Below are 42,651 nucleotides of genomic sequence, written 5' to 3' on the forward strand. Positions count from 1 at the left end.
CGATCTTTGCTGCGATCGACACCACGGCAGCCCACTGCGATTCGTGCTCGCCACGATGCTCGAACACCATGCGCACGACGCGCTCGCGGACCTCGGGGGAAAACTTCACTGACTTCCTCATGGCTCCATTCTCTCAAAGATTGGAGCCTCCTCAAAATCCGGGGCGGTTCAGCCATGGATTCCGGGGTTGCCACGCGGCCTATCGAGGATATGGAAACGTATCGCCAGCATCTGCAGCAGTTCGTCTATCACAGCGGCAACCTGGTGAAGCCGGTCTTCCAGCAAGCGAAGAGCATCGCTTCTGCCAGAAAACGCGTAGTGTTTGCAGAAGGCGAGGAAGAGCGCGTCCTGAGAGCGGTACAGATCGTCGTCGACGAACAACTGGCAACGCCAATTCTCGCAGGCGCAAGCCCAATTTCTCAATGCGCTTCGCAATGACAGCCGGTCGCCCGTTCGATAGGTGTTTCTTCAGAAATGAAGGCCGCACTGTTGTCTCCTGCAGGTGCGATTCGTGGTGCAACCGCCAAGCTTCGGACGCACGGGGCCCTATGGCAGCTCCAGTACATCGGAGCCGCCTGGCGATCAAGAATGTTGGAAAAGGACAGGACGGCACCAGACCAGGTGCCCGGCCGGTGGGGAGCGCTATGCAGTCACTCCGGCTGAATGCCAGCGTCCGTGATGACTTTCGTCCACCGATTAGCTTCTTCGTTGAAAAACTTCTTATGGCCTGCCGGTGAGAGACGGTCGTCGGTGACAACCGTGATGCCCAATGCCTCTTCACGTTTGATTAACGCCGGATCCTTCAGCGCTGCGCGCAGGGCCTTGTTGATTTTCTCAAGTACGGCTGGCGGGGTACCGCGAGGCGCATACAAACCGTGCCAGACGGTGAAGTTGAATCCCGGCAAGCCGGCTTCGTTGAGGGTCGGAATGCCCGCCAACGCCGGCACCGTCGAGCGTTGGGCACTTGTCACCCCAAACGCCTTGACCTTCTTGGCTTCGATCTGTGGCGTACTGTTGGTGGCCTGCTCACACATCAGATCGATCTGCCCACCCATGATGTCGGACATCGCGGGCGCCGTTCCCTTGTACGGGACAAAGGTCATGTCGCTTTTCAGCGTGCTTTGCAGCAGCAGGCTACAGAGGTGCGACGCAGAGCCCACGCCCGCGTTTGCCAGGTTCAGCTTTCCGCCATTCGCCGCAATAAACTTCTTGAGTTCGGGCATGTTGTTCGGAGGCAGGGCGTTCTTGCCGATCAGTGTCGACGGAGCCTCGTTGATCAGCCCCAGGAATTCCAGGTCCGAGGTCTTGTAGCCAAGCTTCTTGTACAGGGCTGGTGCCGTCGCCAGGCCGATATGGTGGACCAGCAGCGTATAGCCATCCGGGGTCGCCCGGGCGACACGAGCCGTACCGATGGTACCGCCGGCACCAGCGGTATTCTCGACGACAACCGTGGTGCCGAGTGTTTTCCGCAGCGATTCGGCGACGTCTCTAGCGATCTTGTCGCTCGGGCCTCCAGCCACGAACGGGACAACCAAGGTGACAGGCTTCTCCGGATATTCGGCACGGGCGTAGCCGGACGTGACGAAGAGGCCGCTGAAAATGCATAGGGTTGCGGCGCGGGCGGCCGCTTGCTTGATCCACATGGTTGTCTCCGTTTATGTTTTTGAATTGCTGCGGCTTAAGCCGACAGCTGCCGCATCACGCTATACAGGTCTGACTTGCCTTCGAAGCCAATACCGGGCAGGTCGGGCATCGTGAGGTAGCCCTTCTCGACCTTGACGCCATCGGGGAAGCCGCCAAACGGCTGGAACAGGTCGGGATAGCTTTCATTGCCCCCCAGGCCCAAGCCCGCTGCGATATTCAGTGACATCTGGTGGCCGCCATGCGGAATGCAGCGGGTGGCCGACCAGCCGTGCTGCTTGAGCATGTCAAGCGTGCGCAGGTATTCGACCAGGCCATAGCTGAGCGCGCAGTCAAATTGCAGGTAGTCGCGATCCGGGCGCATGCCGCCGTAGCGAATCAGGTTGCGGGCGTCCTGCATCGAGAACAGGTCTTCGCCGGTGGCCATCGGCTTGTCATAGTAGTTGCGCAGCGTCGCTTGCAGCTCGAAGTCCAACGGATCGCCCGGCTCCTCGTACCAGAACAGATCGTATTGGGAAAGCGCCTTGGCGTACTGGATGGCGGTGTCGAGGTCGAAGCGCCCATTGGCATCGACGGCGAGCTTCTGACCATCCTGCAGCACGCTCAGAATCGAGTCGATGCGTCGCAGATCCTCGTCCAGCGACGCGCCGCCGATCTTCTTCTTGACCACGGTGTAGCCGCGGTCGATGTAGCTGCGCATCTCGTCCTTCAGCTTGCCGTGATCCTGGCCGGGATAGTAGTAACCGCCGGCGGCGTAGACGAACACCTTGCGGTCCGCCTGCCCGTTGCCATAGCGGTCGGCCAGCAACTGGAACAAGGGCTTGCCTTCGATCTTGGCGACAGCATCCCAGACCGCCATGTCGATGGTGCCGATGGCCACCGATCGCTCGCCATGGCCGCCCGGCTTCTCGTTCTTGAACATGGTGTCCCAGATCTTGTGCGGATCCAGGTTCTTGCCGGTGGCGTCGACCAGCGACTCCGGATCGGCTTCCAGGATGCGCGGAATGAACCGCTCACGCATCAGGGTGCCTTGGCCATAGCGACCGTTGGAGTTGAAGCCGTAGCCGACCACGGGCTTGCCGTCGCGGATCACGTCGGTGACCACGGCGACGAGGCTCAGCGTCATCTTGCTGAAATCGATGTAGGCATTGCGGATGGGCGAGCTGATCGGGAAGGTCTTCTCGTGGATTTCTACGACTCTCACAGTGTGTCTCCTGACTCACATTACTTGAACGCTGGGCGCGTCGGAGTACGTAGCTTAGGTGCGGAATGGCGTACTACAATTGAATCACTTTCATTTCATTATTCGCTCAAAGTGAAGACTGAAATCGCGTCCGAACTGGAGTTCTTCGTCCTGATTGCCCGGCACGCCTCTCTAGCGGCCGCGGCGCGCGAACTGGATCTGACGCCCCCCGCAGCGACAAAGCGGCTGGCCCTGATGGAAAGCCGCCTTGGAGTACGGCTCGTGAATCGCACCACGCGACGCATCAGCCTGACGAACGAAGGCGAGACCTACCTGGCATATGCCAAGAGGATCCTGGCGGACCTCCGGGAGATGGAGAGCGTTGTGGCAAGCAGCGGTGCCGAACCTCGCGGACTGCTGCGGGTCAATGCAACACTCGGCTTCGGACGGACCACCATTGCTCCTCTGGTGTCCGAGTTTGCAAAGCGCTATTCACAGGTGGAGGTGCAGCTTGAAGTCACGGATCGCCCCGTAGACCTTGTTGACAGTGGTGTCGACCTGGCTATCCGGTTCGGAACGCTGCCGGATAACCGGCTGAGCGCAAGGCGGATCATGTCGAACCGTCGCTTCCTCTGCGCTTCGCCGGTCTACCTGGACAAATTCGGGTCACCGCAGTCATTGTCCGAGCTTCACAAGCATCGCTGCATCATTCACAGACAGAACGACGAAGCCCACACCATCTGGCGCTTCGAGCAGGCGGGGCATCACGAAAGCGTTAAGGTCACCGGGGCCCTATCCAGCAACGACGGGGATATCGTTCTCGGCTGGGCGCTCGACGGGCACGGCATCCTGATCCGTTCCGAGTGGGACTTGGCAAAGTATCTGGAGAGCGGCCGGTTGCGAGTCGTCTTACCGCAGTTCAAACTGCCTTCGGCGGACCTCTTTGTCTACTACTCGCAGCGCCGAAATCAGACAGCACGTGCTCGTGCGTTCATTGACTTTTTAGTAGAGACGTTTCAGAAGTCGCTTGAAAAGAAGGTATAGGGGCGACAGAAGGCGGCCGCTATGGGCCGTACTGCAGACACTCGGAGTACGCCCGCGGACGACCGTTACGGGTCGCCAGGAGACAGTGAGCAACTGGTGCAGAGCAGTCCAACGAATTCGTGCTTCAAGTCAGGGCAGTTCTCGCTATTTCCGCTTCTAGTACGGGAGAGCGCTGGCCCAATTAACTGCTAAGTCGTTGATTTTTCGGAAAACGCAGTCTCACGAATTCCGGATCCTGACACTTAGATCATTTGGCAAACCACCTCGTCGCAAAATCGAGCGCCAGACTAAATGGCAAGAGTCAAGGCAACCATCTGATAAGTAAAGATTTTTGCTCTCTGTCTTCATGGCCAGCAACATGAAGCCTGCCATAGACCACTACTGGCAACGATTGGTCAGCTGCGCGTTGAGCTGTGTGCTCATCTGCGGGTAGGCGTCGAAAAGGGCCTGCGAGCGTTCGGTCCTGACGCCGCTCTCGGCTCGTATCTGCCTGACCGTCTTGAAGCTCCAAATCGCCTGGCCATTCACACAGGTGCATGTCCACACTACGGTGTTATCGATGGCCTCCTCGTTGGCCTTCCACACAGCTCGTTCCGCCGCCTGCCGCTGGGCTTCAAGCGCTGCCTCAGCGGCTTGGCCAGCCCGCAGGATATCCGCCACAGTCTGGGCCCCTGCTGGGCAAACTCCGGCTAGGGCAACGGTAAGCAACAGCGCGCGCCGCATCTCAGTCCCCCCGGGCGTAGACGGTGGCCCGGCGCATGTCGTACAGGCCGAAAAGATAGGCGCGGATCTCGCCCGCTGGCTGGGCCGTGATCAGCCCTTCCAGCCGCTCCAGAGTCATATAGAACGGGTTTTCCAGGTCGAGCACGCAGGACAGGTCGCTGTCTTGGGGCAGGGTGCGCAGCGGGTGCGCGGCTAGAATGGCGTCAGCCATAGCGAACCTCCTTGAAAGGTTGGTTGTGGTCAGGCGGGTGCGGTGGCTGCTACCACTGCATTCGCCGCATCAGTGCTTTGTGGGCTATGCGTTACCCGAGCTTTAGCGCGAGATCCCGCGCGCGCGGATGGTAGTAACGCTTCAACATCGACAGCTGAAAGCTCAAGTACATTGTCCAATTTGTCCGCGATGCGACTAGTTGCCTCATGCCTGAGGTCATGGAAATGAAAATCCTCCAAGCCAGCTCTTGCTACGGCCCGGGTGAACGATTTCTTGACCGCGTCGGCGGTAATGGGGAAAGCGCGGCCAGAGATATGACGAGGGAGTGTTGCCAGGGTGGCCGTGGCCCTCGTTGAAAGCGGTACATCGCGTGCTGAGCCGTTCTTGGTGTCGTGAAGACGAGCGTACCTGTCGCTGAGATCGACATCCCTCCAATGAAGCGAGAGCAACTCGCCCCGCCGCATGGCGGTTTCCATGGCCACGATCACGAGCGGTCGCATCCAGGGATTGCTAGGGCCGGTAAGGCGTCCTCTGGGGTCGCGTGGAGGTGTTTCGAGTGCGGCGAGGAGTCGTTCCTCCTCTCCATATCCCAGGCGGCGGTTGCGCCCGCGATTTTCCGCGGGCCGGCGAATCATTGACACGGGATTGTCAATGTGGATTCCCCATTCTTTGCGTGCCACATTAATCACGTGGGAAATCAGGTTCAGGTCACGGTTCGTTGTCGAGCCGGATACCTGCTTCAGTCGTTTGTCGCGCCACTCGGCGATGAGCTTGCCTGACAAGGCCGCGACCTTCACCTGCGTAAGGGGATCGCGAAGCATCGCGGTGAGACGATACCGTTCCGATTGCGCGCCCTTCTTCTGGGCAGACACCTCGTGCAGGTATCTCCGAATCAGATCGCCCAGGCTTTTTTCGGCTTCGGTGCGATCAATGAAGACGCCGCGTTCGATCTCGGACTCAATGACGGTTGCCCATGCCCGGGCGTCGCCCTTGGTCGAGAAGTTGCGGGAGAGGGTGGGCCAGCCTTTGCGTCGAATCTGGGCTTCCCAGTTCGATCCCCGTTGCCGAATAGTCGCCATTCGTGGTCCTTCACAAGTTTGCGTGTGGCAAATTTGTGGCAACCGGACCGATTCGAGGGAGGCCAGAAATCGAAGGGTTAGTGCATCCTAACCCCGGGAATGAGAAAAGCCAGCGCAAGGCTGGCTTTTCCGAATCTGGTGGGTGGTACAGGGATTGAACCTGTGACCCCTGCCGTGTGAAGGCAGTGCTCTACCGCTGAGCTAACCACCCCTTACTGCGCCGTCGTTGCCGTCGTGCAGCGGAGAAATGAGATTATGCAGAGGTTCTTGTATCTTGTAAAGCCCTTTTTTGATTTTTGTCAGGCGGCCAGGCTTCCGGGTTCTGCCGCGGGGGCTTCCTGCCACACCGTCTTGCCGCCGCTGGCCTTGTCCAGGCCCTTGAGCAGGGCGAGATGGGCCTGCTGCTCTTCGTCCGTGGCGCGCAGCACGGGCAGGGCCAGGCGCGACAGGTCGGCCGCGGCAACCGCGCCGCCGTGGCCTGCGGTGCTGTCGTGCATGTCGATCACCAGCGAATCCTGGCCGCGCGTCATGGCCAGGTAGACCTCGGCCAGCAGCTCGGCATCCAGCAGGGCGCCGTGCAGCGTGCGGTGGGCGTTGCTGATGCCCAGGCGGTCGCACAGGGCGTCGAGCGAGTTGCGCTTGCCGGGGAACATCTGGCGGGCTTCGCGCAGGGTGTCGATCACATTGCCGGCATGCTGGCGGAACGGCGGCAGGCCCAGCAGCTGGAATTCCATGTCGAGGAAGCCCAGGTCGAACGGCGCGTTGTGGATGATCAGCTCGGCATCCTGGATGAACTCGCGGATGTCGTTGACGACTTCGGCAAAGCGGGGCTTGTCGGCCAGGAACTCGACCGTGATGCCGTGCACGGCGATCGCGCCCTCGTCGATATCGCGTTCCGGGTTGACGTAGAAGTGCAGGTGGCGCCCCGTCAGGCGGCGGTTCATCAGCTCGACGCAGCCGATTTCGATCAGGCGGTCGCCGGTGGCGGCACTCAGGCCGGTGGTTTCGGTGTCGAGAACGATTTGTCGCATGGCGGGCATTCTAGCGGAGCTGCGTGGGCGCCCCGCGGTTTCTTGTTAGCGAGAGGGATCAGCGGCCGATCGATTCGACGCCGCGGTTGGCCAGCGCGTCGGCGCGCTCATTGCCGGGGTGGCCGTTGTGGCCGCGCACCCAGTGCCAGGAGATCTGGTGCGGCTGCGCCAGGGTGTCCAGTTCCTGCCACAGGTCGGCGTTCTTGACAGGCTTCTTGTCGGCGGTCTTCCACCCGCGGGCCTTCCAGCCGGGCAGCCATTCGCTGATGCCCTTCTGGACATACTGCGAGTCGGTATAGACACGCACGACGCAGGGACGCTTGAGCGCGCGCAATGCTTCGATCACGGCGGTCATTTCCATGCGGTTGTTGGTAGTGTTGGGCTCGCCGCCGAACATTTCTTTCTCGCTGGCGCCGGCGACGAGCACCGCGCCCCAGCCGCCGCGGCCGGGATTGCCCTTGCAGGCGCCGTCGGAGTAGATCGTGACTTCTTGCATGTGATTCCAAGGTGGCCACCCGCCGGGCAGGTGGCGCTTTGAGGGCGAATCGGGTGAGAGCGCGGGCGCGCGCCGGCGTCAGCGCTCTTCGCCGGGGGTCTTGCCGTGGGTGCCGGTAGGCGTGGCCACGGGCGATGACACCGGAGCCAGCGCCGGCTTGCTCTTCCAGGCCGGGCCGACCAGGCGGATATTGCGCACGCGCTTGATCGCCGAGATCATATAGACCGCGCCGAAGATCGGCCACCAGCGGTCACCGGCCTTTTCCATGAAGGCGGCGCGCTGCAGCCAGCGGTCGGTGCGGTAGGGCGGGCAGTAGCAGCCGAAGCGGCCGCGGATGATATCGAAGCCCAGCAGCTTGAGCCAGTCCTTGATGCGCACGAAGCCGATCTGCTGCGCGTCCGTCGGCAGGAAGGGCGTGGCGCCGAGCCGGTTCATGCCCTGGCGCGCGCCCCACAGGCTCATCGGGTTGAAGCAGGTGACCACCACGCGCCCCTCGGGCATCAGCACCCGCGAGACCTCGCGCAGCACTTCATGCGGGTCTTCGGCGAATTCCAGGATGTGGGGCAGGGTGACCAGGTCGATGCTCTGGGTGTCGAACGGCAGCTCGTCGAAGCGGCACAGCAGCTGGCGCGCGTCGGGATGTGCGGCGCGCGGCCCGTGCGGTCCACTGGAAGGGTCCAGCGCCAGCGCCGAGAACGGCATCCGGTTCTCGCGCAGGGTGTCGATAAAGGGCAGGCCCAACTGGACGGCGTGGTAGCCGAAGATGTCGGTCACGATCCGGTCGTACTGCTGCGCCTCCCAGCGCAGCATGTACTCACCGGGCGGCGAGGCCAGCCAGTCTTCCCAGCTTACAATCGGATGATTGGGACGATTGGACATAGGAGCATGCGCATGTTGAAGGTTGAGCCGATCCCGGCGTTCCAGGATAACTATATCTGGGCCATCCACGACGGTCATAGCGCCGCCGTGGTCGATCCCGGCGAGGCCGCGCCGGTGGAGCGCTTCCTGGCGCAAAGCGGTCTGGCTCTGGGCGCTATTGTAATCACCCATCACCACGGCGATCACCAGGGCGGGGTAGCCGAGTTGCTGGCGGCGCACCCGCGCACGTCGTCGGGCGCGCCGATGCCGGTGCTGGGGCCCGCCGGCGAACGCATTGGCGGGCGCACCCGGGCCCTGCGCGAAGGCGATGTCGTGACGCTAGAGGCGCCGGCGCTGACGCTGCGCGTGCTGGACGTGCCCGGGCACACCGCCGGCCATATCGCCTATGTGGGCGACCTGGGCGAAGCCGGCCCGGCGGTCTTCTGTGGCGATACGCTGTTTGCCAGTGGCTGCGGGCGTCTGTTCGAAGGCACGCCGGCACAGATGCTGGACTCGCTCGACAAGCTGGCGGCACTGCCGGGCGATACCCGCGTCTATTGCGCGCACGAATATACGCGCAGCAATGTGCGCTTTGCACGGGCGGTGGAACCGGCCAATGCCGCGCTGGCGGCATGGGAGCAGCGGGTCGACGCGCTGCGCGCGGCGGACCAGCCGACGCTGCCGACCACCATCGCTCATGAGCGCGAGGTCAATCCCTTCCTGCGCTCGCGCGAGCCCGCGGTGCGCGCGGCGGTGGCGGCGCAGGGCGGGGCCGCCACGGGCGATGCGCAGGCCTTCGGTGCGCTGCGCGGCTGGAAGGACAATTTCCGCTGAACCCTGCCGGGCCTTGCGCCGCAAGGCTTTCCGGCTGCCCGGCGGATACTGGCCATATGGAAAATCTGATTGACGCGATACGCGGTTTTTTTTAGCATCACGCATCCTTTTGGCGTCACGATTCGAGAACTTAATGAAAATTGGTCGATTACTGGCGGTGGTCGCGTGCGCCGCGCTGCTTGCAGCGTGCGCCAGCACCCCAACGCCGCCTGATGGCGCCAACGGCGCCGCGACCGCCCAGACCGCCAAGCGCCAGGACCCGCTCAACTCGCTCATCGATAAATCGGCGCTTTCTTCCGCATCCACGATCAATGTCGACCAGGGTGGCCTGGACTGGCTGCGCGGCCCGTCCAACGACATCTGGGATCGCATCCGGCGCGGCTTTGCCATGCAGGACCTGGAGGGCACGCTGGTCGATGACCGCACCCAGTGGTATGCGCAGCGGCCGGAATACATGGAACGGATGGTCGGGCGCTCAAGCCGCTACCTGTACCACATCGTAGAAGAGCTGGAACGGCGCAAGATGCCGACCGAGCTGGCGCTGCTGCCGTTCGTCGAGAGCGCGTTCAACCCGCAGGCGCAGTCCACCGCCAAGGCGGCGGGCATGTGGCAGTTCATCCCGAGTACCGGCAAGTCGTACAACCTGAAGCAGAACATGTTCCGTGACGAGCGCCGCGACGTGCTGGCCTCGACCGACGCCGCGCTGGACTACCTGGCGCGGCTCTACGATATGTTCGGCGACTGGCACCTGGCGCTGGCGGCTTACAACTGGGGCGAGGGCGCGGTGTCGCGCGCGATCGCACGCAACCAGGCGCGCGGGCTGCCGACCGACTACGCCAGCCTGCCCATGCCCAACGAGACGCGCTACTACGTGCCGAAGCTGCAGGCGGTCAAGAACATCATCGCCAACCCGGCTGCGTATGGCGTCAAGCTGCCCGAGATCCCGGACCACCCGTACTTTGTCACGGTGACCACCTCGCGCGATATCGACGTGAACCTGGCGGCCAAGCTGGCGGACATGTCGGTAGAGGAATTCAAGGCGCTCAATCCGTCGTTCAACCGGCCGGTGATCCTGGGCGCGTCCAACCCGCAGATCCTGCTGCCGTTCGATAACGCCGAGCGCTTCCAGTACAACCTGAACACCTACCGCGGCGGGTTGTCGAGCTGGTCGGCGGTGACGGTGGACAGCCGCGAGCGTATCGAAGCGCTGGCGGCACGGCTGAACGTCGACGCCGATACGCTGCGCGAGATCAACAGCATCCCGAAAGGCATGCGCCTGAAGGCCGGCTCGACCGTGATGATCCCGCGCTCGGGCCGCCACGACCAGGATATCAGCGCGACCCTGGCCGACAGTGCCATGCTGGCGATGGAGCCTGATTTGCCGGATGCGCGCCGCGTGGTGGTGCGTGCCGGGCGGCGCGACACCGTGGCCTCGGTGGCGCGGCGCTATGGCGTCTCGGCGGGGCAGGTGCAATCGTGGAACAAGCTCTCCGGCACCAAGTTGGTCGCCGGGCAGAGCCTGGTGCTGATGGTGCCGGTGCGCGGCGCCGGCGCGGTGCGGGCGGCGCGGGCCGAACAGGCCGACCGTGCCGAGCGCGCCGACCGTGCAGAGCGTTCCGAGCGAAGCAGCAAGGGCGGCATCGTGCGGGTCTCGGCCAAGGGCAAGGCGGGCAAGGCGGAGCCGCGCAAGCGCGTCACCGTCGAGGCGGCCTCGCGGCGCACGGCAGTCAAGGCGACGCCGGCGCGCGTGGTGCGCGAGTCCAAGCCGGGGCCGAACGTCAAGGCGTCGGCCAAGGCCGGCGCCAAGGGGGCCAAGGCCCGCTGACGAATGCGGGCGCCGGCTGGTCCGCCGCATGGCGCAAGAAGGGGCGATGCCGTCGGCACGCCCCTTTTTTTCATGTGCCGGCCCCCGGGGCCCGCGCGCCCCTCTCCGAATCTGTGTCCACGCGCACCCGCGCCGGTGGCAAACTACGGTCATCATCACAATGACCGCAGACGCGGAGGAGACAGACATGACGGCAAGCCATGCCGTGCATGCCCGTTCGCTGGCCGACCCCGAGGGGTTCTGGGCCGAACAGGCGGCGCGCATCGACTGGGAAACCCCGTTCGGCCAGGTGCTCGACAACAGCCGCGCGCCCTTTACGCGCTGGTTCGTCGGCGGGCGCACCAACCTGTGCCACAACGCGGTCGACCGCCACCTGGCGGCCCGCGCCAGCCAGCCGGCGCTGCACTGGGTCTCGACCGAGACCGACCAGGCCCGCACCTTTACCTACGCCGAGCTGCACGACGAAGTCAGCCGCATGGCCGCGATCCTGCAGGGCCTGGACGTGCAGAAGGGCGACCGCGTGCTGATCTACATGCCGATGATCCCGGAAGCCGCCTTTGCCATGCTGGCCTGCGCGCGCATCGGCGCGATCCATTCGGTGGTGTTCGGCGGCTTTGCCTCGGTCAGCCTGGCCGCGCGCATCGAGGATGCCCGGCCGCGCGTGGTGGTCAGCGCCGACGCCGGCTCGCGTGCCGGCAAGGTGGTGCCCTACAAGCCGCTGCTGGACGAGGCCATCCGGCTCTCGTCGCACCAGCCCGGGAAGGTGCTGCTGGTGGACCGGCAACTGGCGCAAATGCCCCGTACCGAGGGCCGCGATGAGGACTACGCCGCCTGGCGCGAACGCGTGGCCGGCGTGCAGGTGCCGTGCGTGTGGCTGGAATCGAGCGAGCCGTCGTACGTGCTATACACCTCCGGCACCACCGGCAAGCCCAAGGGCGTGCAGCGCGATACCGGCGGCTACGCGGTGGCGCTGGCCACCTCGATGGAATACATCTTCTGCGGCAAGCCCGGCGACACCATGTTCACCGCGTCGGACATCGGCTGGGTGGTGGGGCACAGCTATATCGTCTACGGCCCGCTGCTGGCCGGCATGGCCACGCTGATGTATGAAGGCACGCCGATCCGCCCCGACGGTGGCATCCTGTGGCGGCTGGTGGAGCAATACAAGGTCAACCTGATGTTCAGCGCGCCGACCGCGATCCGCGTGCTGAAGAAGCAGGACCCGGCCTGGCTGACCCGCTACGACCTGTCCAGCCTGCGCCTGCTGTTCCTGGCCGGCGAGCCGCTGGACGAGCCCACCGCGCGCTGGATCCAGGACGGCCTGGGCAAGCCCGTGGTCGACAACTACTGGCAGACCGAATCCGGCTGGCCGATCCTCGCGATCCAGCGCGGCATCGAGGCGCTGCCGCCCAAGCTGGGCTCGCCCGGCGTGCCCGCCTACGGCTATGACCTGAAGATCGTCGACGAGAACACCGGCGCTGAATGCCCGCCGGGGCAGAAGGGTGTGGTCGCCATCGACGGCCCGCTGCCGCCGGGATGCATGAGCACGGTCTGGGGCGACGACGACCGCTTCGTGCGCACCTACTGGCAGGCGGTGCCGAACCGGCTGTGCTATTCGACCTTCGACTGGGGCGTGCGCGACGCCGACGGCTATGTTTTTATCCTGGGCCGCACCGACGACGTGATCAACGTTGCCGGCCACCGGCTGGGCACCCGCGAGATCGAGGAAAGCCTGTCGTCCAACGCTGCCGTGGCCGAGGTGGCGGTGGTGGGCGTGCAGGACGCGCTCAAGGGGCAGGTGGCGATGGCCTTCTGCATCGCCCGCGATCCGGCGCGCACGGCCACGGCCGAAGCGCGGCTGGCATTGGAGGGCGAGTTGATGAAGACGGTGGAGCAGCAACTGGGTGCCGTGGCGCGGCCGGCGCGCGTATTCTTTGTCAATGCACTGCCCAAGACCCGCTCCGGCAAGTTGCTGCGGCGCGCCATGCAGGCGGTGGCCGAAGGGCGCGATCCGGGCGACCTGACCACGATCGAGGACCCGGGTGCGCTGGAACAGTTGCAGGCAGCGCTGAAAGGCTAGATGGCGGGCTGAGGGCGTGGGATGCGGGTGCCGTGCGGGGCACTCCGCCTCCCGCCCTTGCCATCGGCCGTGATGCAGTCTAATATTTGAAGTATAAAATATTTAGACATCATCTAGATGGCGGTGTGATCCTGGGCAAAGGTGCCCGGCGCAGCCGGCAGGAGGCGACAGATGCGAGTGCTTTGTATTGGTGGTGGCCCGGCAGGCCTGTACTTCGGGCTGCTGATGAAGCTGCAGGATCCGGCCAACGAGGTCATCGTGGTCGAGCGCAACCGGCCCTACGACACCTTCGGCTGGGGCGTGGTGTTCTCTGACGCCACCATGGACAACCTGAAGCAAGCCGACCCGGTCAGCGCGGCCGAGATCAACGCGGCCTTCAACCACTGGGACGATATCGACATCCATATCGGCGGGCGCACCATCCGCTCCGGCGGCCATGGCTTTATCGGCATCGGCCGCAAGCGCCTGCTCAATATCCTGCAGGCACGCTGCGAGGCGCTGGGCGTGAAGCTGGTGTTCGAGACCGATGTGTCCGACGACCAGGCGCTGGCGATGCAATACCAGGCCGACCTGGTGATCGCCTCGGACGGCCTGAACAGCCGCATCCGCACCCGCTACGCCGACACCTTCCAGCCTGACATCGACACGCGCCAGTGCCGCTTTGTCTGGATGGGCACGCACAAGCTGTTCGACGCCTTCACCTTTGCCTTCGAGAAGACCGAGCACGGCTGGTTCCAGGCGCACGCCTACCGCTTTGACGACACCACCTCGACCTTTATCGTCGAGGCCCCGGAGTCGGTCTGGCGCGCCGCGGGCATCGAGCAGATGAGCCAGGAGGAGGGCGTGGCCTACTGCGAGCGCCTGTTCGCGCGCTACCTCGACGGCAACAAGCTGATCACCAATGCGGCGCACCTGCGCGGCTCGGCGATCTGGATCCGCTTCCCGCGCGTGATCTGCCGCCAATGGGTGCATTGGAACACCTTGCCCGACGGCCGTCGCGTGCCGGTGGTGCTGATGGGCGATGCCGCGCACACCGCGCACTTCTCGATCGGTTCGGGAACCAAGCTGGCGTTGGAAGATGCGATTGACCTGGCCGAGGAAATCCGTGGCAGGGGTCATGACGGCCTGCCCGATGCACTGTCGCGCTACGAAGCCACGCGCGGCGTGGAAGTGCTGAAGATCCAGAACGCGGCGCGCAACTCGACCGAATGGTTCGAGAACGTCGAGCGTTACGCGGGCAGCCTGCCGCCGGAGCAGTTCGCCTATTCCCTGCTGACCCGCTCGCAGCGCATCTCGCATGAGAATCTGCGCGTGCGCGATGCGGACTACGTGGCGCAGTTCGAGCACTGGCTGGCGCGGCAGGCCGGCGTGCAACCGGAAAGCCTGCAACTGCGTGAGCACCAGCCGCTGCCGCCGATGTTCACGCCGTTCCGCGTGCGCGGCGTCACGCTGAAGAATCGCGTGGTGGTGTCGCCGATGGCGATGTACTCATGCACCGACGGCGTGCCCGGCGACTTCCACCTGGTCCACCTGGGTTCGCGCGCGCTGGGCGGCGCCGGCATGGTGGTGGCGGAGATGACCTGCGTGTCGCCCGATGCGCGCATCACGCCGGGATGCCCGGGTTTGTGGAACGACGCGCAGCGCGACGCCTGGCGCCGCATCGTCGACTTCGTGCATGCCAACAGCGATGCGCGCATCGCCATGCAGATCGGCCACTCGGGCCGCAAGGGTTCGACCCAGCTCGGCTGGGAGGCAATGGACCATCCGCTGTCGGAAGGCAACTGGCCGGTGATCTCGGCCTCGCCGCTGCCCTACCTGCCGGGCGAGTCGCAGACCCCGCGCGAGATGACGCGCGCAGACATGGACCGTGTGCGCGATGACTTCGTCGCCAGCGCGCGCCGCGCCGCCGAGGCCGGCTTCGACTGGCTGGAACTGCATTGCGCGCATGGCTACCTGCTGTCGAGCTTTATCTCGCCGCTGACCAATACGCGGGAAGATGAATACGGCGGTTCGCTGGCCGCACGGCTGCGCTACCCGCTGGAGGTGTTTGCCGCGGTGCGTGAAGTGTGGCCGGAACACAAGCCGATGTCGGTGCGCATCTCGGCGCACGACTGGGTCGAAGGCGGCATCACCCCCGACGATGCGATCGAGATCGCACGCGCCTTCAAGGCCGCCGGTGCCGACATGATCGACTGCTCGTCGGGCCAGGTCAGCCCGGACCAGGCTCCGGTCTACGGCCGCATGTACCAGACCCCGTTTGCCGACCGCATCCGCAACGAGGCCGGCATCGCCACCATTGCCGTGGGCGCGATCTTCGAGGCCGACCATGTCGACTCGATCATCGCCGCGGGCCGTGCCGACCTGTGCGCGATCGCGCGGCCGCACCTGGCCAACCCGGCCTGGACGCTGCAGGAAGCGGCGCGCATCGGCTACCGCGATATCACCTGGCCCAAGCAGTACCAGGCCGGCAAGCGGCAACTTGAAACCAACCTGGAACGCGCCGCGGCGCAGGAGAAGCAGGGATGACGGGCAGCACGGGTTCATTGTCAGGGCGCCACGCGCTGGTCACCGGCGGCGGGCGCGGCATCGGCGCGGCAATCGCGCGCCGGCTGCTGGCCGACGGCGCCAGCGTGACGCTGCTGGGCCGCGATGCCGGCGCGTTGCAGGCGACTGTACAAGCGCTGCGTGAGGTCGCCCCCGCAGGCGCCGTAGTCTCCTTTGTCACGGCCGATATTGCCGATGCCGACAGCGTGGCACGCGCCTTCGCCGCCGCCGCGGAACAGTCCGGCCCGGTGTCGATGCTGGTCAACAATGCCGGCCAGGCGCACAGCGCACCGTTCCTGAAGACCGATGCCGCGCTGTGGCAGCGCATGCTGGACGTGAACCTGACCGGCACCTTCCTGTGCACGCAGGCGGCGCTGCCGGCGATGCTCGACGCGGGCTGGGGCCGTATCGTCAATGTGGCGAGCACGGCCGGCCTGATCGGCTATGGCTATGTCAGTGCCTATTGCGCGGCCAAGCATGGGGTGATCGGCCTGACGCGCGCGCTGGCGCTGGAAACCGCGGCCAAGGGCGTGACCGTCAACGCGGTCTGCCCGGGCTATACCGAAACCGACATCGTGCGCGACGCGGTGGCCAACATCGTCGGCAAGACCGGCCGCACTGAAACCGAGGCCCGCGCTGAACTGGCCGCGCGCAATCCGCAGCGCCGCCTGGTGCAGCCCGAGGAAGTGGCCGACGCCGTGGCCTGGCTGTGCCAGCCGTCCGCCGCGGCGATCACCGGCCAGGCAATCCCGGTGGCCGGCGGCGAGGTGATGGCCGGCTGACAACGACAGAACAAGGACCTGAGAGAGAACCCATGACAGAGATCGCACTCGACATGCGCCACCACAAGCGCAGCTTTGCCGGCTACCAGCCGGAGCACTTCCTGTGGTCGGTGTCCGGCGACGGCAAGGTCGGCACCGTGACGCTGAACCGGCCGGAGCGCAAGAACCCGCTGACTTTCGATTCCTACGCCGAGCTGCGCGATCTGTTCCGCGGCCTGTGCTATGCCAGCGACATCAAGGCGGTGGTGGTGACGGGCGCGGGCGGCAACTACTGCTCGGGCGGCGACGTGCACGAGATCATTGGGCCTCTCACGCGCATGACCATGCCTGAGCTGCTCGACTTCACGCGCATGACCGGCGACCTGGTCAAGGCCATGCGCGCCTGCCCGCAGCCGGTGGTGAGCGCGGTCGACGGCATCTGCGCCGGCGCCGGCGCGATGATGGCGCTGGCCTCCGACATGCGCCTGGGGACGGCGCAGGCCAAGACCGCGTTCCTGTTCACGCGCGTCGGCCTGGCCGGCGCAGACATGGGCGCGTGCACGCTGCTGCCGCGCGTGATCGGGCAGGGGCGTGCCAGCGAGCTGCTCTACACCGGCCGCTCGATGAGCGCGGAAGAGGGCCTGCAGTGGGGCTTCTTCAATGCGCTGCATCCGTCCGAATCGGTGCTGGCCCAGGCGCAGACGCTGGCCGCGCAACTGGCCGCCGGCCCGACCTTTGCGCATGGTGTGACCAAGAAGCTGCTGCACCAGGAATGGAACATGGGGCTGGACGAGGCCATCGAGGCCGAGGCCGAAGCCCAGGCCATCTGCATGCAGACGCGCGACTTCCGCCGCGCCTACGAGGCCTTCGTCGCCAAGACCAAGCCGGTGTTCGAAGGGGACTGAAGCGCCATGTCCGACAAGACCTATCTCGACCTGCCGCTGTTCGACGACGCGCACCGCACACTGGAGCGCGAACTGGACGCCTGGTGCGCGCAACACCTCCATGTCGACCACAGCGATACCGACGCCGCCTGCCGCGCGCTGGTGCGCCAGCTGGGCGAGGCCGGCTGGCTGCGCTACTGCGTGCCGGCCGCGCACGGCGGCGCGCTGCCGGCGCTGGATTCGCGCTCGCTGTGCCTGCTGCGCGAGACCCTGGCGCGCCATGACGGCCTGGCCGATTTTGCCTTTGCCATGCAGGGGCTGGGCTCGGGCGCGATCTCGCTGGCCGGCCGCGATGCGCTGCGTGCGCATTACCTGCCGCGCGTGGCCCGCGGCGAGGCGATTGCCGCGTTTGCGCTGTCCGAGCCAGAGGCCGGTTCCGATGTGGCCGCCATGCAGTGCAGCGCACGGCTGTCGGACGACGGCAGCCACTATGTGATCGATGGCGCCAAGACCTGGATTTCCAACGGCGGCATTGCCGACTTCTACTGCGTGTTCGTGCGCACCGGCGAGGCGCCGGGCGCGCGCGGCATCTCCGCCTTTGTGGTGGACGCCGATACGCCGGGCCTGACCATCGCCGAGCGCATCGACGTGATGGCGCCGCACCCGCTCGCCACGCTGCGTTTCGACGACTGCCGCGTGCCCGTGGGCAACCGGCTGGGCGAGGCGGGGCAGGGCTTCAAGGTGGCGATGATGACGCTCGACATCTTCCGTGCCTCGGTCGCGGCGGCTGCGCTGGGCTTTGGCCGCGCCGCGCTTGACGATGCTCTGGCGCGCGCCTGCGCGCGCCCGATGTTCGGCGGCGTGCTGGCCGACCTGCAGCTGACCCAGGCCGCCATCGGCGACATGGCCACCGCGATCGACGCCGCGGCGCTGCTGACCTACCGCGCGGCCTGGCTGCGCGATGTCAAGGGCCAGCGCACCACGCGCGAGGCGGCCATGGCCAAGATGGTGGCGACCGAGAACGCACAGCAGGTGATCGACCGTGCGGTGCAGATGTTCGGCGGCCTGGGCGTCAAGGTCGGCACGCGGGTGGAAAGCCTGTACCGCGAGATCCGCTCGCTGCGCATCTATGAAGGCGCCACCGAAGTGCAGAAGCTGATCATTGCGCGCGAGACGCTGGCCGGGTGCAAAGCCTGACGCCCCCGCGTGCCACCCACGAACTGCCGTACCGATACAGAGCAGACAGGAGACAAGCCATGGCGACCACAGCCCACCTCGATACCTTCGCGCGCGACCGCCTGCCGCCGCCCGATATGTGGCCGGTGTTCCGCTTCAATGACGATACCGACTACCCTGAGCGGATGAATGCCGCGGTGGAGCTGGTAGACCGCCACGTGCGCGAAGGCCGCGGCGAGCGCATCGCCATCCGCCATCGCTGCGACGGACAGATCGAGACGGTCACGTATGCGCAGCTGGCGGCGCTGGTGAACCGCATCGCCCATGTGCTGGTCGAGGACATGCAGCTGGTGCCCGGCAATCGCGTGCTGCTGCGCGGGCCCAACAACCTGATGATGGCCGCCAGCTGGCTGGCCACGCTCAAGGCGGGCCTGGTCGCGGTGCCGACCATGCCGCTGCTGCGCGCCAAGGAACTGAAGCAGATCATCGACAAGGCCCAGGTCGGCGCCGCGCTGTGCGATGCGCGGCTGCGCGAGGAACTCGATGCCAACCAGCAGGCGGGCGGCGAATTCCACTGCCCGAGCCTGGCGCGCACGCTGTACTTCAACGGTGAAGGCGAGGGTTCGCTGGAGGCGGCGATGGCGGGCAAGCCGGATGCCTTCGAGGCCTGCGACACCGCCAGCGACGACGTCTGCCTGATCGCCTTTACCAGCGGCACCACCGGCCAGCCCAAGGGCACCATGCACTTCCATCGCGACGTGCTGGCCATGTGCGACCTGTTCCCGCGCCACGTGCTGCGCCCGCAGCCCGACGACGTGTTCTGCGGCACACCGCCGATCGCGTTCACCTTCGGGCTGGGCGGCATGCTGTGTTTCCCGCTGCGCATCGGCGCCAGCGCCGTGCTGGCCGAGAAGCTGACGCCAGAGACGCTGCTCGGGCTGATCCAGGATTTCCGCGCCACCATCGTCTTTACCGCCCCGACCTTCTACCGGCAGATGGCAGCGCTGGCGCCGCGCTACGACCTGTCCAGCCTGAAGAAGAGCGTGTCGGCCGGCGAAGCCCTGCCGGACGCCACGCGCCAGAGCTGGAAGGCGGCCACCGGCATCGAGATGACCGACGGCATCGGCGGCACGGAGATGATGCATATCTTTATCTCCAGCGCCGGCGCCGAGGTCAGGCCGGGCGCGATCGGGCGCGTGGTGCCGGGCTATGTCGCGCAGATCGTCGACGAGAACATGCAGCCCCTGCCGCCGGGGCAGGTCGGCAAGCTCGCGGTGCAGGGGCCAACCGGCTGCCGCTACCTGGACGATCCGCGCCAGTCCAACTATGTGAAGGCGGGCTGGAACCTGCCGGGTGATACCTTTTTCGTTGACGAGGACGGCTACTACTTCTACCAGGCGCGTTCGGACGACATGATCATCTCGGCCGGCTACAACATCGCCGGGCCGGAGGTGGAAAGCGCACTGATGCAGCACGAGGCAGTGGCCGAATGCGGTGTGGTCGGCGCGCCCGACGACGGGCGCGGCCAGGTGGTGATGGCCTATGTGGTGCTGCGCGAGGGCGTGGCGGCGGACGACGCTACCCGCACCGCGCTGCAGGACTACGTGAAGCGCCAGATCGCGCCCTACAAGTATCCGCGCCGTATTGTGTTCGTGCCGGCGCTGCCGCGCACCGAGACCGGCAAGCTGCAGCGCTTCCGGCTGCGGCAGATGGCGGAGCAGGGCAATGGCGGCGGCAATGGCGGCGTCAACCAGGCGGGGAAGCCATGAGCCCCGTGTTCCGCAGCACCGTCCTGGTGCGCTTCAAGCACTGCGACGCCGCGGGCATCGTGTTCTACCCGCGCTATTTCGAGATGCTCAACGACCTGATCGAAGACTGGTTCAGCGAGGCGCTGGGCTGGCCCTTCGACGCCATGCATGGCGAGGGCCGAACTGGCGTGCCGACCGCCGAGCTGGAGTGCCGCTTCCTGGCTCCGAGCCGGCTGGGCGAGGTGCTGACGCGGGAACTGCGCGTGCTGAAGCTGGGCCAGTCCAGCTTTACCCTCGCGATCCGCTTCGCCGGCCCGCATGACGATACCCGCATGGAAGTGACGCAGCGGCTGGTCTGCGTCGATACCGGCTCGATTGCTCCGCAGCCGCTGCCCGATGCCGTGCGCGAGGCCATGTCGGCCTACCTGGTCGCGACGGCCTGAATCCCCGAATTCCATTCACTCATACAGATAATCAACAGGAAAACGCATCATGAACATCCTGCAGCCGCCCGACTGGGCGCCTCCGCGTGGCTACGCCAACGGCACCATGACCGAAATGCAGGTCGGCAGCCGCCTCCTCTTTGTCAGCGGCCAGATCGGCTGGACCGGCAAATGTGAATTCGAGACCGACGACTTCGGCCTGCAGGTGGCGCAGGCGCTGCGCAACGTGGTTGCCGTGCTGGCGGCCGGAGACGCGCTGCCCGAGCATATCGTGCGCATGACCTGGTATGTGAAGGACAAGGCGGAATATGTCGGCGCCTATGGGGCGATCGGCCAGCATTACCGGGCCATCATCGGCCGCCACTTCCCGGCGATGACGGCGGTTGAGGTTGCGGACCTGGTGGAGCCGCGCGCCAAGGTGGAAATCGAGGTCACGGCGGTCGTGCCGCCGCGGGCGTAACGTAGCAGGCACAGGGCAGGACGGTGGCCGGCGGCGTGGCGCCGCCGTTGCCTGCCGCGTGCAAGTCCTTGAAAACTTGAGAAATTGGGTGGCGCGGGATATAATTCGAAAGTTTCGCTTTCAGAACCCTTCACCCTAGCGCCTACCGCTTTCCACCTTCCGCCGCCCCCAGCCGCGCCGCCTTTGCTGTCCGCATTCAATGTGACGCAAGGAGCATGTCGCAACCGGATCCGACCGCATCGGCGCAATGCCGCTGCCGCCGTCACGGATCCAGCCTGGGAGGCACGAGGCGTCGATTGGTCGGTCACGGGGTGAGTCCAGCAGGAGCCTACCCGTGTTACCGTCTTTTCCGTCCGCCATTCTCGCGCTTGCAGACGGCACGGTCTTTCGTGGCTATTCCATTGGCGCTTCCGGCCATACCATCGGTGAAGTGGTGTTCAACACCGCCATCACCGGTTACCAGGAAATCCTCACCGACCCGAGTTACTCCCGGCAGATCGTCACGCTGACGTATCCGCATATCGGTAACTACGGGGTCAATCCTGAGGATGTCGAAGCCACGAAAGTCCATGCCGCCGGCCTGATCATCAAGGATCTGCCGATCCTGGCCTCGAACTTCCGCAAGGAGCACACCCTTGCCCACTACCTGAAGCAGGAAAAGGTGGTGGCCATCGCCGGCATCGATACGCGCAAGCTGACGCGTATCCTGCGTGAAAAGGGTGCCCAGAACGGCTGCATCCTGGCCGGCGAAGACAATGTCCAGAAGGCCATCGACCTGGCCCGCTCGTTCCCCGGCCTGGCCGGCATGGACCTGGCCAAGGTAGTCTCGGTCAAGGAACCGTACGAGTGGACCCAGTCCGAATGGAAGCTGGGCGAAGGCTACGGCAAGCAGGACCAGCCGCAATTCCACGTGGTCGCCTATGACTACGGCGTCAAGTACAACATCCTGCGCATGCTGGCCGAGCGCGGCTGCAAGGTCACGGTGCTGCCCGCGCAGGCGAGCGCCGCCGACGCGCTGGCGCTGAATCCGGACGGCGTGTTCCTGTCCAACGGCCCCGGTGACCCCGAGCCGTGCGACTATGCCATCGCCGCCACGCGCGAGTTCATCGAGCGCGGCATCCCGACCTTCGGCATCTGCCTGGGCCACCAGATCATGGCGCTGGCAGTAGGCGCCAAGACCCTGAAGATGAAGTTCGGCCACCATGGCGCCAACCACCCGGTCAAGGACCTGGACGATGGCCGCGTGGTGATCACGTCGCAGAACCACGGCTTCGCGGTCGATGCGGACACGCTGCCGTCGAATGTGCGCGTGACGCACAAGTCGCTGTTCGACGGTTCGCTGCAGGGTTTCGCGCTGACCGACAAGCCGGCCTTCTGCTTCCAGGGCCATCCGGAGGCGTCGCCCGGTCCGAACGACGTGGCTTACCTGTTCGACCGCTTCATCAAGCTGATGACGGACGCGCGCAAGTAAGCGGGCAAGAAGAACAGCGCAGACCTCAGGGACATCCCATGAACGCCTTCATGCATACCGCTTTCGGCATCACCGATTTCTGGACCTATGTGCTGGGCACGATCTTTATCGTGCTGCTGCCGGGGCCGAACTCGATGTACGTGCTGTCGGTGGCGGCGCAGCGCGGCGTGCGCGCCGGCTACAAGGGCGCGTGCGGGGTGTTCCTGGGCGACTTCGTGCTGATGGTGCTGTCGGCGGCGGGCGTGGCCTCGCTGCTCAAGGCCAGCCCGGCGCTGTTCTACGTGGTGAAGTACGTCGGCGCGGCCTACCTGGCGTGGATTGGTTTCAGCATGCTGCGCGGCGCGCTGCGCAACTGGGCCGCACGCGGCGATGCCGCCGCCGCCGCGCCGGTTAGCAAGGCCGACCAGTCCGACCCGTTCCGCAAGGCGTTGCTGATCAGCCTGCTGAACCCGAAGGCGATCCTGTTCTTCATCTCGTTCTTCATCCAGTTTGTCGACCCGGCCTTCGCTTACCCGGTGCTGTCGTTCTCCGTGCTGGGCCTGGTCGCCCAGTTCTGCAGCTTTGCCTACCTGACCACGATCATCTTCGTGGGCGCGAAGCTGGCCGACGCATTCCGGCGCCGCCGGCGCCTGTCGGCGGGCATGTCGAGCGGGGTGGGCGCGATGTTCATCGGCTTCGGCGCCAAGCTGGCGACGGCCACGATGAACTGAGCAAGACGATATTTTTGAATCCTGACGGATTCCCTGATTACCGGCGCGGTCCGCAGGCAAGGCGGGCCGGCCCATAAAGAGAGCGTGCAATGCCAAAACGCACAGACATCAAGAGCATCCTGATTATCGGCGCGGGCCCCATCATCATCGGCCAGGCGTGCGAGTTCGACTACTCCGGCGCCCAGGCCTGCAAGGCGCTGCGCGAGGAAGGCTTCAAGGTCATCCTGGTCAATTCGAACCCGGCGACCATCATGACCGACCCCAACACGGCCGATGTGACCTACATCGAGCCGATCACCTGGGAAGTGGTCGAGCGCATCATCGAGAAGGAGCGCCCGGACGCGATCCTGCCGACCATGGGCGGCCAGACCGCGCTGAACTGCGCGCTGGACCTGCACCGTCACGGCGTGCTGGACAAGTACAAGGTCGAGCTGATCGGCGCCTCGCCGGAAGCCATCGACAAGGCCGAGGACCGCCAGAAGTTCAAGGACGCCATGACCAAGATCGGTCTGGGTTCGGCCAAGTCGGGCATCGCCCACTCGATGGACGAAGCCATGGCCGTGCAGTCGCGCATTGCCCAGGAAACCGGTACCGGCGGCTACCCGATCGTGATCCGCCCGTCGTTCACGCTGGGCGGCAGCGGCGGCGGCATCGCCTACAACCGCGAAGAATTCGAAGAGATCTGCAAGCGCGGCCTGGACCTGTCGCCGACGCGCGAGCTGCTGATCGAAGAATCGCTGCTGGGCTGGAAAGAGTATGAGATGGAAGTCGTCCGCGACAAGAAGGACAACTGCATCATCATCTGCTCGATCGAGAACCTGGACCCGATGGGCATCCACACCGGCGACTCGATCACCGTCGCTCCGGCGCAGACCCTGACCGACAAGGAATACCAGATCCTGCGCAACGCGTCGCTGGCCGTGCTGCGCGAGATCGGTGTCGACACCGGCGGCTCCAACGTGCAGTTCTCGATCAACCCGAAGGACGGTCGCATGATCGTCATCGAGATGAACCCGCGGGTGTCGCGTTCGTCGGCGCTGGCCTCCAAGGCCACCGGCTTCCCGATCGCCAAGGTCGCGGCCAAGCTGGCCGTGGGCTACACGCTGGACGAGCTGAAGAACGAGATCACCGGCGGCGCGACCCCGGCCTCGTTCGAGCCGTCGATCGACTACGTGGTCACCAAGGTGCCGCGTTTCGCGTTTGAGAAATTCCCGCAGGCCGACAGCCACCTGACCACCCAGATGAAGTCGGTGGGCGAGGTGATGGCGATGGGCCGCACCTTCCAGGAATCGTTCCAGAAGGCCCTGCGCGGCCTGGAAGTGGGCGTCGACGGCCTGGACGAAAAGTCGACGGACCGTGACGAGGTCGTCGAGGAAATCGGCGAAGCCGGCCCCGACCGCATCTGGTACGTGGGCGACGCCTTCCGCCTGGGCATGTCGCTGGAAGAGGTCTATGCCGAGACCGACATCGACCCGTGGTTCCTGGCCCAGATCGAAGACATCATCAAGACCGAAGGCCTGGTCAAGGCGCGCACGCTGGAAAGCCTGTCGACCGCCGAGCTGCGCTTCCTGAAGCAGAAGGGCTTCTCCGACCGCCGCCTGGCCAAGCTGCTGAAGACCGACGCCAAGGCCGTGCGCGAAGCGCGCATCGCCCAGAACGTGCGCCCGGTCTACAAGCGCGTGGACACCTGCGCGGCCGAGTTCGCCACCAACACCGCCTACATGTACTCGACCTACGAGGCCGAGCATGGCGAGTGCGAGGCGCAGCCGACCGACAAGAAGAAGATCATGGTGCTGGGCGGCGGCCCGAACCGGATCGGCCAGGGCATCGAGTTCGACTACTGCTGCGTGCACGCCGCGCTGGCGCTGCGCGAAGACGGGTACGAGACCATCATGGTCAACTGCAACCCGGAAACCGTGTCGACCGACTATGACACCTCGGACCGCCTGTACTTCGAGCCGCTGACGCTGGAAGACGTGCTGGAGATCGTCGCGCTCGAGAAGCCGGTCGGCGTGATCGTGCAGTACGGCGGCCAGACCCCGCTGAAGCTGGCGCTGGACCTGGAAGCCAACGGCGTGCCCATCATCGGCACCAGCCCCGACATGATCGACGCGGCCGAGGACCGCGAGCGCTTCCAGAAGCTGCTGCAGGAACTGGGCCTGCGCCAGCCGCCCAACCGCACCGCGCGTGCCGAGGACGAAGCGCTGCGCCTGGCCGAAGAAATCGGCTACCCGCTGGTGGTGCGCCCGTCGTACGTGCTGGGCGGCCGCGCCATGGAAATCGTGCATGAGCCGCGCGACCTCGAGCGCTACATGCGCGAGGCCGTCAAGGTCTCGAACGATTCCCCGGTGCTGCTGGACCGCTTCCTGAACGACGCCATCGAGTGCGACGTCGATGCCATCTCCGACGGCAAGCGCGTCTTCATCGGCGGCGTGATGGAGCACATCGAGCAGGCTGGCGTGCACTCGGGCGACTCCGCGTGCTCGCTGCCGCCGTACTCGCTGTCGGCCGAGACCGTGGCTGAACTGAAGCGCCAGACCGCCGCGATGGCCAAGGCGCTGAACGTGATCGGCCTGATGAACGTGCAGTTCGCGATCCAGCAGAACGACGGCGTCGATACCGTCTACGTGCTGGAAGTGAACCCGCGCGCCTCGCGCACCGTGCCGTACGTGTCCAAGGCCACCGGCTTGCAGTTGGCCAAGATCGCCGCGCGCTGCATGGCGGGCCAGTCGCTGGACGAGCAGGGTATCGGCGAAGAAGTCATCCCGCCGTACTACAGCGTCAAGGAAGCGGTGTTCCCGTTCAACAAGTTCCCGGGCGTCGATCCGGTCCTCGGACCTGAAATGCGCTCGACCGGCGAAGTGATGGGCGTGGGCAAGGCCTTCGGCGAGGCGCTGTTCAAGAGCCAGCTGGCCGCGGGTTCGCGCCTGCCGGAGAAGGGCACCGTGCTGATCACCGTGAAGGACAGCGACAAGCCGCGCGCCGTTGGCGTGGCACGCATGCTGCACGACATGGGCTACCCGATCGTTGCCACCCGCGGCACCGCGTCGGCCATCGAGGCCGCCGGCATCCCGGTCAAGACCGTCAACAAGGTCAAGGACGGCCGTCCGCATATCGTGGACATGATCAAGAACGGCGAACTGGCGCTGGTGTTCACCACCGTGGACGAAACCCGCACCGCGATTGCCGATTCGCGCTCGATCCGGACCTCGGCGCTGGCCCACCGCATTCCTTACTACACCACCATCGCCGGCGCCCGCGCCGCGGTGGAGGGCCTGAAGCACATGCAGAGCCTGGAGGTCTACGACCTGCAGAGCCTGCACGCCTCGCTGGCCTGAAGCCCCGCAGGTAAGGCAAGCGGCACATCGCCACTGACCGGGCGCATTGCGCCCGGTCAAGGCCAGGAAGCCCGCCGGAGTTGCTGCCGGCGGGCTTCCTGGCCTAAACTACGTCAAATTCGCCGATCGATGCGGCGTGCCCGCATTCGGTCCTGTCTGAAAGCCGCGGTTGAGCGGAAGTGCCCTGGCAGCATTGGTCAGGGATGGCTCCAGCTCCGCTGCGGCTCATTTTTTTGTTGAACGAAGACATGAGCACCATTCCGATTACCAAGCGTGGCGCAGAGCTCCTGAAGGAGGAGTTGCAGCGCCTGAAGGCTGTCGAGCGTCCGGCGGTGATCAATGCGATCTCGGAAGCCCGCGCACAGGGCGACCTGTCTGAAAACGCCGAATACGACGCCGCCAAGGAAAAGCAAGCCTTTATCGAAGGCCGCATCCTGGAAGTGGAGGCCAAGCTGTCGGCCGCGCAGATCATCGACCCGACCCAGCTGGACACCGACGGCCGCATCGTCTTTGGCGCGACTGTGGACCTGGAAGACCTGGAGTCCGGCAGTCCCGTCAGCTACCAGATCGTGGGCGATGACGAAGCCGACATCGACGTCGGCAAGATCTCAGTCAGCTCGCCCATCGCGCGTGCGCTGATCGGCAAGTTCGAAGGCGACGTCGCAACCGTGCTGGCCCCTGGTGGCGAGCGCGAGTACGAAGTCATTACCGTACGCTATATCTGACGCCGGCCCGGCCGGCAGGCTTGCACCTGGCCCGGCCCACCGGAAAGACCGGCACGTGTTCTCCAATTCCTATAACAATCTGCCGCCGCTGCCGCACCGCATCTTCCTGCTGCTGACGGTGGTGTGGGCAGGCAGCCTCTGGACCGTCGGCTACATGGTGGCGCCGACCTTGTTCTCGGTGCTGCCCAGCCGCGAGATGGCGGGCATGATCGCCGGGCACCTGTTCCATACCGAGGCCATCGTCGGGGTCACCATCGGCGTGCTGCAGCTGGTGCTGTGCAACGTGATGATCCGGCGCGGTGCCCACCGCTATCGCGGCCTGCGCTGGCTGGTGCTGGGCATGTTGTGCTGCGTGCTGGCGGGCTACTTCGGCACCCAGCCGTTCATGGCCGGCCTGAAGGAAAAGGCGCTGGCGCTGGGCGTCGGCGTTTCGGAATCGCCTTACAAGGCGCAGTTCGGCATGCTGCACGGCGTGTCGAGCGCCTTCTACCTGCTGCAAAGCCTGCTGGCGCTGGTGCTGGTGTGGCGCGCTTCGGCGCCGCGTTCGGCCGGGGAATGAGGCCGGCCGCCGGCACCGCCACGGGCGTGGCGTGCCGGCATCGGGCGTCGCCTGGCAGCGACCCCGCCATGCTTCAGCTGATCGTGCTCAGCCCAGCGCCTTCTTCTTCTGGCTGGTCGGGCGTGCGCGCGAACGCTTCACATTGCCGCCGGCGGTGACGCGCTCGTTGCCAAGCACCGTGACTTCCTTGCGGGTCGGACGGCGGTTCGGCGCGGCGCTGGGCTTCTTGACCGTCACCGTGCGCGGGGCCGCGCCGCCACGGCGGGCGGGGGTGTGGCGGCCCAGGTCTTCGGCCTGGTTTTCCTTCAGGCGCGCTTCGCCCGGACGCCAGACCACCAGCAGCTTGCCGATATGCTGGATCGGCGCGGCGCTGAGCTGGTCGCAGATTTCTTCGTAGATGGCGATGCGCGCATCGCGATCGTCGCCGAACACGCGGATCTTGATCAGGTCGTGGGCGGCCAGGCTGCGGTCGATCTCGGCCAGTACGGCACGGGTCAGGCCTTCGGCGCCGACCATCACGACCGGGTTCAGGGCATGGGCACGGGAGCGCAGGTCAGAGCGCTGGGCAGGGACTAGTTGTAGAGCAGGCATAAGTTGGCGCTGATTATTAGGCGCTTGAAATAGTGATAGAGCGCGTGGGCGCTGAAAATCGGGCGCTGCAGCCCGCGCCGGTCGTGACACGGCGGGTCGGGCAGGGACAGGCTGCCGACGGCCGCCCGGGGGCGGCAAGCCGGCAGCTGATAAGGCGAGCCGGCGGTCGGGATGCGGATTGGCGCGTATTATCCGTCAATCCGGCACTGTCGGGCAGCAAAATCATCAAAACAGTAGGAAAACCTTCGCGGGCGGCATTGACCGGCGGGCGGGGCAGGGAACAGGCTGGTAACTGGCATGGCAAAAAACAAGTTCAATCATTCGTGGCTGCACGACCACATCAACGATCCGTACGTGAAAATGGCCCAGCGCGAGGGCTATCGCGCCCGCGCGGCCTACAAGCTCAAGGAGATCGACGAGCAGGACAAGCTGATCCGCCCGGGGCAGGTGATCGTCGATCTGGGCGCGGCGCCGGGCAGCTGGAGCCAGTACGCCCGCAACAAGCTGGCGGACTCGCCCCGGGCCAAGGACGGCAGGATCGATGGCGCCGTGGTCGCGATCGACCTGCTGCCGATGGAACCGGTCGCCGACGTCACTTTCATCCAGGGTGACTTTCGCGAGGAATCAGTCTTCCGCGAACTGGAAAGTGTGGTGCTGGACGCCTCCGGCGGTAACAAGATTGACCTTGTTTTGTCGGACATGGCCCCCAATTTGTCCGGTGTGGCCTTCGCCGATGCAGCACGGATCGAGTACCTGTGCGACCTGGCGCTGGAATTTGCGCAGGCCCACCTTAAGCCGGAGGGGGCATTGCTGGTAAAGTGCTTCCACGGGAGCGGCTACAGCCAGATCGTGGAGAAGTTCAAACGGCATTTCAAAGTGGTTGCGAAACGCAAGCCCAAGGCGTCTCGCGACAAGTCTTCCGAAACCTTTATCCTTGGGCGCTACCTCAAGGCAGTGGATTGACCGGTCTCGATACAAGCCAGGGCGAAAAAAGAAGCGTGGAAAGTGCCCCACCCGGTGCTATCGGCATCATAGTTTCTCTGTTTCCCCCCGAGGGCGGGCGCTGCATTACAATGCAGCTATCCGTTGGCAAGGCAATTGCAAAGGAGTTCGGCCTTGAATAACAACCTGTTTCAAAAGGCGGCAATCTGGCTCGTAATCGCGCTGGTGTTGTTTACCGTCTTCAAGCAGTTCGACAAGCCCCGTGCGCAGGACAGCGTCACCTATTCGCAGTTCATGGATGACGCCAAGAATGGCAAGGTGTCGCGTGTCGACGTGCAGGGCCGCAACCTGGTGGTCTCGCCTAAGGAAGGCGCCAAGTACACCATCATCTCGCCGGGCGACATCTGGATGGTCGGCGACCTGATGAAGTACGGCGTCCAGGTGACCGGCAAGGCGGACGACGAACCCAACGTGCTGGTGCAGGCCCTGTATTACCTCGGGCCGACCCTGCTGATCATCGTGTTCTGGTTCTACATGATGCGCCAGATGCAGGGGGGCGGCAAAGGCGGCGCTTTCTCATTCGGCAAGTCGCGTGCGCGCCTGATCGACGAGAACCAGAACGCCGTCACGTTCCAGGACGTCGCCGGCTGCGACGAGTCCAAGGAAGAAGTGGTCGAGCTGGTCGACTTCCTGAAGGACCCGCAGAAATTCCAGAAGCTGGGCGGGCGCATCCCGCGCGGCGTGCTGCTGGTAGGCCCTCCGGGTACCGGCAAGACGCTGCTGGCGCGCGCCATTGCCGGCGAGGCCAAGGTGCCGTTCTTCAGCATCTCGGGTTCCGACTTTGTGGAAATGTTCGTCGGCGTGGGCGCGGCCCGCGTGCGCGACATGTTCGAGAACGCCAAGAAGCAGGCACCCTGCATCGTGTTCATCGATGAAATCGACGCGGTCGGCCGCCATCGTGGCGCCGGCATGGGCGGCGGCAACGACGAGCGCGAGCAGACCCTGAACCAGATGCTGGTCGAGATGGACGGCTTCGAGGCCAACTCGGGCGTGATCGTGATCGCCGCGACCAACCGTGCCGACGTGCTGGACAAGGCGCTGCTGCGTCCGGGCCGTTTCGACCGCCAGGTCTACGTGGGCCTGCCGGACATCCGCGGCCGCGAGCAGATCCTGAAGGTCCATATGCGCAAGGTGCCGATCGGCAACGATGTCGACGCCTCGATCATCGCGCGCGGCACCCCGGGCTTCTCGGGCGCGGACCTGGCCAACCTGGTCAACGAAGCCGCACTGTTTGCCGCCCGCCGGAGCAAGCGCGTGGTCGACATGCAGGACTTCGAGGACGCCAAGGACAAGATCTACATGGGTCCGGAGCGCAAGTCGACGGTCATGCGCGAAGAAGAGCGCCGGGCCACGGCTTACCATGAGTCGGGCCATGCGGTAGTGGCCAAGCTGCTGCCCAAGGCTGACCCGGTGCACAAGGTCACCATCATGCCGCGTGGCTGGGCGCTGGGTGTGACCTGGCAGCTGCCGGAGCATGACAAGTATTCGAAGTACAAGGACAGCATGCTGGAAGAGGTTGCCATCCTCTTCGGCGGCCGTGCGGCGGAAGAGGTCTTCCTCAACGCCATGAGCACCGGTGCTTCCAACGACTTCGAGCGCGCCACCAAGCTCGCCCGCGACATGGTGACCCGCTTCGGCATGAGCGATTCGCTGGGTGCCATGGTCTACGTGGATACCGAGCAGGATGGCATGTTCGGCAAGCTGTCGTCGAAGACGGTGTCGGAAGCCACGCAGCAGAAGGTCGACGCCGAGATCCGCCGCATCATCGACGAGCAATACGCGCTGGCCAAGCGCCTGCTCGAAGAGAACCGCGACAAGGTCGAAGCCATGACCAACGCGCTGATGGAATGGGAAACCATCGATGCCGACCAGGTCAACGACATCATGGCCGGCAAGCCGCCGCGTCCGCCGCGCAGCGCGTCGGGCCCGAACGGCGGCGGCAGCACGCCTCCGGGCGGGTCGCCGGTGGCGCCGACCAACGCGCCCGCCACGGCCTGATCCTGGTTCGTCCACAGACGACGCCGTAGTGATGGCTGTGTAGTGTGCCTGTCCCTGAAGCCGGTGCCTGGTGCACCGGCTTTTCCTTTTGCGCGGCATCTGCCGCGCCCGGATTGAATCAAGCATTCCTACCTTGCAGCAGACTTCTCAGACCAGGTATTTCCAGTGCGGCCGTTTTCGCTTTGCCCTGGACCAGCGCCCGCTGGTGATGGGTATCCTCAACGTCACGCCCGATTCCTTCTCGGATGGCGGCCAGCATGCCAGCCGGGACGCGGCGCTGCGCCATGCCGGGCAGATGATCGCCGAGGGCGTGGACATCATCGACATCGGCGGGGAATCCAGCCGGCCCGGTTCGGCGGCGCTGCCGCTGGAAGACGAACTGGCGCGCGTGATCCCGGTGGTGGAAGCACTGCGCGACTGCGGCAAGCCGCTTTCGGTCGATACCTACAAGCCCGAGGTCATGCGCGCCGCGCTTGCGGCCGGAGCCGATCTCATCAACGATATCTGGGGTTTCCGCATGCCGGGCGCGGTCGAGGCCGTGGCGGCGGGGCAGGCGGGCCTGTGCGTGATGCATATGCAGCGCGATCCGCAGACCATGCAGGAAGACCCGCACTACGATGACGTGGTCGCCGAGGTGGCCGGGTTCCTTGCCGAGCGCATTGCCGTGCTGCGCGCTGCCGGCATCGACGATGCGCGCATCTCCCTCGATCCGGGGTTTGGCTTCGGCAAGACACCCGATCATAATCTGCGCCTGCTCGGCCAACTGCCGCGGCTGGCGCTTGAGGGCCTGCCGGTGCTGGCTGGCATCTCGCGCAAGTCCACGCTGGGCGCGGTCCTTGGTGGCCGGCCGCCGCAGCAGCGTGTTGCCGCCAGCATTGCCGCCGCGGTGTGTGCGCTGGAGCGCGGAGCATTTATTGTGCGCGTGCATGATGTGGAGCAGACGGTGGACGCCGTGAAGACCTGGTGGGCGGTGCGCAACGAGTCCGTTGGCGCGGCCTGAACCAGCCGCGGCCACCGCAGGCAGAACAACGATCAGAGTAAAGAAAGGGAATCAGCGAATGACACGCAAGTATTTCGGGACAGATGGCGTGCGGGGCAGGGTCGGCGAGGCGCCGATCACGCCGGACTTCGTGATGCGCCTGGGCCATGCGGCCGGCAAGGTGCTGGCCCACGGCGCCAAGACCGGGCAAGGCAAGCCGACCGTGCTGATCGGCAAGGACACGCGCATTTCCGGCTATATGCTGGAAGCGGCGCTGGAAGCCGGCTTCACCTCGGCCGGCGTGCACGTGCTGCTGACCGGCCCGCTGCCGACGCCGGGCATCGCCTATCTGACGCGGGCGCTGCGGCTGTCCGCCGGCGTGGTGATCTCGGCCAGCCACAATCCCTACTACGACAACGGCATCAAGTTCTTTTCGGCCGACGGCGACAAGCTGCCCGATGCGGTCGAGGCAGAGATCGAGGCTGCCATCGAAGAGCCGATGGTGTGCGCGCCGTCCGATGACCTGGGCCGCGCGCGCCGCATCAACGATGCGCCCGGCCGCTATATCGAGTTCTGCAAGAGCACCTTCCCGCATGAGCAGGACCTGTACGGCCTGAAACTGGTGGTCGACTGCGCCCATGGCGCCGCCTACCACATCGCGCCGCACGTGTTCCATGAGCTGGGCGCCGACGTGGTTTCGATCGGCAACCAGCCGGACGGCCGCAATATCAACGACGGCTACGGCGCCACCGCGCCGGCCAAGCTGGTTGAGGCGGTCAAGGCCCATGGCGCTGACCTGGGCCTGGCCTTTGACGGCGACGCCGACCGCTTGCAGGTGGTGGATGCCGACGGCCGTCTCTACAACGGCGACGAACTGCTGTATCTGATCGTGCGCGACCGCCAGGCCGCTGGCCAGGCGGTGCCGGGTGCCGTGGGCACGCTGATGACCAATATGGCGGTGGAGCTCGCGCTCAAGCGCCAGGGCGTGGAATTCGTGCGCGCCAAGGTGGGTGACCGCTATGTGCTGGAAGAGTTGAACAAGCGCAGCTGGACTCTGGGCGGCGAGGGCTCCGGCCACCTGCTGTGCCTGGACCGCCACAGCACCGGCGACGGCATCGTGTCGGCGCTGCAGGTGCTGGCCGCGCTGCGCCGCAGCGGCAAGACTCTGGCGCAGTTGCTCGAGGGCGTAAGGCTGTTCCCGCAGACGCTCATCAACGTGCGCGTGCAGAAAGGCTTCGACTGGCAGTCGCATGCCGGCCTGCAGGCCGCGCGCGCGGCGGTCGAGCCTGAACTGGAGGGGCGCGGCCGGGTGCTGATCCGTGCCTCCGGCACCGAGCCGGTGGTGCGCGTGATGGTCGAGGCCGAGCAGGCTGAAATGGCCGAGCGCGCGGCCAGGCGGCTGGCCGATGCCTTGGGCGCCTGATGCGCCGCCCCCTGACCAGGAACGCCGGGCCAGTCCCGGCGTTTTTTTATTCCATAACGCAATTAACCGCCGTCATATTGCGTCACCATGATTGCCGGATGGCCGCGGCGATCCCTTGCTGGAGGCCGGTTCCAAGAAGATTTAAAGATGTCACGGAATTGTCATACAGGGAGCATAGAGTTCGTCTTGTCAAAAATTTGTCATTCCCAACCAATGTTCTCTGGAGGACATATGAAGCTGGTCAAGACTGCCGTGGCAGGCATCGTTTCGATGGTGGTGGCGGGTACTGCGTTCGCGGCGGAAATTACCGGTGCAGGCGCTTCTTTCCCGGCGCCCGTGTATTCCAAGTGGGCCGACGCATACCAAAAAGCAACGGGTAATAAGGTCAACTATCAATCCATCGGCTCGTCGGGCGGGATCAAGCAGATCGGCGCCAAGACGGTCGATTTCGGTGCCTCGGACGCGCCGCTGAAGGACGAGGACCTGAACAAGCAGGGCCTGGTCCAGTTCCCGACCGTGATCGGCGGCGTGGTGCCGGTGATCAACCTGCAGGGCGTAAAGCCGGGCGATCTGACCATCACGGGCGAAGTGCTGGCCAATATCTACCTGGGCAAGATCAAGAAGTGGGATGACCCCGCGATCAAGGCGCTGAACCCGCAAGCCAAGCTGCCGAGCCAGGACATCCTGCCGGTGCGCCGCGCCGACGGTTCGGGCACTACCTTCATCTTCACCAACTACCTGTCCAAGGTCAGCCCGGACTGGAAGAGCGCGGTGGGCGAGGGCACCACGGTCAACTGGCCGGGCGGCGGCACCGGCGGCAAGGGCAACGAGGGCGTCGCCGCCTTCGTGCAGCGCCTGAACGGCGCCATCGGCTACGTCGAGTACGCCTACGCCAAGCAGAACAAGATGACCCACGTGAACATGAAGAACGCGTCGGGTGCCGTGGTCAAGCCGGGCGACGATGCCTTCAAGGCTGCCGCCGCCGGTGCGGACTGGAGCAAGACCTACTACCAGATCTTGACCAACCAGCCGGGCAAGGAAGCCTGGCCGATCGCCGGCGCCACCTTCATCCTGGTCCACAAGAACCAGGAAAAGGCCGCGCAGGGTGCCGAAGTGCTGAAGTTCTTCGACTGGGCCTACAAGAGCGGCGCCAACATGGCCGCCGACCTTGACTACGTGCCGCTGCCGGAAAACGTTGTGAACCAGATCCGTTCGACCTGGAAGACCAGCGTCAAGGACGCCTCGGGCAAGGCGCTGTACTGATCCTGACGGCATCGCCGGCCCCGCGCGAGTGCGGGGCCGGTGGCCGGGCTGCCCGAAACTGGCCCGGACACCAGGCTCCCGCCCAGGCGGGAGCTGCGATCCACCCTGAATTCCCGACATGGCGACTACCCCCTCCGAGATCCGCAACGTCCAGCCCCCGAGCCGCATGGGCGACATCCTGTTCGGCGGCCTGACGCGGGGCGCCGCGATCGTGACCCTGCTGCTGCTGGGCGGCATCATCGTCTCGCTCGCGATCAGCGCCTGGCCGTCGATCCAGACCTTCGGTGCGCGCTTCCTGTGGACCGCGGAGTGGGATCCTCCCGCCGATGTCTATGGCGCGCTGGTGCCCATCTACGGCACCATCGTGACCTCGCTGATCGCGCTGATCATCGCGGTGCCGGTGAGCTTCGGCATCGCGCTGTTCCTGACCGAGCTGTCGCCGGCCTGGCTGCGCCGCCCGCTGGGCACGGCCATCGAACTGCTCGCCGCGGTGCCGTCGATCGTCTACGGCATGTGGGGCCTGCTCGTGTTCGCGCCGATCTTCGGCGAGTATTTCCAGAAGCCCCTGGCCGCCACGGTGGGCCAGCTGCCGGTGGTCGGCAAGCTGTTCCAGGGCGCGCCGCTGGGCATCGGCCTGCTGTGCGCGGGCGTGATCCTGGCGATCATGATCATCCCGTACATCGCTTCGGTGATGCGCGACGTGTTTGAAGTCACCCCGGTGCTGCTCAAGGAATCGGCCTACGGCGTGGGCTGCACCACCTGGGAAGTGATGTGGAACGTGGTGCTGCCCTACACCCGCGCCGGTGTCATCGGCGGCGTGATGCTGGGCCTGGGCCGCGCACTGGGCGAGACCATGGCCGTCACCTTCGTGATCGGCAACACCAACCTGCTGGACAGCGCCTCGCTGTTCTCGCCGGGCAACAGCATCACCTCGGCGCTCGCCAACGAATTCGCCGAAGCCGGCGCCGGCCTGCACACCGCGGCGCTGATGGAACTGGGCCTGATCCTGTTCTTCATTACCTTCGTGGTGCTGGCGCTGTCCAAGCTGCTGCTGCTGCGACTGGCAAAGAATGAGGGAACCAAATGAGCGCGAGTCAAGCTGTGTCAACCGCATCGATCCCGGCGGTCCGTGCCGACGCGGATGCTATTCGCACCCGGCTGCAGGCGCGCCGCCGCCGCACCAACCTGTATGCACTGACCGCCTCGCTGGTGGCGATGGGCTTCGGCCTGTTCTGGCTGGCGTGGATCCTGTGGACCACCGTCACGCTGGGCGTGGGCGGCCTGTCGCTGGACCTGTTCACGCAGATGACCCCGGCGCCGAATACCGCTGGCGGCGGCCTGGCCAACGCCATCTTCGGCAGCTTCGTGATGGTCGGCATGGCCACGCTGTTCGGCACGCCGCTGGGCATCCTGGCCGGCATCTACCTGGCCGAGTACGGCAAGAGCTCGCCGCTGGCCAGCTTTATCCGCTTTATCAACGACATCCTGCTGTCGGCGCCGTCGATTGTGATCGGCCTCTTTGTCTACGCGCTGGTGGTGACCCGCATGGGCCACTTCTCGGGCTGGGCCGGGATCTGCGCGCTGGCGCTGCTGCAGGTGCCGATCGTGGTGCGCACCACCGAGAACATGCTGAACCTGGTGCCCAACGCGCTGCGCGAGGCGGCCTTCGCACTCGGCACGCCCAAGTGGAAGATGGTGCTGTCGATCACGGTGAAGTCATCCTACGCCGGCATTGTGACCGGGGTGTTGCTGGCCGTCGCCCGTATCGCCGGCGAGACCGCGCCGCTGCTGTTCACCGCGCTGTCCAATCAGTTCTGGACCAGCGACCTGAACAAGCCGATGGCCAACCTGCCGGTGACGATCTTCCGCTTTGCCATGAGCCCGTTCACCGAATGGCAGCAACTGGCCTGGGCGGGTGTGTTCCTGATTACGATCGGCGTGCTGGCCCTGAATATCCTGGCGCGCATCCTGTTCAAGAAATAAGCGGCCGGACCACGCAAACCGTCCCGCCCAAAGACTGCAAGCGAGAAACGCAATGACCTCCACCGTCATCGACATTCCCGATTCGGTACGCGCCAAGATCGACGTGCGCAACCTGAACTTCTACTACGGCCAGTTCCATGCGCTGAAGGACATCAACATGTCGATCCCCGACCGCAAGGTCACGGCCTTCATCGGACCGTCGGGCTGCGGCAAGTCGACGCTGCTGCGCACCTTCAACAAGATGTATGCGCTGTATCCCGAGCAGCGCGCCGAGGGTGAGATCAACATGGACGGCGACAACCTGCTGACCGCGCGCCAGGACATCGCGCTGCTGCGCGCCAAGGTCGGCATGGTGTTCCAGAAGCCGACACCGTTCCCGATGTCGATCTACGACAACATCGCCTTCGGCGTGCGCCTGTTCGAGAAGCTGTCGCGCTCGGAGATGGACGACCGCGTGGAATGGGCGCTGACCAAGGCGGCGCTGTGGAACGAGGCCAAGGACAAGCTGCATCAGTCCGGCTACGGCCTGTCCGGCGGCCAGCAGCAGCGCCTGTGCATCGCGCGCGGCATTGCCATCCGCCCGGAAGTGCTGCTGCTGGACGAGCCGTGCTCGGCACTCGATCCGATTTCCACCGGCCGCATCGAGGAACTGATCGCGGAGCTGAAGGACGAGTACACGGTCGTGATCGTTACCCACAACATGCAGCAGGCGGCGCGCTGCTCGGACTACACCGCCTACATGTACCTGGGCGAACTGATCGAGTTCGGCGAGACCGAGAAGATCTTCATCAAGCCGCACCGCAAGGAAACGGAAGACTACATTACCGGCCGGTTCGGCTGATCGTTACCGCAGGGCGTAGCATATCCATAAGCGGCCAGGAGAATCCCATGCCAGACAAGCACCTGTCGACCCAGTTCGACGCCGACCTCAACGCGATCAACACCAAGCTGCTGCAGATGGGCGGCCTGGTCGAGTCGCAGATCGAGCTCGCCATGCGCGCGCTGTCCGACTTCGATGGCGAGACCGCCGACCAGGTCATCGCCCGGGAGATCCAGCTCAACGCGCTGGAAGTCGAGATCGATGCCGACTGCGGCAACATCATTGCCCGGCGCCAGCCGACCGCGCGCGACCTGCGCCTGGTGATGGCCATCTCCAAGACCATCACCAACCTGGAGCGCGCCGGCGACGAGGCCGAGAAGATCGCCAAGCGCACCAAGCACATCATGGAAGACGCGTCGGCGCACAGCATCAATTACGCCGAGGTCAAGCTCTCGGGCGAGATGGCGATCTCGCTGCTGCGCCAGGCGCTGGACGCCTTTGCGCGCCTGGACACCGTGGCGGCGGCGCGCATCGTCAAGGACGACAAGGCCATCGACGAGGAATTCCGCGGCTTCGTGCGCAAGCTGATCACGTACATGATGGAAGACCCGCGTACGATCTCGGTCGCGCTGGATTTCCTGTTCATCGCCAAGGCGGTGGAGCGCATTGGCGATCACGCCAAGAACATCGCGGAATTTATCATTTACATTGTCAAGGGGACGGACGTCCGCCATGTCTCGCGCGAGGACATGGAGCGCGAAGCGCTGAGCTGAACTCAGCCGCCCACGGAGAACAATTACATGCCAAGCAGTATTCTCGTTGTCGAAGACGAACCGGCGATCGCCGAACTGATCGCCGTGAACCTGCAGCACGCGGGGCACTATCCGATTCGGGCCTACAACGCCGAGCAGGCGCTGTCGCTGATGAGCGATGTGCTGCCCGACCTGGTGCTGCTCGACTGGATGCTCCCGGGCAAGTCGGGCGCGAACTTCGCCAAGGAGTTGCGGGCCAACGACCGCACCCGCCAGATCCCCATCATCATGCTGACCGCCCGCGGCGAGGAGCAGGACAAGGTGATGGGGCTTGAGGCCGGCGCCGACGACTACGTCACCAAGCCGTTCTCGCCCAAGGAACTGCTGGCGCGGATCAAGGCGGTGCTGCGCCGCCGTGCGCCGCAGCTGACCGACGATGTGGTGGCCATCAACGGCCTGCGCCTGGACCCGGCCACGCACCGTGTCACCGGCCAGGACGACAGCGGCGCGATCAAGCTGGAGCTGGGTCCGACCGAGTTCCGCCTGCTGCACTTCCTGATGACGCATCCGGAGCGCGTGCACAGCCGCTCGCAACTGCTCGACCAGGTCTGGGGCGACCATGTCTTTGTCGAGGAGCGTACCGTCGACGTCCATATCAAGCGCCTGCGCGCCGCGCTCACCCCCGGCGGCTACAGCAATATGATCGAAACCGTGCGCGGCAGTGGCTACCGCCTGGCGCGCACGCCCGGCGCCTGACGCGCCGGACATGGGAGGGCGGCTCGACGTGCTGCCCTGCCAGAGCCCACGCTGCTGGCAGGGCGCGGCGCATTCGTGGCACACTCCGTCGCAACCCTGCAGCCTTCCGTGGCTGCGAGCCTGAACCCTGCGCATGAATGTCATCTGGGCCCGTTCCGTGGCCATCCTGATCAGCCTGCTGGTGCTGTCCGCCGGTGTTTACCTGGCCGTGGGCCCGGTGCCGGCGCTGGCGCTGGCATGCGTATCGCTGCTCGGGCTGCTGTTCTACTACCTGTACCAGATCAACCGCCTGTGGAAGGTGCTTGATGCGCCGGTCTACGGCGAGATCCCCAGTGCACTCGGGCTTTGGGGCGAGGTGTATTACCGGCTGCACCGGCTGGTCAAGCGCTGGCGCACCCAGGTGCTGCAGGTCGAGCAGCAGCACACGCGCTTTATCCAGGCCATCCAGGCTTCGCCCAACGGCGTGCTGATGCTGGACGACGCCGACCAGATCGAGTGGTGCAACGACGTGGCCGAGCAGCATTTCGGCCTGAACGCGCGGCGCGACGTGCGCCAGCGCATCACCCACCTGATCCGCCGCCCCGAGTTCGTCCACTACCTGACCCGGCAGCGCTTCGATGACCCACTGGTGATGCGCGACATGGGCGAGCACAAGCACAGCGTGATCGCGGTGCAGATCCTGCCCTATGGCGACAACCGCAAGCTGGTGATCACGCAGGACATCACCAAGCTCGAAAACACCGAGGCGATGCGGCGCGACTTCGTTGCCAACGTGTCGCACGAACTGAAGACGCCGCTGACGGTGCTGACCGGCTTCCTGGAAACCGTGCGCGACCTGCCGGTGTCGGAAGACGACCGGCGCCGCTACATCGACATGATGCTGGCGCAGTCGGTGCGCATGCAGAGCATCGTCGAAGACCTGCTGGCGCTGGCCAAGCTGGAAAGCGATGCGCAGCCGCCCGGCAATGACATCGTGCCGATCCGTGCCATGGTGGCGCACCTGACCCACGACGCCGAGGCGCTGTCGCAGGGACGGCACCAGGTCTCGGCCGAGATCGACCCGACCGTCGGCATGCGTGGCGCCGAGACCGAACTGCTGTCGGCGCTGGGCAACCTGGTGTCGAACGCCGTGCGCTACACGCCGGACGGGGGGCGCATCACCATCAGGCTGGCCTGGGAAGAGGGTCATGCCGTGTTCTCGGTGGCCGATACCGGCCTGGGCATCGCTCCCGAGCATATTCCCCGGCTGACCGAGCGCTTCTACCGCGTGGACCGCAGCCGCTCGCGCGACACCGGCGGCACCGGGCTGGGGCTGGCCATCGTCAAGCACGTGCTGTCACGCCACCATGCGGACCTGCGCGTGACCAGCGAAGAGGGCCGGGGCAGCGTGTTCCGCGTGATCTTCCCGCTTGAACGCAGCCTGCGTTCGGCCGGGGAGGGCGCGGACATGCCAGCGCCAGGCAGCGGCCCGACCGCGCCGCCGCAGTCGCCGGACACCTCGCGGCGCGCCGCCTGACCCGTAAAGGAAAACCCCGCCGCGGCGGGGTTTTGCATGTTATGCCTCAGGGAAGCCTCCTCGGCTCCTGGCGCAGGGTGGGCAACAGAAGCCCGCTCAGGGCATCCCCCCAAACATCACCAGCATATCGTTCTGACTCACATGTGGACGCTTCGAGCGCGTCTGCTTGCGTGCATAGTTGCCGTCCGGCTGCATGATCCACGCCGAGGCGTTGTCGCGCAGGTGCACCTGCAGGCTTTCCTTGATGACGCGTGCCTTCAGCGCCTTGTCCAGCACCGGGAAGGCAACTTCCACGCGGCGGAACAGGTTGCGGTCCATCCAGTCGGCGCTGGACAGGTACAGCACCTCTTCGCCGCCGGCGTAGAAGTAGTAGACCCGGTGGTGTTCCAGGAAGCGGCCGATGATCGAGCGCACCGAGATGTTCTCGGACATGCCCGGCACGCCCGGCATCAGCGCACACACGCCGCGCACGATCAGGTCGATCTTCACCCCCGCGCGCGAGGCCTTGTACAGCTCGTCGATGATCGATGGCTCCAGCAGCGCGTTCATCTTGGCGATGATGCGCGCGGGCTTGCCGGCGCGCGCGTTGCGGGCCTCGGCGCGGATATGGTCGACCAGGTTGCTCTGCATGGTGAAGGGCGACTGCCACAGGTGGTTCAGCCGGATGGTGCCGGCGGTGCCGGTCAGCAGCTGGAACACGTGATGCACGTCTTCGCAGATCTCCTCGTTGGCCGTCAGCAGGCCGAAGTCGGTGTAGAGGCGGGCGGTGCGCGGATGGTAGTTGCCGGTGCCGAGGTGGGCGTAGCGCCGCAGCTTGACCTGCTTGGCCTTGGGGCCGGTGGGCTCGCGCCGCACGATCAGCAGCATCTTGGCGTGGCACTTGTGGCCGACCACGCCGTAGATCACGTGTGCGCCCGCGGATTCCAGGCGCTCGGCCCAGTTGATGTTGGTTTCCTCGTCAAAGCGCGCCAGCAGCTCCACCACCACGGTCACTTCCTTGCCGTTGCGCGCGGCAGTCATCAGTGCTTCCATCACCAGCGACTCATTGCCGGTGCGATAGACGGTCTGCTTGATCGCGACCACGTTGGGGTCGGCCGCGGCCAGCTGCAGCAGGTCGAGCACGGAACTGAAGCTCTCGTACGGGTGGTGCAGCAACACGTCCTGCTGGCGCATCACGTCGAACATTGACGCGCCGGCGGAGAAGGCCTTGACCGGCGCGGGCACATATGGCGCAAACTTCAGCGCGGGCCGGTCCACCATGTCGGGGATCTGCATCAGCCGCACCAGGTTCACCGGGCCGGAAACACGATACAGGTCCTGCTCGGCGAGGCCCGATTCCAGCAGCAGCCGGCGTGCCAGCGGTGCCGGCGTGTCCGACGAGACTTCCAGGCGCACCGTGTCGCCGAAATGGCGCGTGGGCAGCTCGCCCTGCAGCGCCTCGCGCAGGTCGGTGATCTCGTCTTCCGAGACGAACAGGTCGGAGTTGCGCGTGACGCGGAACTGGTAGCAGCCGTGCACGGCAATCGCCGGGAACAGCTCATGCACGAAGCCCTGCATGAAGGACGACAGCATCACAAAGCCATACGGGTAGCCCGACAGCTTCTCCGGCATCTTTACCACGCGCGGCAGCGCGCGCGGCGCCTGCACGATGGCCAGGTCGGCCTCGCGGCCGAAGGCGTCCTTGCCGGACAATTCCACCACGAAGTTCAGGCTCTTGTTGAGCACGCGGGGAAAGGGGTGGGCG

At 65.4% G+C, this 42,651-nt stretch carries 37 protein-coding genes, 1 tRNA gene and 1 pseudogene; 28 read left to right on the forward strand and 11 right to left on the reverse strand.

The features are described 5' to 3' along the window. Nucleotides 1-168: 168 nt before the first annotated feature. Nucleotides 169-405, forward strand: a pseudogene (locus tag AC3WRI_RS25530) (phosphate acyltransferase); the annotation flags it as partial. Between the two features lie 245 nt (nt 406-650). Here the strand turns inward: AC3WRI_RS25530 and AC3WRI_RS25535 are convergent. After that, complete coding sequence (locus AC3WRI_RS25535) at nt 651-1,643, reverse strand: tripartite tricarboxylate transporter substrate-binding protein (protein ID WP_492294306.1); 993 nt, start codon at nt 1,641-1,643, stop codon at nt 651-653. A gap of 35 nt (nt 1,644-1,678) precedes the next feature. Then, nucleotides 1,679-2,845, reverse strand: coding sequence for a mandelate racemase/muconate lactonizing enzyme family protein (locus tag AC3WRI_RS25540; RefSeq protein WP_439670754.1), 1,167 nt, complete (start codon nt 2,843-2,845; stop codon nt 1,679-1,681). Between the two features lie 111 nt (nt 2,846-2,956). Here AC3WRI_RS25540 and AC3WRI_RS25545 point away from each other — a divergent pair, with 111 nt between their 5' ends. Next, complete coding sequence (locus tag AC3WRI_RS25545; protein WP_492294320.1) at nt 2,957-3,868, forward strand: LysR family transcriptional regulator; 912 nt, start codon at nt 2,957-2,959, stop codon at nt 3,866-3,868. Nucleotides 3,869-4,246: 378 nt separating this feature from the next. On the opposite strand, the gene AC3WRI_RS25550 is transcribed toward AC3WRI_RS25545, so the two are convergent. The 7 genes from AC3WRI_RS25550 to AC3WRI_RS25580 form a co-directional block, all read right to left on the reverse strand. After that, nucleotides 4,247-4,528: a hypothetical protein gene (locus AC3WRI_RS25550; protein ID WP_492294308.1), complete on the reverse strand. Its 282-nt coding sequence runs from the start codon at nt 4,526-4,528 to the stop codon at nt 4,247-4,249. A gap of 64 nt (nt 4,529-4,592) precedes the next feature. Further along, complete coding sequence (locus tag AC3WRI_RS25555) at nt 4,593-4,802, reverse strand: hypothetical protein (RefSeq protein WP_492294309.1); 210 nt, start codon at nt 4,800-4,802, stop codon at nt 4,593-4,595. 29 nt (nt 4,803-4,831) lie between these two features. Continuing rightward, nucleotides 4,832-5,881 (reverse strand): tyrosine-type recombinase/integrase, encoded by a 1,050-nt coding sequence (locus tag AC3WRI_RS25560; RefSeq protein WP_492294311.1) that lies wholly within the window; start codon nt 5,879-5,881, stop codon nt 4,832-4,834. A 136-nt stretch (nt 5,882-6,017) separates the two neighbouring features. Beyond that, nucleotides 6,018-6,092: transfer RNA gene (locus tag AC3WRI_RS25565), tRNA-Val, on the reverse strand. An 88-nt stretch (nt 6,093-6,180) separates the two neighbouring features. After that, entirely contained in the window at nt 6,181-6,921 is a 741-nt protein-coding gene (gene dnaQ / locus AC3WRI_RS25570) for a DNA polymerase III subunit epsilon (RefSeq protein ID WP_011615667.1), read from the reverse strand. A gap of 49 nt (nt 6,922-6,970) precedes the next feature. Further along, nucleotides 6,971-7,408: a ribonuclease HI gene (rnhA, locus tag AC3WRI_RS25575; RefSeq protein ID WP_011615666.1), complete on the reverse strand. Its 438-nt coding sequence runs from the start codon at nt 7,406-7,408 to the stop codon at nt 6,971-6,973. Nucleotides 7,409-7,486: 78 nt separating this feature from the next. Beyond that, the gene (locus AC3WRI_RS25580) at nt 7,487-8,287 is read right to left on the reverse strand and encodes a methyltransferase domain-containing protein (RefSeq protein WP_010814333.1); all 801 of its coding nucleotides are present in this window, start codon (nt 8,285-8,287) and stop codon (nt 7,487-7,489) included. Nucleotides 8,288-8,299: 12 nt separating this feature from the next. Here AC3WRI_RS25580 and gloB point away from each other — a divergent pair, with 12 nt between their 5' ends. From gloB to AC3WRI_RS25655, 15 genes are all read left to right on the forward strand, one after another. Then, the gene (gloB, locus tag AC3WRI_RS25585) at nt 8,300-9,100 is read left to right on the forward strand and encodes a hydroxyacylglutathione hydrolase (protein WP_492294313.1); all 801 of its coding nucleotides are present in this window, start codon (nt 8,300-8,302) and stop codon (nt 9,098-9,100) included. A gap of 133 nt (nt 9,101-9,233) precedes the next feature. Beyond that, entirely contained in the window at nt 9,234-10,925 is a 1,692-nt protein-coding gene (locus tag AC3WRI_RS25590; RefSeq protein ID WP_037025174.1) for a transglycosylase SLT domain-containing protein, read from the forward strand. 187 nt (nt 10,926-11,112) lie between these two features. Beyond that, entirely contained in the window at nt 11,113-13,005 is a 1,893-nt protein-coding gene (locus AC3WRI_RS25595; protein WP_010814330.1) for a propionate--CoA ligase, read from the forward strand. 171 nt (nt 13,006-13,176) lie between these two features. Continuing rightward, nucleotides 13,177-15,531: a bifunctional salicylyl-CoA 5-hydroxylase/oxidoreductase gene (locus AC3WRI_RS25600; RefSeq protein WP_010814329.1), complete on the forward strand. Its 2,355-nt coding sequence runs from the start codon at nt 13,177-13,179 to the stop codon at nt 15,529-15,531. Then, nucleotides 15,528-16,331, forward strand: coding sequence for an SDR family NAD(P)-dependent oxidoreductase (locus AC3WRI_RS25605; protein ID WP_010814328.1), 804 nt, complete (start codon nt 15,528-15,530; stop codon nt 16,329-16,331). Before AC3WRI_RS25600 ends, AC3WRI_RS25605 begins: the two co-directional genes overlap by 4 nt. A gap of 32 nt (nt 16,332-16,363) precedes the next feature. Beyond that, nucleotides 16,364-17,215 carry an enoyl-CoA hydratase family protein gene (locus tag AC3WRI_RS25610; protein WP_010814327.1) on the forward strand — a complete coding sequence of 284 codons (852 nt, stop codon included), beginning with the start codon at nt 16,364-16,366 and terminating at the stop codon, nt 17,213-17,215. 6 nt (nt 17,216-17,221) lie between these two features. Then, nucleotides 17,222-18,391, forward strand: coding sequence for an acyl-CoA dehydrogenase family protein (locus AC3WRI_RS25615; protein WP_492294315.1), 1,170 nt, complete (start codon nt 17,222-17,224; stop codon nt 18,389-18,391). 59 nt (nt 18,392-18,450) lie between these two features. After that, nucleotides 18,451-20,139 carry an AMP-binding protein gene (locus tag AC3WRI_RS25620; protein ID WP_058697206.1) on the forward strand — a complete coding sequence of 563 codons (1,689 nt, stop codon included), beginning with the start codon at nt 18,451-18,453 and terminating at the stop codon, nt 20,137-20,139. Beyond that, a complete protein-coding gene (locus AC3WRI_RS25625; protein WP_010814324.1) occupies nt 20,136-20,561 on the forward strand; it encodes an acyl-CoA thioesterase in 426 nt (141 codons plus the stop codon). The genes AC3WRI_RS25620 and AC3WRI_RS25625 overlap by 4 nt, the downstream gene beginning before the upstream one ends. Before the next feature lie 49 nt (nt 20,562-20,610). After that, nucleotides 20,611-21,021: a RidA family protein gene (locus AC3WRI_RS25630; RefSeq protein WP_010814323.1), complete on the forward strand. Its 411-nt coding sequence runs from the start codon at nt 20,611-20,613 to the stop codon at nt 21,019-21,021. A gap of 334 nt (nt 21,022-21,355) precedes the next feature. Continuing rightward, a complete protein-coding gene (carA, locus tag AC3WRI_RS25635) occupies nt 21,356-22,492 on the forward strand; it encodes a glutamine-hydrolyzing carbamoyl-phosphate synthase small subunit (protein WP_010814322.1) in 1,137 nt (378 codons plus the stop codon). Between the two features lie 38 nt (nt 22,493-22,530). Continuing rightward, nucleotides 22,531-23,202 carry a leucine efflux protein LeuE gene (gene leuE, locus AC3WRI_RS25640; RefSeq protein ID WP_011615659.1) on the forward strand — a complete coding sequence of 224 codons (672 nt, stop codon included), beginning with the start codon at nt 22,531-22,533 and terminating at the stop codon, nt 23,200-23,202. A gap of 89 nt (nt 23,203-23,291) precedes the next feature. Further along, a complete protein-coding gene (gene carB, locus AC3WRI_RS25645; RefSeq protein ID WP_010814320.1) occupies nt 23,292-26,540 on the forward strand; it encodes a carbamoyl-phosphate synthase large subunit in 3,249 nt (1,082 codons plus the stop codon). A 248-nt stretch (nt 26,541-26,788) separates the two neighbouring features. Then, nucleotides 26,789-27,265 (forward strand): transcription elongation factor GreA, encoded by a 477-nt coding sequence (greA, locus tag AC3WRI_RS25650; RefSeq protein ID WP_010814319.1) that lies wholly within the window; start codon nt 26,789-26,791, stop codon nt 27,263-27,265. Between the two features lie 55 nt (nt 27,266-27,320). Then, complete coding sequence (locus AC3WRI_RS25655) at nt 27,321-27,824, forward strand: DUF4149 domain-containing protein (RefSeq protein ID WP_010814318.1); 504 nt, start codon at nt 27,321-27,323, stop codon at nt 27,822-27,824. 87 nt (nt 27,825-27,911) lie between these two features. Here the strand turns inward: AC3WRI_RS25655 and AC3WRI_RS25660 are convergent, their stop codons facing one another. Further along, nucleotides 27,912-28,415 carry a YhbY family RNA-binding protein gene (locus AC3WRI_RS25660; protein ID WP_010814317.1) on the reverse strand — a complete coding sequence of 168 codons (504 nt, stop codon included), beginning with the start codon at nt 28,413-28,415 and terminating at the stop codon, nt 27,912-27,914. A gap of 297 nt (nt 28,416-28,712) precedes the next feature. Here AC3WRI_RS25660 and AC3WRI_RS25665 point away from each other — a divergent pair, with 297 nt between their 5' ends. The 11 genes from AC3WRI_RS25665 to phoR all read left to right on the forward strand — a co-directional run bounded on the left by AC3WRI_RS25665 (nt 28,713) and on the right by phoR (nt 40,907). Continuing rightward, entirely contained in the window at nt 28,713-29,378 is a 666-nt protein-coding gene (locus tag AC3WRI_RS25665) for an RlmE family RNA methyltransferase (protein WP_010814316.1), read from the forward strand. Nucleotides 29,379-29,531: 153 nt separating this feature from the next. Next, nucleotides 29,532-31,415 (forward strand): ATP-dependent zinc metalloprotease FtsH, encoded by a 1,884-nt coding sequence (gene ftsH, locus AC3WRI_RS25670; protein ID WP_010814315.1) that lies wholly within the window; start codon nt 29,532-29,534, stop codon nt 31,413-31,415. A gap of 133 nt (nt 31,416-31,548) precedes the next feature. Further along, complete coding sequence (folP, locus tag AC3WRI_RS25675; RefSeq protein ID WP_041687450.1) at nt 31,549-32,415, forward strand: dihydropteroate synthase; 867 nt, start codon at nt 31,549-31,551, stop codon at nt 32,413-32,415. A gap of 58 nt (nt 32,416-32,473) precedes the next feature. Further along, nucleotides 32,474-33,817: a phosphoglucosamine mutase gene (gene glmM, locus AC3WRI_RS25680; RefSeq protein WP_010814313.1), complete on the forward strand. Its 1,344-nt coding sequence runs from the start codon at nt 32,474-32,476 to the stop codon at nt 33,815-33,817. 231 nt (nt 33,818-34,048) lie between these two features. Next, nucleotides 34,049-35,080: a phosphate ABC transporter substrate-binding protein PstS gene (gene pstS, locus AC3WRI_RS25685; RefSeq protein WP_010814312.1), complete on the forward strand. Its 1,032-nt coding sequence runs from the start codon at nt 34,049-34,051 to the stop codon at nt 35,078-35,080. 118 nt (nt 35,081-35,198) lie between these two features. After that, a complete protein-coding gene (gene pstC, locus AC3WRI_RS25690) occupies nt 35,199-36,167 on the forward strand; it encodes a phosphate ABC transporter permease PstC (protein WP_011615657.1) in 969 nt (322 codons plus the stop codon). After that, a complete protein-coding gene (gene pstA / locus AC3WRI_RS25695; RefSeq protein ID WP_011615656.1) occupies nt 36,164-37,063 on the forward strand; it encodes a phosphate ABC transporter permease PstA in 900 nt (299 codons plus the stop codon). The genes pstC and pstA overlap by 4 nt, the downstream gene beginning before the upstream one ends. A gap of 52 nt (nt 37,064-37,115) precedes the next feature. Beyond that, on the forward strand, nt 37,116-37,904 hold the full coding sequence (gene pstB / locus AC3WRI_RS25700; RefSeq protein WP_010814309.1) for a phosphate ABC transporter ATP-binding protein PstB: 789 nt from the start codon (nt 37,116-37,118) through the stop codon (nt 37,902-37,904). A 47-nt stretch (nt 37,905-37,951) separates the two neighbouring features. Further along, entirely contained in the window at nt 37,952-38,656 is a 705-nt protein-coding gene (gene phoU / locus AC3WRI_RS25705) for a phosphate signaling complex protein PhoU (RefSeq protein WP_010814308.1), read from the forward strand. Between the two features lie 27 nt (nt 38,657-38,683). Continuing rightward, entirely contained in the window at nt 38,684-39,391 is a 708-nt protein-coding gene (phoB, locus tag AC3WRI_RS25710; RefSeq protein WP_010814307.1) for a phosphate regulon transcriptional regulator PhoB, read from the forward strand. 133 nt (nt 39,392-39,524) lie between these two features. Further along, nucleotides 39,525-40,907 (forward strand): phosphate regulon sensor histidine kinase PhoR, encoded by a 1,383-nt coding sequence (gene phoR, locus AC3WRI_RS25715; RefSeq protein WP_010814306.1) that lies wholly within the window; start codon nt 39,525-39,527, stop codon nt 40,905-40,907. A gap of 96 nt (nt 40,908-41,003) precedes the next feature. Here the strand turns inward: phoR and ppk1 are convergent. Continuing rightward, the coding region (gene ppk1, locus AC3WRI_RS25720) for a polyphosphate kinase 1 (RefSeq protein ID WP_492294318.1) at nt 41,004-42,651 on the reverse strand (1,648 nt) is incomplete at its 5' end.

The organism is Cupriavidus sp. FW305-27 (assembly GCF_058787995.1).

What these genes read in the sequence shown, in the direction of transcription:
- AC3WRI_RS25535 (WP_492294306.1), bottom strand. Translation starts at nt 1,643, where the DNA reads ATGTGGATCAAGCAAGCGGCCGCCCGCGCCGCAACCCTATGCATTTTC.
- AC3WRI_RS25555 (WP_492294309.1), bottom strand. Translation starts at nt 4,802, where the DNA reads ATGGCTGACGCCATTCTAGCCGCGCACCCGCTGCGCACCCTGCCCCAA.
- AC3WRI_RS25560 (WP_492294311.1), bottom strand. Translation starts at nt 5,881, where the DNA reads ATGGCGACTATTCGGCAACGGGGATCGAACTGGGAAGCCCAGATTCGA.
- dnaQ (WP_011615667.1), bottom strand. Translation starts at nt 6,921, where the DNA reads ATGCCCGCCATGCGACAAATCGTTCTCGACACCGAAACCACCGGCCTG.
- rnhA (WP_011615666.1), bottom strand. Translation starts at nt 7,408, where the DNA reads ATGCAAGAAGTCACGATCTACTCCGACGGCGCCTGCAAGGGCAATCCC.
- AC3WRI_RS25580 (WP_010814333.1), bottom strand. Translation starts at nt 8,287, where the DNA reads ATGTCCAATCGTCCCAATCATCCGATTGTAAGCTGGGAAGACTGGCTG.
- gloB (WP_492294313.1), top strand. Translation starts at nt 8,300, where the DNA reads ATGTTGAAGGTTGAGCCGATCCCGGCGTTCCAGGATAACTATATCTGG.
- AC3WRI_RS25590 (WP_037025174.1), top strand. Translation starts at nt 9,234, where the DNA reads ATGAAAATTGGTCGATTACTGGCGGTGGTCGCGTGCGCCGCGCTGCTT.
- AC3WRI_RS25595 (WP_010814330.1), top strand. Translation starts at nt 11,113, where the DNA reads ATGACGGCAAGCCATGCCGTGCATGCCCGTTCGCTGGCCGACCCCGAG.
- AC3WRI_RS25600 (WP_010814329.1), top strand. Translation starts at nt 13,177, where the DNA reads ATGCGAGTGCTTTGTATTGGTGGTGGCCCGGCAGGCCTGTACTTCGGG.
- AC3WRI_RS25605 (WP_010814328.1), top strand. Translation starts at nt 15,528, where the DNA reads ATGACGGGCAGCACGGGTTCATTGTCAGGGCGCCACGCGCTGGTCACC.
- AC3WRI_RS25610 (WP_010814327.1), top strand. Translation starts at nt 16,364, where the DNA reads ATGACAGAGATCGCACTCGACATGCGCCACCACAAGCGCAGCTTTGCC.
- AC3WRI_RS25615 (WP_492294315.1), top strand. Translation starts at nt 17,222, where the DNA reads ATGTCCGACAAGACCTATCTCGACCTGCCGCTGTTCGACGACGCGCAC.
- AC3WRI_RS25620 (WP_058697206.1), top strand. Translation starts at nt 18,451, where the DNA reads ATGGCGACCACAGCCCACCTCGATACCTTCGCGCGCGACCGCCTGCCG.
- AC3WRI_RS25625 (WP_010814324.1), top strand. Translation starts at nt 20,136, where the DNA reads ATGAGCCCCGTGTTCCGCAGCACCGTCCTGGTGCGCTTCAAGCACTGC.
- AC3WRI_RS25630 (WP_010814323.1), top strand. Translation starts at nt 20,611, where the DNA reads ATGAACATCCTGCAGCCGCCCGACTGGGCGCCTCCGCGTGGCTACGCC.
- leuE (WP_011615659.1), top strand. Translation starts at nt 22,531, where the DNA reads ATGAACGCCTTCATGCATACCGCTTTCGGCATCACCGATTTCTGGACC.
- carB (WP_010814320.1), top strand. Translation starts at nt 23,292, where the DNA reads ATGCCAAAACGCACAGACATCAAGAGCATCCTGATTATCGGCGCGGGC.
- greA (WP_010814319.1), top strand. Translation starts at nt 26,789, where the DNA reads ATGAGCACCATTCCGATTACCAAGCGTGGCGCAGAGCTCCTGAAGGAG.
- AC3WRI_RS25660 (WP_010814317.1), bottom strand. Translation starts at nt 28,415, where the DNA reads ATGCCTGCTCTACAACTAGTCCCTGCCCAGCGCTCTGACCTGCGCTCC.
- AC3WRI_RS25665 (WP_010814316.1), top strand. Translation starts at nt 28,713, where the DNA reads ATGGCAAAAAACAAGTTCAATCATTCGTGGCTGCACGACCACATCAAC.
- glmM (WP_010814313.1), top strand. Translation starts at nt 32,474, where the DNA reads ATGACACGCAAGTATTTCGGGACAGATGGCGTGCGGGGCAGGGTCGGC.
- pstS (WP_010814312.1), top strand. Translation starts at nt 34,049, where the DNA reads ATGAAGCTGGTCAAGACTGCCGTGGCAGGCATCGTTTCGATGGTGGTG.
- pstC (WP_011615657.1), top strand. Translation starts at nt 35,199, where the DNA reads ATGGCGACTACCCCCTCCGAGATCCGCAACGTCCAGCCCCCGAGCCGC.
- pstA (WP_011615656.1), top strand. Translation starts at nt 36,164, where the DNA reads ATGAGCGCGAGTCAAGCTGTGTCAACCGCATCGATCCCGGCGGTCCGT.
- pstB (WP_010814309.1), top strand. Translation starts at nt 37,116, where the DNA reads ATGACCTCCACCGTCATCGACATTCCCGATTCGGTACGCGCCAAGATC.
- phoU (WP_010814308.1), top strand. Translation starts at nt 37,952, where the DNA reads ATGCCAGACAAGCACCTGTCGACCCAGTTCGACGCCGACCTCAACGCG.
- phoB (WP_010814307.1), top strand. Translation starts at nt 38,684, where the DNA reads ATGCCAAGCAGTATTCTCGTTGTCGAAGACGAACCGGCGATCGCCGAA.
- phoR (WP_010814306.1), top strand. Translation starts at nt 39,525, where the DNA reads ATGAATGTCATCTGGGCCCGTTCCGTGGCCATCCTGATCAGCCTGCTG.